Annotated in this window: 31 protein-coding genes; 10 read left to right on the top strand and 21 right to left on the bottom strand. The window is 61.8% G+C overall.

What is annotated here, in order from left to right; genetic code table 11:
• Positions 1–94: 94 nt before the first annotated feature.
• The 8 genes from HMPREF3056_RS06855 to HMPREF3056_RS06820 form a co-directional block, all read right to left on the bottom strand.
• Positions 95–535: a hypothetical protein gene (locus HMPREF3056_RS06855; RefSeq protein ID WP_070754400.1), complete on the bottom strand. Its 441-nt coding sequence runs from the start codon at positions 533–535 to the stop codon at positions 95–97.
• Positions 536–919: 384 nt separating this feature from the next.
• Positions 920–1144 carry a hypothetical protein gene (locus tag HMPREF3056_RS06850; RefSeq protein WP_232745215.1) on the bottom strand — a complete coding sequence of 75 codons (225 nt, stop codon included), beginning with the start codon at positions 1142–1144 and terminating at the stop codon, positions 920–922.
• Between the two features lie 164 nt (positions 1145–1308).
• Positions 1309–1602: a molecular chaperone GrpE gene (locus tag HMPREF3056_RS06845; RefSeq protein ID WP_070681014.1), complete on the bottom strand. Its 294-nt coding sequence runs from the start codon at positions 1600–1602 to the stop codon at positions 1309–1311.
• 64 nt (positions 1603–1666) lie between these two features.
• Positions 1667–2176 carry a MarR family winged helix-turn-helix transcriptional regulator gene (locus HMPREF3056_RS06840; protein WP_070515546.1) on the bottom strand — a complete coding sequence of 170 codons (510 nt, stop codon included), beginning with the start codon at positions 2174–2176 and terminating at the stop codon, positions 1667–1669.
• Positions 2177–2200: 24 nt separating this feature from the next.
• Positions 2201–4786 (bottom strand): AAA family ATPase, encoded by a 2586-nt coding sequence (locus tag HMPREF3056_RS06835; RefSeq protein ID WP_070754399.1) that lies wholly within the window; start codon positions 4784–4786, stop codon positions 2201–2203.
• A 3-nt stretch (positions 4787–4789) separates the two neighbouring features.
• Positions 4790–5914: a metallophosphoesterase family protein gene (locus HMPREF3056_RS06830; protein WP_070754398.1), complete on the bottom strand. Its 1125-nt coding sequence runs from the start codon at positions 5912–5914 to the stop codon at positions 4790–4792.
• A 65-nt stretch (positions 5915–5979) separates the two neighbouring features.
• The gene (locus HMPREF3056_RS06825) at positions 5980–6813 is read right to left on the bottom strand and encodes an SWIM zinc finger family protein (protein WP_070754397.1); all 834 of its coding nucleotides are present in this window, start codon (positions 6811–6813) and stop codon (positions 5980–5982) included.
• Positions 6814–9885, bottom strand: coding sequence for a DEAD/DEAH box helicase (locus tag HMPREF3056_RS06820; protein ID WP_070754396.1), 3072 nt, complete (start codon positions 9883–9885; stop codon positions 6814–6816).
• Between the two features lie 242 nt (positions 9886–10127).
• On the opposite strand from HMPREF3056_RS06820, the gene putP reads away from it, so the two are divergent.
• Positions 10128–11690: a sodium/proline symporter PutP gene (gene putP, locus HMPREF3056_RS06815; protein WP_070547258.1), complete on the top strand. Its 1563-nt coding sequence runs from the start codon at positions 10128–10130 to the stop codon at positions 11688–11690.
• A gap of 109 nt (positions 11691–11799) precedes the next feature.
• Here the strand turns inward: putP and HMPREF3056_RS06810 are convergent, their stop codons facing one another.
• Positions 11800–13140, bottom strand: coding sequence for a lipase family protein (locus HMPREF3056_RS06810; RefSeq protein ID WP_070754395.1), 1341 nt, complete (start codon positions 13138–13140; stop codon positions 11800–11802).
• 194 nt (positions 13141–13334) lie between these two features.
• On the opposite strand from HMPREF3056_RS06810, the gene HMPREF3056_RS06805 reads away from it, so the two are divergent.
• Positions 13335–13877, top strand: a complete 543-nt coding sequence (locus tag HMPREF3056_RS06805) for an HNH endonuclease family protein (protein WP_046648901.1) — start codon at positions 13335–13337, stop codon at positions 13875–13877.
• A gap of 47 nt (positions 13878–13924) precedes the next feature.
• Positions 13925–14383 (top strand): DUF2269 domain-containing protein, encoded by a 459-nt coding sequence (locus HMPREF3056_RS06800; protein ID WP_070754394.1) that lies wholly within the window; start codon positions 13925–13927, stop codon positions 14381–14383.
• Between the two features lie 92 nt (positions 14384–14475).
• Here HMPREF3056_RS06800 and HMPREF3056_RS06795 read toward each other — a convergent pair whose 3' ends face one another.
• The 8 genes from HMPREF3056_RS06795 to HMPREF3056_RS06760 all read right to left on the bottom strand — a co-directional run bounded on the left by HMPREF3056_RS06795 (position 14476) and on the right by HMPREF3056_RS06760 (position 26365).
• Entirely contained in the window at positions 14476–16482 is a 2007-nt protein-coding gene (locus HMPREF3056_RS06795; RefSeq protein WP_070754393.1) for a DEAD/DEAH box helicase, read from the bottom strand.
• A 76-nt stretch (positions 16483–16558) separates the two neighbouring features.
• On the bottom strand, positions 16559–18109 hold the full coding sequence (locus HMPREF3056_RS06790; protein ID WP_070754392.1) for an ATP-binding protein: 1551 nt from the start codon (positions 18107–18109) through the stop codon (positions 16559–16561).
• Positions 18110–18167: 58 nt separating this feature from the next.
• Positions 18168–19346, bottom strand: a complete 1179-nt coding sequence (gene hutI / locus HMPREF3056_RS06785; protein ID WP_070754391.1) for an imidazolonepropionase — start codon at positions 19344–19346, stop codon at positions 18168–18170.
• 21 nt (positions 19347–19367) lie between these two features.
• Entirely contained in the window at positions 19368–21044 is a 1677-nt protein-coding gene (locus tag HMPREF3056_RS06780; protein WP_070531219.1) for a urocanate hydratase, read from the bottom strand.
• Positions 21045–21361: 317 nt separating this feature from the next.
• Positions 21362–22261, bottom strand: a complete 900-nt coding sequence (locus HMPREF3056_RS06775) for an endonuclease domain-containing protein (protein WP_070754390.1) — start codon at positions 22259–22261, stop codon at positions 21362–21364.
• A gap of 253 nt (positions 22262–22514) precedes the next feature.
• Positions 22515–24068 (bottom strand): histidine ammonia-lyase, encoded by a 1554-nt coding sequence (hutH, locus tag HMPREF3056_RS06770; protein ID WP_070754389.1) that lies wholly within the window; start codon positions 24066–24068, stop codon positions 22515–22517.
• Positions 24069–24252: 184 nt separating this feature from the next.
• On the bottom strand, positions 24253–24981 hold the full coding sequence (locus HMPREF3056_RS06765; protein WP_049155142.1) for an IclR family transcriptional regulator: 729 nt from the start codon (positions 24979–24981) through the stop codon (positions 24253–24255).
• Between the two features lie 37 nt (positions 24982–25018).
• A complete protein-coding gene (locus tag HMPREF3056_RS06760) occupies positions 25019–26365 on the bottom strand; it encodes a YjiH family protein (protein WP_070754388.1) in 1347 nt (448 codons plus the stop codon).
• Positions 26366–26735: 370 nt separating this feature from the next.
• On the opposite strand from HMPREF3056_RS06760, the gene HMPREF3056_RS06755 reads away from it, so the two are divergent.
• Genes HMPREF3056_RS06755 through HMPREF3056_RS06740 form a run of 4 tightly spaced genes read left to right on the top strand, consistent with a single transcriptional unit; the run spans position 26736 to position 32646 of the window.
• Positions 26736–28136, top strand: coding sequence for an amino acid permease (locus tag HMPREF3056_RS06755; RefSeq protein ID WP_070754387.1), 1401 nt, complete (start codon positions 26736–26738; stop codon positions 28134–28136).
• A 2-nt stretch (positions 28137–28138) separates the two neighbouring features.
• Entirely contained in the window at positions 28139–29107 is a 969-nt protein-coding gene (hutG, locus tag HMPREF3056_RS06750) for a formimidoylglutamase (RefSeq protein ID WP_070754386.1), read from the top strand.
• A gap of 33 nt (positions 29108–29140) precedes the next feature.
• Positions 29141–29533, top strand: coding sequence for a (deoxy)nucleoside triphosphate pyrophosphohydrolase (locus HMPREF3056_RS06745; protein WP_070754385.1), 393 nt, complete (start codon positions 29141–29143; stop codon positions 29531–29533).
• A complete protein-coding gene (locus HMPREF3056_RS06740; protein WP_070754384.1) occupies positions 29530–32646 on the top strand; it encodes a DUF3427 domain-containing protein in 3117 nt (1038 codons plus the stop codon). The genes HMPREF3056_RS06745 and HMPREF3056_RS06740 overlap by 4 nt, the downstream gene beginning before the upstream one ends.
• 296 nt (positions 32647–32942) lie before the next feature.
• Here HMPREF3056_RS06740 and HMPREF3056_RS06735 read toward each other — a convergent pair whose 3' ends face one another.
• Positions 32943–34178 carry an MFS transporter gene (locus HMPREF3056_RS06735; protein ID WP_070754383.1) on the bottom strand — a complete coding sequence of 412 codons (1236 nt, stop codon included), beginning with the start codon at positions 34176–34178 and terminating at the stop codon, positions 32943–32945.
• Between the two features lie 106 nt (positions 34179–34284).
• Between HMPREF3056_RS06735 and HMPREF3056_RS13735 the strand changes: the two genes are divergently transcribed.
• The gene (locus HMPREF3056_RS13735) at positions 34285–34812 is read left to right on the top strand and encodes a hypothetical protein (protein WP_246822474.1); all 528 of its coding nucleotides are present in this window, start codon (positions 34285–34287) and stop codon (positions 34810–34812) included.
• A 50-nt stretch (positions 34813–34862) separates the two neighbouring features.
• On the opposite strand, the gene HMPREF3056_RS06725 is transcribed toward HMPREF3056_RS13735, so the two are convergent.
• The 3 genes from HMPREF3056_RS06725 to HMPREF3056_RS06715 form a co-directional block, all read right to left on the bottom strand.
• Entirely contained in the window at positions 34863–35558 is a 696-nt protein-coding gene (locus HMPREF3056_RS06725; RefSeq protein ID WP_246822473.1) for a hypothetical protein, read from the bottom strand.
• A 231-nt stretch (positions 35559–35789) separates the two neighbouring features.
• On the bottom strand, positions 35790–36659 hold the full coding sequence (locus HMPREF3056_RS06720; protein WP_070754380.1) for a DNA primase: 870 nt from the start codon (positions 36657–36659) through the stop codon (positions 35790–35792).
• Positions 36660–36735: 76 nt separating this feature from the next.
• On the bottom strand, positions 36736–38475 hold the full coding sequence (locus HMPREF3056_RS06715) for a carboxylesterase/lipase family protein (protein ID WP_070754379.1): 1740 nt from the start codon (positions 38473–38475) through the stop codon (positions 36736–36738).
• 115 nt (positions 38476–38590) lie between these two features.
• Here HMPREF3056_RS06715 and HMPREF3056_RS06710 point away from each other — a divergent pair, with 115 nt between their 5' ends.
• On the top strand, positions 38591–39358 hold the full coding sequence (locus HMPREF3056_RS06710; protein ID WP_070754378.1) for a hypothetical protein: 768 nt from the start codon (positions 38591–38593) through the stop codon (positions 39356–39358).
• A gap of 154 nt (positions 39359–39512) precedes the next feature.
• Positions 39513–43256, top strand: a complete 3744-nt coding sequence (locus HMPREF3056_RS06705; RefSeq protein WP_070754377.1) for a multifunctional oxoglutarate decarboxylase/oxoglutarate dehydrogenase thiamine pyrophosphate-binding subunit/dihydrolipoyllysine-residue succinyltransferase subunit — start codon at positions 39513–39515, stop codon at positions 43254–43256.
• Positions 43257–43812: the final 556 nt, after the last annotated feature.

Genomic DNA, 43812 nt, shown 5'->3' with positions numbered 1-43812 from the left:
GAAACCCGCAACCTGCAGGTGGGCGTCGCCCAGCGCTTGACGGCACCAAGCCACTCACTTGGAGGTTTCGGGTTCGAGGTCTGGGGGTTTGGAATTATCGCAAGCGCGCCTCAATAACCGCGACCACATCCTCAGGATTCTTCGCCGAGGCGATAAGAGAGCTTCTGCCCTGCTCGATGCGCACGGTCGGCCCAGAGACGATGTAGGCCGGTGCGCCGTCGACAACACGCGGGCCTGCGCCTTCCTTGAGCCCAGTCTCAGGCCCGACGCTGGCACCGGTGATATCGCTGAGTGCAATCCTCTTCGTGAAGATACCCAGGATGGAAACCACAACGTCGTCGTCACTCACGACGATTTTCACTCGCATCATGATGCAGGCCACGGTTGTAGCGATGACCAAGGCACCAAAAAGGGTGGCTGCCCACGTGGAGTCAATCATCGTGGGAACCACAGCGGCCACGACGGCAAGACCAACGATAATTCCCAGCCACAGGAGCGGGCCGTTGAGATAGCGAACGTAGATATGAGAGGCCATGGAGTTCAGGCTATCGCATGGCTTCGCCCTTCGCGCTCACCGAAGCCGCGGGCGGCGGCTGTTTAAGGCTCGCGGTGAGCGCGAAGGGCGAAGAAGTGATGGCTCGGAAACTAACTCTCAGGCTCGACACTGCCCTAGTTGCCAAAGATCAAGCGAGATCTTGAGGCGGGAGCGATAGTTTTGTCAACGAGGGCAGCTGCGCGGCGGCCTGGGCATGGTTCTACGCATGCATGAAGCCCTTCCCGAACCGCAATGGCTTTCGGCGCAAAGGAACAGGTTGAGTGTTGCGGCAGGTGAGAAGGACGAAGCCCCAGCAGGAAATTCTGCTGGGGCTCAAGTCAAGCTACTCTCCCCCGCTGGACGGCAGCGAGGAGGCGAACCAGGCTACTGGGTGATGTGCTGGTTGACGATCGGCTGGGTGATGTCCAGGGTGCCGTGCTCGACGTAGTACATGCCGAACATCAAAGCTCCCAGCATCACCACGGAAAGAAGCATGGAGGGAATCCACTCAACGAAGACGGAAACCCAGCCATCAGCCTTGTCACGGGCAGCTGCTTCGCGCTGCTCCTGAGCCAAATCGCGCTCGACGATCATGTTTAGTCCTTTCACTTAGCTCCCTGTGCCTGAGAAGTTTTCGCGGAAACCGTCTCGTGGTGGCGTGTGGGATGCTCGCCCATTAACACAGAGTATCTTAGCAGTTTATGCAGAGCTGACCGTAGTTAAACGCAGATATTTCGGCCGCTATCCGCCTTTAGTATGACACCGACTGTGGGCTAGACCCCAGGGTCCTCATTGTTGTTGAGCGCTTCGACGAAGTCCTCACGATCCTGAAACATGCGCTCGATGTCATCCTCCGCGCCGATTATCCACAACTGGGAGGCATCATCGAAGGTCAGAGCCCCGTCCGGGTGCTGTTCGAGGGCGTGCTCAAGTGCGGCGGTTTGCTCCTCGCTGAGCTCTTCCAAGTCCTCGACGGAGCCTACCTGAACGCTGAGTTCCTTCAGCGGCGTGATGCCGTACGTGGTGTATTGGCGCTCTGGGTGCTCGAACAATTCTTGTCCCATCATGATGTGGACGGGTCACCTCCTGGTGCGTAAACGGACGGGGCCTACTCTACCCCGGTGGGCGCAGCTAGTGGTCACGAGTGCCCAGGCGCTCATCCGGCACGAAGCCGTCATAGCCCGGAAGGTTTTTCTCCGAGAGCACGCCTTCACAAAAGCGCAGAAGCGCCGGAACATCGGCGGGATCCAGATGGTCAAAGACCATGCGGCGCACGGACTCAACATGCTCCGGCACCGCCGCCTCAAGTCGCTCACGGCCGGCCCGCGTCATGACGACCTCCACGCCGCGGGCATCGCCTGCGCACTTTTCTTTGCGTACGAGCCCACGCTTTTCCATGCGGGTGATCTGGTGGGAAGCGCGGGAGCGGTCCCACTCCAATTCTGTGCACAGATCGCGCAGGCGCAGGGTATGCTCGGGTGCCTCCGAAAGCGAAACGAGCACCGAGAATTCGGCCGCCGAGATATCACTGCAGGCCAAGAGGGTTTCCTCCATGCCGCGATTAATCTTGCGAATGCTGGCCAGGAGTTGGCGCCACAGCTCTTGCTCGCTGCCGGTGAGCCATCGAATATCCGCTGTCATGGCACTTACCCTACACTCCGGCTCTTAAGCATTCCTAAGCCTCTCCATGTCCAGGTCTATGCGCCCGGGTACCCAGGAATAGCGCTGCGGCATACAGGTGAGCACGATGACCTGCGTTGTCTTCCCTGCCTTTGTAAACAGTGCCGCCATGAGCTGGAGACGCTGCGAGTCGGTGGAGCCCAGCGCGTCATCGATAACGACGGGTACCGGTTCACTGGACACCAGCTGGGCGATGGCAAAGCGCGTCAAGATGCTCAACTGCTCCTTCGCGCCGCCGGAGAGCGCGTCGAAGGTCACGGTTTCGCAGTTGCGGCTGCGCGCCTGAACCTTGAGCTCTTCGGAAAGCTCGAAGTCCACGTCACCGCCGAACACGGTGCGGGCTAGTCCGTTGAGTGCAGTGACGAAAGGCGCGGCATAACGCTGACGGGCGGCATCGCGATGGCGCAGCATGAGCGAACGCAGGTAGCGCGCGGCCTCCGCGCGGCGCTGGATGGCAGCGTGGCGCTCACGAGCAACGTCGAGTTCGGCAGCGGCCTTCTCCTCGTTTTCGGCCGCGCCCGAGTGCATATCGATAAGCCCGCGGAACTCACGCATATCCCCCACCGCCGCATTGACCGCTGTATTCAGGGAATCAACGTGCGTATGCGCTCCCCGCGCCAACTGCTCCGCGGTGTCGACATCGACGGCGGACATCTCCTCCAGCGCTTTCTTCTCAGTAGCGTACGCGGTCCGTGCTGCTTCGATAGCGGCGGTCACGCCTTCATCAGCAAGCTGGGCACGCGCCGACGCCACTGCCGCGGCCTTGGCATCGCGCTGCGCGGTGGCCTCCTCCGCACGGACCATAGCCACCTCCAGTGCCGCGCCCGCCTTGTTCTCGCGGTAGGGCGCCAGGGCGCGATCAAGCTCATCCAGCTTCCTGCGCAACTCCTCTTCCTCACGCTCCACTACGTCGAGCTCCCGCGGCTTTGCGTCGTCCTCAGTAGTCCCGCCCACCTTCTCGGCGTCCTCAGCATCGGCCGCGCACGCCTCAAAGCGCGCACGCAACTCACCCAGGTCCTCCCCACCCAGCGCAGCATGAAGCTCGCGGGCCGCTGTATCCGCAGCGGAGGCCAGCTCCGCGTGCTTTTCGCGGGTGGCACGGGCGGACTCAAGGTCTTCGCACCCGGCATCCTCCAGCAGGCGTGCGAGCTCCACGCGGGCCTTCTCCACGCCTTCCTCACCGCTATCGCCCGCACCGGCTGCGTAGCGGGCGGTGATGTCACCGACCTTCAGCGTGGTGCCCTCGCGCAGTTCGACTGCCAGTTCTTGACCGTTCTCCAGCGCACGTTCCTCGCCATCGACGACAAAGGCGCCCTTGCCGGAAAAGTAGAGCTTGGACGCCGCGGCGGCCCGCAGGCGCTCCTGGACAGTAACCTCGCGAGCCGCGTCCTCCAAGGCCTGAAGGTTCGGTACGTCGGGAGTCGCCGCCAGCTCACGGCGGCGGGCTGCCAAAGTCTCTTCCAGCTTGTTCAGTGTTTCGAGTCGGGTGCCCAGAGCCTCACGTTCAGCGCGCTGCTGCTCGCGGCGGGCGCACTGGCGTTCCTCGCGCACGGCTTCATAGCGCTTGTGGACCTCGGCGCGCTCTTCTTCTAGTTTCGTGCGGGCGGCGGCTTCTTCCTCGGCCCGCTCCCGGGCTTCCACAACCGCGGCGGCGGCACGCTCAGCAGCATCAACGGCTGCGGCATGCTCAGCAACCACAGTTTTACGGCGCTCCGCTTCCCCCTCCGCGCGCGTCACGGCCTCCGCCGCCCGAGTCACCGCAGCCTCCTGCGCGGTGACCTTCTCCTGTGCAGCCCGAGCGGCGACCAGCTCACCGTCACGGCGCTCGCATTCTTCCGCGGCCGCCGGCAGAGCGGCTTCAGCCTCCTTCTTCTTCAGCTCGGCAGCCTCATAGCGCTCCACCACGCCGTCGAGCTCGCGCAGCGCGGCCTCGGCGGCAGCGTGCTTCTCCTCAGCATCCGCTAGAGCGGCGATGGCAGACTTATAGTCTCCTGCCGGCTTGTCTGTCTTCGCGGTGAAATACTCCTTGTACTCCGCCTCGATGCGCGTGAGTAGCTCCGAGTCTTCCGCCGCGGCACTCGCCCCGGTCTGCTCCTCCAGCGCTGCGGTCAGGGAAGGAATACCCACCGCGGCGATGCCTTGGTGGTTGTCGTCCTGGCGGACGAAGAGGGCGTCGAGAAGCGCGCGGTCCACGTTCTCACTGAGGATCCGCTCCAACTCCCCATCCGCCTCGGCTCCGGTCCACTGGCCCGGGCGCGGGGAGAAAACGTGCAGCTCCGAGGTACGTTTCTTCACCCACTGCTTGCGAATGCGGAAGCGGTAAGGCCCCACGGTCGCCTCCAGCGTGACCTCAGGCCCCACGTCGCGGCCGGCAGGCTGCAGCGCCCGCACCGGCTTGGAATTGGCCGTGTGCTTTTCTGTAAGCACAAAATCGATGGCCTCCACCAGCGTGGACTTTCCGGCCTCGTTCGGCCCACCGATGACCACCACCCCGGTCTCCGGCAGGTCCTTGACCTCCAGGTGCTCCACGCCCCGGACATTGTTCAGTTCAACAGAATGCAGCTGCATCATGGTTTAGGCTCCCTTCGCGCTGAGGCGGAACAGCAGGTTGGCAGCGTCGCGGGCGGTGGGGTTGTCCAAGTCCTCGAGCAGCTCCGCTAGCGCATTGGCGGCATAACCACTCAAGTTCAGCTCACTGAGCTCCTCCTCCGAGGGCGCCAAATGCAGGTCCATGGTTCTCTCGCGCGGCTTGAGGGAGGCAAAGACCTCCTCCATCTCCGCCAGGCCCTGCTCCAGACGGGCCTGCGCGCTCAAACCCACGGTGCCGCGCAGGCTGTACTTGACTGCGGTGCGAATCTTCTCCGGCACCGCGTCCAGCTGTTCCAGGAAGCCCTCGGCATCCTCCATGGAGTCGATGTCCGCATCGATCGCCCGGAAGTCCCAACGGCCAACGCGGTGCTTGGCGACGTCCACCCGATCCCCCTCAACGGTCACCACCAAGGCATTGCCCGAATCGCGTTCTCTATCGTCGAAGGCCGTGGTCTCCGGGCTGCCGGAGAACCACACCTTGCCGGTAGAACCGAGGGATTCTGTGGAGTGCGTATCCCCCAGCGCCAAGTAATCGATAACACCCTTATCCAGGCACTCCTCTACGAAGGCGAGGTCGATCGTATCCGCATCCGAGTCCTCGCCCTCGCCCGCGCGGGATTCCACCTGGCCGTGGCCCACCGCGATGCGAACCGCGCCCTCCTCGGCAGGCGGCAGCGGCTCCAGCGCACGGCGCACGAGGTCATAATTAGCCCGCTTGGACAGATAAGGGGCACCAACGATCTCCACGCCAGGGCGAACCTCAATCGGCTCCGAATCAGCGATCACGTGCACGTTATCCGCAAAGGAGTTGAAGAAGATGGAATCCGCCACGAGCGGATCATGGTTGCCGGGCAACAAGTAGACCGGAACCGGCAGGCGCTTGAACATATCCTTCGCCCGCAGCAGCGTGGACTTGCTCAAGGAGTTGTGTTCAAACACGTCACCGGCCACAACGATGAATTCGGCACCCGTCTTGGTGGCCAGCTCCCCCAGGCGCAACACCGCCGCCTCGCGGTCATCATCAAAACGCGATTGCGCCGCGGGACTTAAAAACCAGCGGGTCATCCCCAGCTGGAAATCGGAGGTGTGGATGAACGTGACCGCGGCCATGCAAACTCCCTACAACGTGGTCCAGGGCGGGGCGTGTGAGCCCCTCCCCTAAAAGGTGGCAATGTCTAGTGCGTCAGATGATAGTAAAGGTCCTCGACATCGGAGACCGCCCGAAGCAAATCTATGTTCGTATGGCTGACGGAGCGCATGGCCTTGCGCAGCAGTTCCGGGTCGGAATCATCCACCGCAGGAGCGGTCTTGGGCTCCGGCAACGGCGGCAGCTCGCGCCCCTCCCAGAACAAAGCATTGCGTTCCTCGGCCGAGATTTCAGCGGCCGCAGAAGCGGAAAACGAGTCCTCCGAGGCCGCCTTGGCCTGCTCCATGACCGCTTGCTCGAGCCGCGCGAAGTCGAGTCCGCGCAGGGCAAAAATCACGGAAGGATCGGCATCCATCCGGGCCGCGAGGCGGTCTGCCACCGCCACGACGTGCTTGCACACGTACTCCGGGTCGGGGCAGGTACAGGAAAAGCGGAGGTCGTCGGGGTACTCGGCGATGAGGATGTCGAGAGAGACGTCGGCAAGCATGCCCTCCCTGGCTTGCGCCACGGAGTTCGGGGTGCGCGCGAACATCTCCGACAGCCGCCCGATGTCCTCGTTGTTGCGGTAGGGCACCTGGATGAGCACCGCGAAAGGCTCGTTCTGGGAGCCCGCGACCTTGCCGTGCACCGCGCCATTGCGCACGTCAAGGCCCACGACATGACCCTCCGTGGCGTACTGGCGCCCGCGGCGAATGCGACCGGAATCCGTTTGCTGGTTGACAAAGTTGAGCAGGCGCGTGGCCGCCGGCTGCATGGTGCGCACGCGGTCGACGCGATTGACCTCTTCCGGCGTGCTCACGCGCTTGCGGGTGCCGAAGTTGGCGTAGATGACGTTATTGTCTTCCGGGTTCTTCGGTGCCATTTACTTCTCCTGCTCCCTATAACTCATGAGATCCGCCAGCTGCTCGGGGCTCAGTTCGGTGAGCCAGCCCTCGCCCTCGCCCACGACAGCACCGGCCAGCTGCGTCTTGCCGTCGAGGATGTCCTGGATGGATTCCTCCAAGGTACCGGCGGTAATCATCTTGTACACCTGCACGTTGCGCTGCTGGCCAATGCGGAAGGCGCGGTCCGTGGCCTGATTCTCCACCGCCGGATTCCACCAGCGGTCCATGTGCACGACAATCGACGCCGCCGTGAGGTTCAGCCCGGTACCGCCCGCCTTGAGCGAGAGCAGCATGACGGGCGCGCCGTTGTCGGCCTGGAATTCCTCCACCATCTGGTCTCGCCGGTTCTTGCTCACGCCGCCATGGAGGAAGGGAATCTCGCAGCCCAGTTGTTCAGAGAGGTAGGGCTGGAGAACGTCGCCGAAGGCCTTGTACTGGGTGAAGATCAGAACGCGCTCCTGAGATTCGATGGCCTGGTCGATGATCCGCATGAGCTCCTCCACCTTGCCGGAGCGGTGCTTGCCCTTGATGGTGACGGGGCTACCATCGGCCAAGAAGTGCGCCGGGTGGTTGCAGATCTGCTTGATGCGCGTCAGTGATGCCAGGATGAGGCCGCGGCGCGAGATGCCCTCCTTCTTCTTCGCCAGGGCCTGCTCCACGCCATTGACCAGGGCCTTGTAGAGAGCGGCCTGTTCATCGGTCATGCGCACGGTGATGATCTGTTCGGACTTCTCCGGCAGGTCATCGATGATATTCGGGTCCGTTTTGAGGCGGCGCAGGATGAACGGGCCGGTGAGAAGGCGCAGGCGCTCCGCCATGACATCGCTGCCCTCGCGCTCGATGGCCTTGGCAAAGTGGTTGCGGAAGAAGGAGGCGGAGCCCAAGATTCCCGGGTTGCAATAGTCCAGGATGGAGCGCATCTCCGACAGGCGGTTCTCAATCGGTGTGCCGGTCAGCGCTACGCGGTGACGTGACGGGATGGCGCGCACTGCCTTGGAGGAGCGCGTGGAGGCGTTCTTGATCGCTTGAGCCTCATCGAGGACCACGCGGTCCCACTCCACCTTGCTCAAGGTCAAAAAGTCACGGCTTACCGTGCCATAGGAAGTGATGACGATATCGGCCTCCTGAGCTGCGGTAACCAATTCCTCGCCCTTCAGGCGCCCGGTGCCGTGTTGCACCATGACCTTAAAATCCGGCACGAAGCGCGTAGCTTCCCTAGCCCAGTTGCCCACCACGGAGGTCGGCGCAACCACCAGAGTGGGCTTCCACGCCTCTGGCTCCCCATCGGTCTCATGGGCGGCTTTTTCTACCGCCAGCAGGGACAGCAGCTGCAGCGTCTTGCCCAAACCCATGTCATCTGCCAGCACCGCGCCGATGTTGTTGCGGGACATCCAGTACAGCCAGTCCACACCGCGACGCTGGTACTCGCGCAGCTCGGCATGGACCGTATCGGGGATGTCCACGCGGTCGGGTGCCGTACTATCCAGCCCGCCGAGCAGCGAGGTATGCCACTCGGATCCGGTGAAGGCCACGGGGTCCTCCGCCATGGACTTCAAGGCCATCTCGCGCAGGTCTGCAAGCGTTACCGCTTCTTCTTGCTCGCCCTCGTTGAATTCCTTGCGACGGCGCTCCACCTCGGCCACAAGCTCTTCCCAGCCGGGTTGTTCCAGCTGACGGGCCATTTCCGCGGTCGCGGCGAGTTGCTCCAGCTCCTTCAGAGCGCGCTTGCGTGCGGTATCGGCCAACTCGCGCATGTACTGCGAGATCTTGTTCAAGGCCTGGGTATCCGCCATGACCCACTCGCCGCGCAGGCGAATCAGGCCGGACTTGGAGGAGATGAGCTCTTGCATTTCGGCGTCGGTTAGCTGCGTGTCTCCCACCGAAAGCTTCCAGTCATAGCTGAACAACTTCTCCATGCCGATGTGCGCCTTAGTGGCGGCATCGGCCGGATCACGGACCTCCGTGGTTTCCAGCTTGGCCTTGGTCTCCATATGGGACCAAGACTTGGGCAACAGGACGGTAAAACCGGCCTTACGCAGGGCAGCGGCGTCGTGGGTGACAAAATCCACGAGCTGTTCGGTAGTCAGGTAGACGTCCCAATCACCCGCATGTCGGCTCGCCGGGGCGGAATTGTACTTTAGCCGCGGGGCCACATCGAAGGCGTGGCGACGGGCTTCACGCAGCTTCTCGACGCTCCCCCGATCCAACTGGTCCTGCCGCACCGGCAGCGGCGAATCCGTGCCGGAGCGAACCAGCAGACGAATAGGCCATGCTGCATCCTCGACGGAGACAGAATCATTTGGCGGCTCCTCGACGAGGAAGACCAGTTGAAGATCTACAGAGGTAATGGAGTCTTTCCACTCGTTGAGCCCGCGCAATAACTGCGCTCGCCCCTTCTTCACGGGCGAAGTTCTCAACAGTGCTTGAGCGAAATCATGCCAGGGTGCTGCGCGCGGGGCATCGATCTGCGGGCGCAATTGGGTGTAGGCAATCCAGTGCGTGAGCTCATCCGCCAGATCATCAGTGAGAGCCCGGTTATTAATGGAGAGGATGCCGGGCGCGGAGGCTAGCATCTCCGCCAGCCAGCTGCGCTCGCCCAAACCGGAGGCCAGTTGCCACATGGGGTACCACTCACCGGCTTGATAGGACAGGCGGATGGTCACCCGGCCAGCGCGAACAAACCGGAAGAGGCCACGATAAGCACGGATGAGCCACAGGAGATCCGGCGCGATGGTCGCGCGCTGCTCTGGGGTGGCCGCTTGGCTATCGGTGTCGAGGTATTCCAGCTTGGCCAATGTTTCTACCGCTTCATCTGGGGCGAACATAGCCATGGGCACCATGAGGGAAACATCTTTGCCCTTCGGCGTACGCAGGGAGACTCGCGCGCGGTTGCGGAAGGTCTTCTTGCTCAGGATGCTATCGACCACATCCGGGAAGGTTCCCCCTGGGACTGCTGAGGGCATGATGATTTTGTGCCCTTCGACCTGTTCGATCCATAGACTCAGGCCGGAGACGGGCAGCCAGAGGCCATGCAGCAGGTAAGAAGCCATAGGGGCCAGTCTAGCAGCACGCCTTTTGGGGACGGGGTCGCAGAAAGTTCCCGAATCCTGCCTAAATAGACAATCGTTATAGTCTCGTTACATAACGACGTAACACCAGTAAGACCGTACAATAAGCTGTGACCAAGGTAACCAAATACTGGTCAACCAGCCAATTTTCAGTTGGGTAGGAGCTTGTGCCTCGTTAGCGTGGTTAGGTCCTATTTTTTAATCTCAATCTCAAGGAGAGATCAGTGCAAGACTCCACTTGGTATGTCGTTGCGATGATCATCTACCTGCTTGCCATGGCCGCTATCGGCTTCTGGAGCTACAAGCAGACGGATGAGTACGACGACTACGTTCTCGCCGGCCGCGGCCTCCACCCGTTCGTAGCCGCCCTATCCGCCGGCGCTTCCGATATGTCGGGTTGGCTGCTCATGGGCCTGCCTGGCGCTTTGTTCCTGACCGGTATGTCCGAGCTGTGGATGGCGATCGGCCTCCTCATCGGTGCTTGGGCCAACTGGAAGTGGGTCGCGCCGCGTCTGCGCTCCTACTCCGAAATTGCCGGCAACTCCATTACCGTGCCCTCCTTCTTTGAAAACCGCCTGCACGATAAGTCGCGCCTGCTGCGCATCATCGCGGCGGCCATCATTATCTTCTTCTTCACCTTCTACGTCTCCTCCGGCATGGTGGCCGGCGGCCGTTACTTCGAGTCCAGCTTCGGCGGCGACTACATGGTCGGCATGCTCGTCGTGGCAGCCGTGACGGTCTTCTACACCTTCGTCGGTGGCTTCCTGGCGGTGTCCTACACCGATACCGTTCAAGGCCTGCTGATGTTCGCCTCGCTCATCATCGTGCCGATCATGGTGCTCTTCTCCTTGGATAACCCGGGTGAGATCTTCAGCTTCGCCGCTGAGAACCCCTACGCCACCGGTGGCGTGATTGAGAACCCCAATTACTTCTCCCTGTTCTCTGGCGTATCCGCCGCCGTCATCATCGGCAACCTGGCCTGGGGCCTGGGTTACTTCGGTCAGCCGCACATCATCGTGCGCTTCATGGCGCTGCGCAAGCCTTCCGACGCCCGCGCGGGCCGCTTCTACGGTGTGAGCTGGATGGGCATCTCCCTGATCGGAGCCATCTTCGTCGCGCTCTCCGGCACGGTCTTCTTCACTGAGACCAACCACTCCATCACCGACCAGGAGAACTACGAGACCATCTTCCTAGACATGGCTCAGGTCATGTTCCACCCGCTCTTTGCTGGTCTGGTTCTAACCGCCGTTCTGGCAGCCATCATGTCCACGATGTCCTCCCAGATGCTGGTTGTCTCCACCTCCCTGATTGAGGACCTCTACCTCATCTTCGCTAAGAAGAAGCCAAGCCAGAACGTCCTGATCAACCTGTCCCGTACTGCCGTCGTGGCCATCGCCATCGTCGCCGCTGTGCTGGCAATCAACCCGTCGGATTCGATTCTGGGTCTGGTCGGCTTCGCCTGGGCCGGCTTCGGCTCCGCCTTCGGCCCGCTGGTGCTGCTGTCGCTGTACTGGAAGCGCCTCAACTCCACCGGCGCCATCGCCGGCATGATCACCGGTGCCGTCGTGGCCATCGGCTGGGGCATGAGCCCGCTGGGCGATACCCTTTACGAGTTGGTTCCGGGCTTCATCTCCGCTCTGCTCGTATCCGTCGGTGTTTCCCTTGCTACCAAGGCTCCGGATGAGAAGGTCATCCAGGAATTCGAGGAGGCTACCCGCTTGGCCAAGCTCGTTGAAGAAAACGATGACTTGGACTTCGAGGAGGCCGCGGAGAAGGTTCAGAAGTAGCCTTCGGCCCCTCCCCCTCCTTCTTTTAAACCCCTCGTCGGGCTAGTTCATCACTAAGCTCCGGCGAGGGGTTTGTCTTGTGAACTGAGGTGCCCGAGACACCTTCCTTTTAAGACAGCGCTGCCTCAATAGCCTTGACGGATTCCTTAATATGCGGGACGGTACCAGCCACGTGGGAGCGGGCATCATTCGGAATGAAGGTCACGTTTGTACCGCGCGAAGTCCACTGCTCAACCAGCTGCTCAGCGGTGGAGAAAGGAATCACGTCATCGCCGCGGCCGTGCGTAACCACCACCGGAATCGACGGCGCATCGTAACCAATGTGCTGGTCCGCCAGAATTCGGTCATAGGGCGCAGTAGCAATGAATTGGTCAACGCTGTTGCCCTCATTGCTGATCTGTTCAATGGTGGTTCCTGAAAAGCCAGCCAGCCCCAGGGTGCAGGTGTTGGTGGCGCGCTTGAGAATTGCAGCCCCCTTCTCATTGAGATGAGCGTACAGGTCTTCGCCATAGGAGTTACTCAAGCCCAACAACGCATAGGACTCAAAAAGGAAGTACAGCGTGCCGTCGAGAGCCGGCGGCAGCAACGTCAGATCCGCGGGTGCAGCACCAATCGTTGCTAGCTTGACGTTAAGCTCAGGCGCGTAGTCATCATAGAGTTCCGCTGCTGATGCCGCTGCCCCACCTCCCTGCGAATAGCCGTTAATGAACACGGGGTTGTCACCACTAATATCCCAGCCGTTCAGCTGCTGTGCCGCACGCGCACTATCCAAGACTGCATGCCCCTGGGAGATTCGGTCCATGTAAGTGTGCATTCCTGGGGTACCAAGACCTTCATAGTCTGTCACCACCACCGCATATCCCTTCTTCAAGTATTGCTCGAAGAAGAACTGCTCATAATCCCCCACGCCTTCAGCAATCTTGCGCGACGGCGCACAGCGGTCTGCCACACCCTGGGTACCAGGGGCGAATGCTACAACCGGGCGTGGTCCCGGCTTCGTCCATGCTGCTTTGGGCTCAATAACAATGCCGCTGACTGCCGTTTTCTCTCCCGTGCGGTTGGTAGAGGAATACAGGATGCGCTGGGCCTTGTAGGGGCCGATATTTGTAATTCCGAGGGTATTCGCCGGGTTGCGAACAGGCGCGGAACGGAAAAGCTGGCCGGGGGTGGATGACTCCAGATCTACAGCATCGTGGTAGAAGGCCGAGTATTCATCACCGACCGGACTGTTACCACCAGGTGCTGGTGCTGTGGAGTAATTCTTTAACTCTTCGGCGGCATCCTTAATGTCACCGGATTCGTTGGGGCTCTCCGTTGCTATGGGGTCTTTGAGGGCTTCCTCGGCGAGTGCAGATTCCGGCAGTTCCGGCGCGACGTCCTGCGCAAAGGCAAGAGGGCTTGCTGCAACAACGAGACATGTCGCAGCAAGAATGGGGAGCGGAGATTTCACTGCGTTTCCTTTCTTTTAGCAGTGATAGCGGGATCAGTAATTTTGACATTCTTAATCTATTACCAAGCTAATTATTAAAACTATTCTTATTTTGTCAAGTTTTGTTGACATCGCACCCCACCTCATTGCGTGCTTGGCGGCTCCCCTCCGAGCCCTTCAGGAACCCCTCCACGCTGCGCACAGTCTAAAAGTGCATGAACCTGCGCGCGGCCTATATCGGTTTCCTCTCCATAGCCACGGTGGCCTACGGCGGCTTCCATCTCCTTCCCGGCCCGGACCTGGGTGTGGCTACCGTGCCCGCACGCGTGGAGGCCCCTGGCTACAACCGCGATGACTTCGGCGGCTGGGCGCCGGGCACCCGCGATAACGTCAAAGCAGCGCAGACCATCGACGGCACCCTCTACGATCCTTATGCCCGCGCACCCGCGCCGGAGCGCGTCGAAGTCGACCACGTCTTTCCGCTCTCAGCAGCCTGGGATCTCGGCGCATCAACGTGGCCGCGGGAAAAGAAGATGGCCTTCGCCAACGATCCGCTCAACCTTGTTGCCACTGCCCGCAACTTGAACCAAGCCAAGTCCGATTCCCTGCCGGCGGACTGGCTCCCGCCCGCCGACCGCTGCGACTATTCGCTGCGCCTTGCCGCAGTGGCGCGCAAATACCAACTCCCACTGCCTGCCCGCGACTATGCAGTCATGCGCCACCAGTGTCGATTCGATTTCATATCCCAGCACCGTTAGACTTTCGCTGGGATAAGCCCCGTATAGAAAGGTAAAGCGCACTCCCCATGACAAGCTTGCTCATCTTCCTTCACGCCTTCGCTGCCATCTTGTTGGTCGGTACCGTGTGTATCTCCACCTCCGCCTTCCCCGGCCAGGTGGAAAAGGCCGCTTCCGGTGATGCTTCGGCCGCTGGTGCCGCCGGCATCCTCAACAAGATCACCTCGACCTATGGCTACATTTCCGCCATCGTTCCGGTTATCGGTCTGGCAGTCTTCCTTACCGATCTCGACGCTTACAAGTCCGCTGTTCAGTACCACATCGCCCTCCTTCTCTCCGTCATCGCCTGGGTGATTCTGCTCGTCGTGGTCATCCCGAAGCAGAACAAGGCCATGGCCGCGATTGCTACCCCGGGCAGCGCCGACGTGGCCAAGTTGAAGAAGCAGCTGGCTATGTTCTCCGGTATCTTCAACCTGCTGTGGGTTGTCTGCGCACTCCTCATGTACGTAGACAAGTTCCAGTTCTAGTCAGCAGAAATAGCGAAAACCTCCCAAGCTCTCTCATGAGTTTGGGAGGTTTTCTTGTGCAGATCTAGCGCCATCGCGGCGCCGAGCGAGGGCTAGTCACGCCAACCGCCGCGGCGCCCGCCACGGTCGCGGCCACGTCCACCGCGGTCACGGTCGCGGTATCCGCCGCGTTCACCGCGTCCGCGTCCGCCGTAGCCGCCGCGGCCACGGTCATCATCAAAGTTCCGGCGCGGCGGGCGGCCGGTGTCCTTCTGAATCTTGATGAGCTGTCCGGAAATGCGGGTATCTTTCAGACGGTCCAGCACTGCCGGGTCCAGGTTCTTCGGCAGGTCCACCAAGGTGTGGCCCACCGCGATGGTAATCCGGCCGAAGTCCTTGGAAGTCAGGCCACCTTCGTTGGCCAGCGCACCCACGATGGCGCCCGGGCGCACGTTCTGGCGCTTGCCGACGTCCAGCCGGTACGTCTCAAAGTCCCCATCCGGGCGGCGCGGGCCGCGGTCACGGTCGCGGCCGCCGCGGTCACGACCACGGTCACGGTCACCGCGATCACGCCCACGGCCGTCGCGCTCGAAGCGATCGCGCTCGCGACGGTCCTTCTTAGTCACCGGGCGCTCCTTGAGCAGGAAGTCCGTCCCGCCCTGCAGCTGCACGGCCAAGGCCGCGGCGATATCATCCATCGCCACGTTCTCCGCTGCAGAGTACTCGCGCACCATGTCGCGGAAGAACTCGAACTGCTTGTCCTCCTGCGAAGCGCCGATGGAAGCGAAGAACTTCTCCTTACGCTTAGCATTGACCTCATCCGCGGTCGGAAGATCCATCTCCTCCAAGCGGGCATTGGTCACGCGCTCGATGGAGCGCAGCATGCGACGCTCACGCGGGGTGACAAACAGGATGGCCTCACCAGTGCGGCCAGCACGGCCGGTACGGCCAATGCGGTGCACGTAGGACTCGGTGTCATTCGGGATGTCGTAGTTGACCACGTGGGTAATGCGGTCCACGTCGAGACCGCGGGCCGCCACGTCGGTAGCCACCAAAATGTCGAGGCGGCCATCCTTAAGCTGATCGACGGTGCGCTCACGCTGCTGCTGGGCAATATCGCCATTGATGGCGGCAGCGTTGTAGCCGGCCTCCTTGAGGCTATCGGCCACGTCTTCGGTCGCGTGCTTGGTGCGGCAGAAGACGATGATGGCGTCGTAGTCAATGACCTCGAGGATGCGGGTGAAGGCATCCATCTTGTGGCGGTGCGGGGTCAGCAGGAAGCGCTGCGTGATGTTGTCATTCGTACGGCGCTCCGACTTCACCGTGATCTCGGCAGGGTCGTTGAGGTACTGCTTAGACAGGCGGCGAATCGAGTTCGGCATGGTGGCCGAGAAGAGTGCGACCTGCTTGTCTTCCGGGGTGTCCTCAAGAATGCGCTCGACGTCTTCCTGGAAGCCCATGTTGAGCATCTCGTCCGCCTCATCGAGGACGAGGAAGCGCAGCTGCGAGATATCCAGGGAGCCCTTCTCCAGGTGGTCGATGACGCGGCCCGGGGTGCCCACAATGATCTGGGCGCCACGGCGCAGCCCGGAGAGCTGGATGCCATAAGCCTGGCCGCCGTAGATGGGCAGAACTTCGATGCGACCCAAGTGGTCGGCGAAGGACTGGAAGGAGTCCGCTACCTGGAGGGCCAGCTCGCGCGTGGGCGCGAGGACCAGAGCCTGCGGGTAGCGGGCCTCGGTATCGATCTGGGAGAGAACCGGCAGCGCGAAGGCCGCGGTCTTACCCGTACCCGTCTGGGCCAGACCGACGACGTCGCGGCCCTCCATGAGGATCGGGATGGTTTCTTCCTGAATTGGGGATGGCTTGGTAAAGCCCACCTTGGACACGGCTTCCTGAACGTCATCGGGAAGGCCGAGGTGTGCAAAACCCTGGGAGTTGTCGTTGGCTGAAGTTTCTTCAGCGCCGGTGTCCTCAGGGTTATTCGCAGCCCCGGTGTCCTGGTTGGATACCTGCGAAGCGTCCAGAGCTTCGCCACCTTGCGAGTTTTCCTGAGATTCCGACTTATTGAATTCTTCCGGCTCGTTTACGCCGCCGGTGGCGTTATCGGTAATGCTCATTGCTCAGACCAGAGTACGGCACCGGCACCCAATTAGCTATTTCACCGCTGAATTACCCGACCTTTTCCGCCTCGGGCTACTCCTTCGCAGCGTAACGCGTGGCGCGGTCACCGTGTTTGCCGCGCATCGTGACGTGCCCGGACTCGATGAGCTTGCCCAACGCGTAACGCACCTGGCCGCGGGTGAGCTGCGTGCTGTTCACGATGTCCACGAGCGAGAGCTCGCCGTTCCGGCGTAGTGCAGCAAGCACAAGTGCCGGGTTTCCGCCGAGCTTGGCGACGAGCCCGTCTTCCACCACACTGCCCTCCTTCGCTGTCTGTGCTGGGGCAAGCGCGGGCTGAAAGGAAGCAGAGGCGCTGCGAGTCGCGGGGGCGTGCTCGTCATCGCCTCGCCCCGCTCTCCAGAGGATCACGGTGAAGCGAACACCAGTGTCGATGAGGGTCGGAGGGCGCAAGCCGGCTTTGCGAAGGGACTCAAAGACGACCTTCATGCCTCCGCCCTGGCCCTCAATGACACGCTCGCCGTCCTCAAGCCGCAGTTTCGTGCTCAATGTGTATAGGCGCGGGTTCACAGCGACGGGTGACAGCATCTTTCCCCTGAGCTCTTCCACGGAGATGCCGCGTAGCCCACCCGGGCTAGTCACGATCAGTGCCTGGCGAGTCAGCCGAATGGTGACGAACTTCCCGGCACCTAAGCTTTCCGGCCCGAGGTCTCGGTGGACCACGGCATTAGCTATGACCTCTCGGACCGCCTCGAGGGGAAGCTCGGGAACCTCGCGCAGATGTCCATCCGTGCCATAGACCAAGTCGGTATCGATATTCCGGCGCACCCACGCCACGGCCGCATCCACCAGATCCGGGACGGGCCCATAAAACTCTTCCAGGTTCCGGGTGCGTGGCCCTTCCTCCCCCGCCGGGTATTGCACGGCCGCAGAAATATGCAGGTCAGGAAAGAATCCCTGCGGAAAGCGCCCCAGAGCGTACAAACCGGCCACACTCAGCTGTCCTTGGGCATCGACCACGCGGAATAGCTCCAGTAACTCGGCATCACTCGCACCCCGCAAACGAGGGGTGGCGTTGCGCAGCTCCGCCACTGCTTCTTTGAGCGCCGAATCATCACAAACTTCTAGGCTTGACCCGGGAACGGGTGCTGAGTCATAGGCAATGGCCTCGCGAGCGTGCAGCTTATCCACCTCGATCATGCGGAGGTCATTGGCGCTCATGACATAGTCACCGTCCGCCATGCGCAGGTAGGGCCGCCCCCGATAGAGCGCCGGCCGCTGGTGCGGCAGCACGCCTTCGATGTGGCCGAGCACCACAGCACGCCCTTCGATATGGAGGGTCTGGGTCTCAATGTAAGGCGCGGGTTCCACGAGGGTGCGTGCCTGATCCGCCAGGGCGCTTTCGATAGCGCCAGGATCGTCCACGCCGTGCACCGCAAAGCCGGGCTCCGCCACTCCAATGATGACGGTGCCGCCACGCGGCATGTTGGCGAAGGCACACAGAGTAGCCCCCAGGGACTGCGGCATTCCGCCGCGTCCCGATTTCACCTCCACGGTCGTCGTATCCGACTGCAAGAGGCGACAGTGCTCGAGGTAATCCTCGAGCTGCTCTACTGTCCACATCATGCCTGCAGAATACCGCAGACTGCAAAGTTTTACACTCTAGAGTGCGAGACTTTGCTTTCTAGACCTCGCGGCCGCCGACGAAGGTCTTGAACGTCATCGGCATGCCCGGGCGGTAAGCCAGGTGGATAGCGCTCAGGGCATCAAGCACGTGCAGGTCCGCGGCTGCACCGACCACCAGGGAGCCCTTGGCCGGGCGGCCTTGCGCATCCTTGCCCTCACCGACATTCTGGCGGCGCAGCGCGGTGGCACCGCCCAGCGTGCCGGCGGCGATGGCCTCATCCAGAGTCAGGTGCTGCTGAAGCACGGCCGTGGTCACGCAGAAGTTCATCGAGGACGTATAGGACGTGCCCGGGTTGAGGTTGGAGGCGATAGCGACGGTCGCACCGGCGTCGATAAGCTTGCGTCCCGGCGCCAGCGGCTCGCGCGTGGACAGATCACAGGCCGGCAACAACGTAGCCACCGTATCGGAGGAGGCCAGCGCTTCGACGTCCGCATCGCTGAGGTAGTTGACGTGGTCCACGGAGGCCGCGCCCAACTCCACCGCGAGTGCTACGCCGGGCCCCTCGCCAAGCTGGTTGCCGTGCACGCGCACACCCAATCCGCGGGCCTTGCCAGCCTCGAGCACGCGGCGCGATTGCTTCTCGTCGAAGGCACCACGCTCGCAGAAGACGTCAATCCACTGCACGTGCTCCGCCACGCCGTCGAGCATCGGGCCCACAACCTCGTCGAGGTAGGTTTCGGCCTCTGCTCCCGGCGGCACGAGGTGCGCGCCGAGGAAGGTCACGTCATCGACGTGGCGGGCCGCCACGCGAGCGGCCTCCACCTCGGATTCGGTATTGAGACCGTAACCGGTCTTCGTCTCCAAGGTGGTCGTTCCACCCCGGCGGGCAGCGGCGATGCGTTCCACCAGGAGTTTTTCCAGGCGCTCCTCCCCCGCCGAGCGGGTCGCGTCCATCGTCACGGCGATGCCGCCGGCCTGGTAGGACTCGCCCGCCATGCGGGCCTCAAACTCGGCGGAGCGGTCGCCATCGAAGATCATGTGGGTATGGGAATCCACCCAGCCCGGCAGAACTGCGCGCCCGCCCAGGTCGACCTTCTCGTCCGCGGCCGGGGCCTCGGAGGCTGGGCCGATCCAGGCGATGGTGCCGTCGGTGTTGGCGATGAGTGCGGCGTCGGCAAGCGTGCCTGCCTCCGACACCGTGCGCAGCTCTGAGATTCCAGTAAACAGGGTGGACATGATCTTCTTTTCCTCTCTTGTCTAGTCGCGGGCCTTGAATTCCATCGGGATACGCACACCGCGCTCGTCGGCGACTTCCTTGGCGCGAGTGTAACCGGAATCCACGTGGCGGATAACGCCCATGCCTGGGTCGTTCGTCAGCACCGCGCGCAGCTTGGCGGCGGCCAGCTCGGTGCCATCGGCGACGGTGACCTGGCCCGCGTGGATGGAGCGGCCCATGCCCACGCCGCCGCCGTGGTGGATGGAAACCCAGGTAGCACCGGAGGAGACAGCGGTCATGGCGTTGAGCAGCGGCCAGTCAGCCACGGCATCGGTGCCGTCGAGCATGGCCTCGGTCTCGCGGTACGGGGAGGCCACGGAACCGGAGTCGAGGTGGTCGCGGCCGATGACGATTGGGGCCTTGATCTTGCCTTCCTTGACCAGGTCGTTGAAGAGCAGACCAGCCTTGTGGCGCTCGTTGTAGCCCAGCCAGCAAATACGTGCCGGCAGGCCCTCGAACTCCACGTACTCCTCGGCGGCATCGAGCCAGTTGTGCAGGTGCTCGTTGTCCGGGAAGAGCTCCTTAAGTGCTTGGTCGGTGACCTTGATGTCCTCCGGATCGCCGGAGAGCGCTGCCCAGCGGAAGGGGCCGAGACCCTCGCAGAAGAGCGGGCGGATGTAGGCCGGAACGAAGCCCGGGAACTCGAAGGCGCGCTGGTAGCCGGCCTTGCGGGCCTCGTCGCGGATGGAGTTGCCGTAGTCGAAGACCTCGGCGCCCTCGTCCTGGAATTCCACCATGGCCTGGACCTGGGCGGCCATGGCCTCGCGGGCCTTCTTGGTGAAGGTGGTCGGGTCTGCCTTGGCCTCGTTGTGCCAATCCTCGACGGTGATTTCGGTGGGCAGGTAGCTCAGCGGGTCGTGCGCGGAGGTCTGGTCCGTAACGATATCCACGGTGAACTCGCCCGCGCGCTGGCGGCGCAGCACCTCCGGGAAGACCTCGGCGGCATTGCCCACGAGGCCGACGGACAGCGGCTTCTTGTTCTCCTTGGCGTCGAGCACCAGCTTGAGGGCCTCATCCAGGTCGGTAACGACCTCATCGAGGTAGCGCTTGGACTGGCGGCGCTTCAGGCGGGTCTCGTCAACATCGACGATGAGGCAGGCGCCGCCGTTCAAGGTCACGGACAGCGGCTGCGCGCCGCCCATACCGCCGCAGCCACCGGTCAGGGTGAAGGTGCCGGCGAGCGTGCCGTTGAAGCGCTTCTTGGCCACGGCCGCGAAGGTCTCGAAGGTGCCCTGCAGGATGCCCTGGGTAGCGATGTAAATCCAGGAGCCGGCCGTCATCTGGCCGTACATCATCAGGCCCTCATCCTCGAGCTTGCGGAAGTGCTCCCAGTTAGCCCAGTCGCCGACCAAGTTGGAGTTGGCGATGAGCACGCGCGGTGCCCACTCGTTGGTCTTCCAAATGCCGACCGGCTTGCCGGACTGCACCAGCAGGGTCTCGTCGGATTCGAGGTCCTTCAGCGACTCCACGATGGCATCAAATGCTTCCCAGCTGCGGGCTGCACGGCCGGTGCCGCCGTAGACCACGAGGTCCTCGGGGCGCTCGGCAACCTCGGGGTCGAGGTTGTTCATGAGCATGCGCAGCGGGGCTTCGGTCTGCCAAGACTTGGCGTTCAGTTCGGTTCCGCGCGGGGCGCGTACTTCGCGGGGTTCAGACATGACTTCCTTTCGCTCGTGCTTTTCGACGCCCTTCCAAACCCCCAAGGCCGGTTGCCCGGGGCTGTCCCTTGTGGGGCTTGGTCAGCGTCACACATCAGAAGCTACTGTGACGCAGCACCATCTTCTAGGGCTCTTTTGGCCTGCCTGTCTCAGATACAAGACTGTCGCCCGACCAGTATTGGGCGCCGCGCTGCCTGCAATCCAGAGCCCAACCCAAAAGTGCAGACCTGGAAGTGCATTCACGCAGGTGGGCGTCGTCCAGCGCCAAGGCAGTGCTTTGCGACGACCAGCAGGTCTGCACTTCCAGGTCTGCACTTTTACAAGCGCGGGCCGCGTGCCAGGTGCTTGCCCACCGTCTCCTGGAAATAGTCAGGCCGCGAACTCAACTGTTCTGGGCTAAACCTCAAAACGATGTAGCCCTTGTTGAGGATGGCTTGCTGGCGCCGATGCTCCGCGCGAATTACCTCTTCGGCCTCGAAGCGGTACTTGACGTTTCCGTCAATCTCAATCACGAGCCACCCATTAATGACCAGATCCGCTCGATAGTTCTCAATCACATACTGCGCCTTGACCCAGCGCAGCTCCGGGTAGTCCGCCGCAAGAATCAAGGCACGGGCATAGGATTCCCACGGTGACTCCGCGCAATTGACGCTTTCAGCAACCGCCCGCCGCGCGGCGGCAACACCCTTAACTCTCCCCATAGCGCCGAGCGTCTCACTGATCCAGAACTGGCCAACATTGCGCGCCCGCACGTCATCGGCGGCAACGAGCCCCTCCTCAAATCCATAGAACCGCGCAATATCAATGGCCGTGCGCTCCAGGGTTGACACGCGAATCCCGTGAACCACCGTCTCTTTACCGCACAAGTCCATGCGGCGATAACGGACAGTGGCTTTAGATCGTGGAGGTACCGAGTTCGAAGGCAACGTTGCCTCCCATTCGGTCGGCGGCACAACCAGCGGAATGCCGTGAATAAGGGCGGCGGATTTTCCCACTAATGTTGCCTTGGGCAAGGTCAACCCGAGCACATATGCCTTCGTGGTCTCCTTCTGCCACGGCTTGAGTTCGTGCCAATGCATCATCGGCAGTACGAAGCACCACGCCAGTTTGGCTACCTTGCCGGCGTGCACCTTCTTCCACCGGGGATCATCATTGGGTAGCTTGCGAAGGTCGATTAGGTGCTGGTCTAAAAAGCTAAAGAGTTGTTCATTGTTCATGCACTACTCATAACCCAGCTTTGTGTGCCTCGCCACAGATAGGCTTCCGTTCTTCGCCTCCGCCGCACTACCTGCAATCCGGTGCCCAGCCAAAAGTGCAGACCTGGAAGTGCATTCATGCAGGTGGCGTCGTCCAGCGCCAAGGCAATGCTTTGCGACGACCAGCAGGTCTGCACTTCTAGGTCTGCACTTTTAGAATTGAGACGGCACGAGAAAGCCCCATGGACCGTGTGGACCATGGGGCGGGAGGTGTTTAGCGCAGCGTGCCGACGGCCCCCTCTACCGCAGCCACCAGTGAACCCTCCTTGACCAGGCGCACGGTCTCCTCGATCTCCGGAGAGAGGTAGCGGTCGGTGCCCGGGCCTTGGACGGTCTGGCGCAGGGCATCGATGACCGCGCCAGTACCCTTGGCCGGCTGGCCTTCGCGCATATCGATGGCGCGGGCGGCGGTAAGGATTTCGATGGCGAGGACGCGCTGCAGACCGTCGACGGCCTTGCGCAGCTTGCGGGCACCCGACCAGCCCATGGAAACGTGGTCCTCCTGCATGGCCGAAGACGGGATGGAATCCGCCGAAGACGGGTTGGCCAAGCGCTTGAGCTCAGAGACGATGCCCGCCTGCGCATACTGCGCGATCATGTGGCCGGAGTCCACACCCGGGTCATCGGCCAGGAAGGCGTTGAGGCCGCGGCTGCGAGCAACATCGAGGAAGCGATCGGTGCGGCGCTCAGAGATGGAGGCCAGGTCAGCCACGACGATGGCCAGGAAGTCCAGCGCATAGGCCACCGGCGCGCCGTGGAAGTTGCCGTTGGAGACCACGCGCCCGTCCTTGGCCACCACCGGGTTGTCGACGGCCGCGGCCAGCTCGCGCTCCGCAACCGTTGCTGTGTGCGCCACGGTATCGCGGAAACCGCCAGCCACCTGCGGCGCACAGCGCACCGAGTAGGCGTCCTGCACCTGCTTCTTCTTAAATTCCTCGAGAGCGGCCGCGAGAATCTCCGAGCCCTCTGCGACCTGCAGGATATTGGCCGCAGCATCTGCCTGGCCTGGGTGCGGGCGCAGCTGCTGCAGGTCATCGGCAAAGACCACCAAGGTACCCAGCAGGCCCTCCACCGTCATCGCGGTGGCGATATCGGCGGTCTTGGCCAGCTCACGCAAGTCTGTAATGGCCAGGCAGAGCTGGCCCAGCATGCCATCGGTGCCGTTAATCAGTGCTAGGCCTTCCTTTTCCCGCAGCTTGAGCGGCTCGATACCCGCAGCGGATAGGGCCTCGGCGGCCGGGGTGACCTCGCCGCCATCGACGCGCACCTCGCCCTCACCCAACAGCGCCAGCGCGCAGTGCGCAAGCGGCGCAAGGTCACCGGAGCATCCCAGGGAACCGTACTCGCGGACCACCGGGTGAATGTTCGCGTTAAGCACCGCGGCATAGGTTTCCGCCACCACCGGACGCACGCCAGTACGCCCAGTGCACAGGGTAGACAGGCGCAACAGCATGAGCGCGCGAATGACCTCTTGCTCAACCTCCGGGCCTGTGCCCGCCGCATGGGAGCGCACGAGCGAAAGCTGCAGCTGCGCGCGCATCTCCTCCGGAATGTGGCGGCGCGCTAGGGCACCGAAGCCGGTGGAAATGCCATAGACCGGAGTCGGATCCTGGGCCAGCTCCTCGACACGCTCACGTGTGGAGGCGATTTCCGCCAGGGCATCCTCAGAGATCTCCACCTTCGCGCCATAGCGCGCAACGGCCACGACCTCCTCGATGCTCAGCGCACCGATACCCACGGTCACGGTGGAGGGATAAGAATTAGACATGTAAGGCTCCTTTGACGTCGCTGTGGTACCCCGCCCCACCACCCGCGTGGAAGGGAAGAAGGCACGCGAAAACACGTACTTGCTTTCACAAGAATAGAAAAATAGTGATACGCGCGACAGCCTTACGCGTTGCGCTCATAGTACAACAGGCTGCCCGGCGCGCCAATACCCCGCGCACGACCAGTTAGCGGCGCCCGTACATCCTCTCCGCCACCTGCTGCGCTGCAGCGTGCAGTTGCTGGGCGACGTCGGCGGCGTCGGCAGTCCCCACCGGGAAGGTCACCGCCAGCGCCGCCGCGGGCCTGCCCACGTGGTCAACCACCGCCACGCCTACCGACGCCTGCCCGCGCGCCACCACCTCAACCTCTTCGGCCCAGCCGCGCTCGCGCACCTGGCGCAAGATTTCCTTGTACTCCCCAAAACCTAAAGAACCGGGGACGAATGCTGCACGCCACTCCGCTTCCGGGAGCAGGGCCAGCATCGCCCGCCCGGAGGCCGTGCGCTGCGCCTGCAGCCGCACTCCCCTCTCCGTCACCAAGGACAGCGCCCCCGGCGCGCGAATCTCGTTGAGGTAGAGAATCTCCGAGCCCGCCAAACGCGACAGGTGCCCCGAACCCCCGACACTGCTGGCAATCCGCTCGAGGTGCCCCTGGGTTACCCGCACGAGGGGCTGCTGCGTGGCGTAGGCAGCAGCCATCGAATAGGCAACGAGCCCCAACCCATAGGTTTGGTTCTCCGGCAGGTGCACAACGAAGCCCGCGTCCACCATCTCCTTGAGCAGGTGGTAAGTCGTGGAGCGCGGCAGGTTCAGCTCACTGCGGATGCGCGCGGCGGAAATCGGCACGTCGATAGTGGACAGCAGCCGGAGGATCTCCAGCGCATTGCGCGCCGCCGGGACTCGGGAGGTACTCATGGGCCCACATTCTAGTGAGCCCTCGTACAAGTCCCAGCTAAGTCACCAGGAAGGCAATCGGCGTCGCAATAATGATGGTCAGCACCACGCGCTCGAACCAGATGACCACGATCTGCCAGAGTTTGATCGGAATCTTAGTAGCCAGAATGCACGGCACCAGCGCGGAGAAGAAGATGATGGCGGAGATAGCTACCACGCCAATAACAAACTTGAGCACCATGCTCTCAGAGCCCGCCACGGCCGTCGCCGGCAGGAACATCTCCGCAATGCCCATGGCCGCGGCCTTGCCCGCCAGCTCCGGTTCCGGCAGCTGGACAAGCCACGCGAACGGGTAGAACAGGTAACCCAGCCAGTCAAAGAGCGGTGTGAAATTCGCCAGCAGCAGACCAATCAGGCCCACAGACATAATGGAAGGCACAATCGCCGATGCCATGCGCACGCCATCGCGCAGGTTCTCCCAAATGGCAGCGCCCAAAGAAGGCGCGCGGTCCAGCGCCAGCAGCGCTTCCCGCCAGGCGGTCTTAAAGAAATTGCCCTTCACGGGCTTTTCCGGATCCGCTTCCACACCATCGATGTAGTCATCGGGAATCCTGCTCAGCGGTGGAATCCACACGGTAATCGCGGTGACCAGGAAGGTCACCACGAGGGAGACACCGAAGTAGATGCCCCACATATCCATAAGGTCGAGCTGCTTGGCGACGATCACCATGAAGGCAGCGGAGACCGTCGAGAAGCCCGTCGCGATGATGGAAGCCTCACGCGCGGTATAGCCGCCGCGCTGGTACACGCGGTCAGTAATGAGGATTCCCAAAGAGTAGGAGCCCACGAAGGAGGCCACCGCGTCAATGGCGGAGCGCCCCGGCGTGCGCCACAGCGGGCGCATGATGGGCTGCATGAATACGCCGACGAATTCCAGAAGGCCGTAGCTGATGAGCAAGGCCAAGAACGCGCCGCCGATGGGCACGATGAGCCCGACTGGCGTGGCAATCGAGTTCCACAGGAAGGGCACGATGTCCTCGTTGCCCAGCACTCCGGGAAGCTTTCCGATGACCATCAGGAAGGAGACCACCAGGCCCACCACGTTGAGCGCAGTAAAGACCGCCTGGAGCGGGCCTTCTTTCCAGTTTTTATTCACGATGCTGCGCACCGTGCCGTAGAGCGCCAGCGCCAGGATGAACCAAGGCACCAAGACGTCCGCATAGGTGCGGATGATGGTGACCATGTGGTCAAGCGGGATGGATTTCTTTCCGTCGTAGCTAATGGGAAAGAAGAATACGAAAGCGCCGATAGCACTGTAGACGAAGAGGCGCCAGATACCCTTCTTGGAGGGGACGTCGTCCTCGCTCTCGTAGAAGGCGTCAACGATTGCGTCTTCAGATTTCATGTTCTACCTCACGGTGGTGGAAACGACACGTCATTAGCACGGCCACAACACGTCCACTACACGAACGCGCCAAGCACACCCTCGCCAACACACGACGGCGAGTGCTTGTAGCCATGCCCACGCGACAGCCACACGCAGGTCTTCCATATGTTAGCGAAACCACACGTAAATGTCACCCAATTCACCCCCACAGAATGAATGAGTTCGCCGTCATAGGCCTAGGTGAGCTACCCCCACCACAAAAAAATTGACCGCACATCTGAACTAGAGGAAAGTAGCTCCCGGAATCACTCGCACCAACCACTCCCCTCATCCGCAGCGCTAGGACTAGCTAGCGCCACAACAGGGGCACAGAGGAGGACGCATCCCCGTGGCAGAAACCACCACCAAGCGCCCCGGCTTGAAACACCGGCACCTGCACTTTATTGCCTTAGGTTCGGCCATCGGCACCGGCCTGTTCTACGGCTCCGCCGGCGCCATCCAAGCCGCCGGCCCCTCGGTCCTCTTGGTCTACCTCCTCGGCGGCGCCGTGGTCTACTTTCTCCTGCGCGCACTCGGTGAGATGTCCGTGCACCACCCCGTTACCGGCTCCTTCGCCGAGTACGCCCGCACCTTCCTAGGCCCCTGGGCCGGCTATATCACCGGCTGGATGTTCGCCTTCGAGATGGTCATTGTGGCCCTCGCGGATCTCACCGCCATCGGCGTCTACATGCAATTCTGGTTCCCCGGATCGCCCCAGTGGGTGTGGGTCGCCGGCACGCTTCTCCTCGTCGGCGGCGCCAACCTCGCCACCGTCAAAGCCTTCGGCGAGCTGGAATTCGCCTTCACCATCGTCAAGGTCGGCGCCGTCATCGCCATGATCCTAGGCGGCGTGGCCGTGCTCGTCTTCGGCCTCTCCACCGCGGAGACCACCGGCCCGGCCAACCTGGTCAACGATGGCGGCTTCTTCCCCAACGGCGTCTCCGGCATGGTCGCCTCCTTCATCCTCGTCCTCTTCGCCTTCGGCGGCACGGAGATCGTCGGTGTCGCCAGTGCGGAGGCAGAAGATCCGGCCAAGTCCGTGCCGAAGGCCGTCAACACCATCCCGGTGCGCATCCTGCTGTTCTACGTCTTGGCCATCCTGGTCATCCTCATGATCAACCCCTGGCGCAGCATCACCGGCGAGGAAAGCCCCTTCGTCCAAATCTTCTCCACCCTCGGCGTCACCTGGGCTGCGGCCGCCCTCAACGTCGTCGTCATCACCGCGGCGGTCTCTGCCATCAACGCCGACCTCTTCGGCGCCGGCAACGTCCTTACTGGCCTGGCACGCCAGAACCTCGCACCGAAGGTCATGGCCAAAAAGACCCGCGGTGTGCCGGTCATGACCATGATCATCTTGCTCATCGTCATGATCATCGGCACCGCGCTCAACGCGCTCATCCCGGAGAATGTCTTCGAAATCATCGCCTCCCTGGCCACCTTCGCCACCATCTACGTGTGGCTAATGATCCTCCTGGCACACGTAGCCTCCCGCCGCCAGATGCCCACCGAAGAGCGTGCCAGCCTGGAATACACCGTCCCCTTCTGGCCCTGGGGCCAATACTTCTCCATCGCCTTCATCATCTTCACTTTTGGCATCATGGTGTGGCAGGAGCAATACCGCCCGGCACTCGCCACGGGCGTTATCTTCATCCTCCTCATGACCGCTATCTTCTACCTCACCGGCCGCCGCAGCGCCGCCGCGAGCTCCCCACAGGGAACAGCTCCGCAAGGAACAGACGCGAAAGGATAACCATGAACACCGTTGATGCCCCCGCCTACTCCCCTGCCCCCGAGTGGTCCGGCCGCTCCGACGGCCCGGGCCCTGAGCACGCGCGGTGGCACAGCGTGGTTCGCCCCCTCGACCTAGCGAACCCCCAGGAACAACCCGGCGTGGCACTCCTTGGTTTCGCCTCCGACGAGGGCGTTGAACGCAACCATGGCCGCCCCGGCGCGGCTGCGGGCCCGGCTGCACTGCGTGGCGCCCTGGGTTCCCTAGCGCTGCACCATACGCACCCGCTTTACGACGCCGGCACGATCACCACCCAAGGCACCGACTTGGAAGGCTCCCATGCGCGCCTCTCCGACGCAGTGGAGACACTCTCGCGCGCCGGGCACCTGCCCATCATCCTCGGCGGCGGCCACGAGACCGCCTTCGGCTCCCACCGCGGCGCCTTTAGGGCTCTAGGCCCTCTGCAAATCATCAACCTGGACGCGCACTTCGATCTCCGCACCGCGGACGTGCCTACCTCCGGCACCCCGTTCAAGCAGATTTCCGAACTGGTGGGCCGGGAGGACTTCGACTATTCCGTCCTGGGTATCTCCCGCCCCAACAACACGCCCGTGCTTTTCGACGAAGCCTCCGCCCTCGGCGTTACCGTCGTCCTCGACGAGGAACTGCTCAGCATGGACCGCGCCCAGCTGCTCGAAACCGTCGAGCACATCTGCGCCGGCACGAAGCCCATTCACCTCTCCATCGACCTCGACGTGCTGCCTGCCGACCAAGCACCTGGTGTCTCCGCCCCCGCCGGCCTCGGCGTGCCAGTAACCATCATCCGCGAACTAGCACTCACCATCGCCGCCACGGGACGCCTGGCGCTTGTCGACGTCGTCGAGCTCAACCCCACCTTCGACACCGACAACCACACCGCCAAGCTGGCCGCGCGGTTGATTGATGACATTGTGACGGCGCATTTTTCGGCTGCCGCGAAAGCGAATTCCTAGATAAGGCGCGGGCCAGCCGGCATACTAGTGCCCATGAGTTCACCGATTCGTGTTGTCGGAGCCGTCTTTGTCGACGGCAATCGATTCCTGGCCTGCCGCAAAGCTGCAGGAAAGTCCCTAGCCGGCATGTGGGAATTTCCGGGCGGCAAGATTGAACTCGGTGAAACACCCGAGCAGGCTCTCGCGCGTGAAATTAAAGAAGAGCTATCCGTGACGGCAACCGTGGGTGACAAGGTCACCACGACCATCTATGAGTACGACTTCGCCACCATCGAGCTCACTACGTTTCTGTGCACCATCGAGTCCGGTGACCTGACTCTAAGTGATCACGATGCCTCTCGCTGGGTGTCCCCTGCCGAGGCGCAGGAACTCGACTGGGCTCCCGCAGACATCCCCGCCGTCAAGCTGGTTTCTTCGCGCCTATGAGTTCCGATTCTCTCCTGCCTTTCGGCATCTATGAAACCCCGGTCACCGCTCGTATCCAGGAGCGGCTCGAGGAAACTAAGCGGGCTCGTCCCACGGCCGCAACGGGTATCGCCCATGGGACCATGAAAGACGTGAACCCTCGGTTCGCCGCGGCAGTGTCCCAGCATTTTGCCAAGGTCCTCGAGCAGAAGCTCACGGAGCTAACCAAGCCCGAGGAGCGAGTGGCCCTCATTAATGGACTCGCACAACACCTCGGGGAAGATGAGTCTATTTCTGCGGAACAACTGCTCTATGCCATCTACAGCTCAGAGCTCGCAGAGGCACCAGAGCTTCCCGAGGTCTCACTCAACGCCAGTGCTTTGTTCACCAACAGCGTGGACGACACCAATATGTCGGTCGAGATCGCCCGCGAGATCCGCACTGCGGACTCCGTCGATTTGCTGTGCGCTTTCATCAAGAGTTCGGGTATTGCGGTCATCAGCGATCAACTGGAGTACCTCAGGGATCATCAGATCCCGCTACGCGTCATCACTTCGACGTACTGCGGGGCGACCGAAGCCGCCGCCGTGCGTCGTCTCGTGGAGGACTATAACGCTGAGGTCCGGATTTGCTATGAGCACAAGACCACCCGCCTGCATGCCAAGGCCTGGCTCTTCCGCCGCGAGTCTGGTTTCGATACCGCGTTCATCGGTAGCTCAAACCTTTCGCGCTCGGCGCTTGTCGACGGCTGGGAATGGAACGTCCGCGGCTCACGCTCCTCCACTCCGGAGATCATCGAGAAGTTCATCAAGACCTTCGATAGCTACTGGTACGACACTCACTTCAAAGCGTTCGACCCCGAGGAAGACTACGACCGCCTCGTAAACGCGCTCGGCAGCGCCAAATTCCTCGAATCAAAGCCCGGCGAGAAGCTCGAGCTGTCAGGCCTTCGCGTTGAGCCCTACCCCTACCAGGAGGAGATGCTTGAAGCCCTAGAGTCCGAGCGCGAAGTTCACGATCGCCACCGCAACCTCCTCATTGCCGCTACCGGCACAGGCAAGACTGTTGTGGCAGCACTGGACTACCGCCGCTTATGCGAGAAGCTTGGGCGCAGGCCACGGTTACTGTTCATTGCTCACCGGCGAGAGATTCTTATCCAGGCCCAGCGAACCTACCGCGAGGTTCTTCGCACTTCTGGTTTTGGTGAGCTCCTCGTTAGCGGTGAGCAGCCAGCCGAGTGGGACCATGTCTTCGCCAGCATCCAGTCCCTGCATGGGAAGCGCCTAGTCCAGATTGCGCCGGATCACTTTGAAGTCGTCGTCATCGATGAGTTCCACCACGCCGAGGCTTCGACCTACCGGGCAGTGCTCGACTACCTGCAACCGCGCGAGCTCTTGGGGCTAACGGCCACACCGGAGCGCGGTGACGGCGAGAACGTGCAGAAGTATTTCGACTACCGCGTGGCACATGAACTTCGCCTCTGGGATGCGTTGCGCCTACAGCTCCTTGCGCCCTTGCACTACTACGGGGTGGACGATGACACGGACCTGACGAGTCTGACTTGGAACCGCGGGAAGAAGGACTACCAGACTGCGGAGCTCAGCGAGTTCTATATCAAGGCAGGTGAAAAGCGCACCAGGTTCATCATCAATGAGCTCAACCGCCGTATCTTCGACCTCTCCGACATGAAGGCCCTTGGCTTCTGCGTCTCCATCGCTCACGCCGAATACATGGCCGAGCAATTCAACCTTTTCGGCATCCCCGCCAAAGCGGTAAGCAGCAAGCTCAGTGTCGATGAGCGTCGACGCGCCATTGAGCAGCTTCGCGAAGGCACCATCAGCATCATCTTCGCGGTCGATATTTTCAACGAGGGCGTGGACATCCCCGAGGTCAACACGCTGCTGCTTCTGCGCCCGACGCAGAGCCCAGTGCTTTTCGTCCAACAGCTTGGCCGAGGTCTGCGCCTCAACGAAGGAAAGAACGCCTGCACCGTCTTTGATTTCTTAGGTGTCCAGCACGAAGAATTCGATTTCGAAGAGCGCTTCAAGGTCTTGACCGCCGCGCGCGGAAAGAACCTGGCCAAGGAGGTGGAGCAGGGCTTCCCCACTGCTCCACCAGGCTCCAACATCACTTTGGACCGTGTGACTACCGAGCGCGTCTTGAAGAACATCAAGCGCTTGGCCCGTAACTCGATCAAAAAGATCCGAGCACTCGTTACTGACTACGGCACGACCGACCTCGCTAGTTTCATTAACAGCTCGGGGGTTCCGGTGGAAGATATCTACCGCCGCAAGGGCATTACGTGGACCACGCTGCTGCGTGATGAAAAGCTGCTGCCCTCCGCCCCCGCGAATGAACACGAAGAGTTTCTTCTCAGCCGAATCCGCGTGCTACTGCACATCAATGACCCGAACCGCGTAGCGGCCTACAAACTTCTCATCTCTCCGGACGGGCCCAACGAGAAAGACATGACTCCCGAGCAAACTCGGTACGCCACCATGCTCGTATTGGCTCTGTGGGCAAATTCAAATACGACGGTGCCGGAATCGCTTGATGAGGCCCTGCGTATCATCCGGGCCTGTCCTTCCTTCGTCGCTGAGGTTACTCAGGTCATGCTGCTCACACTCGACCGGTCCCGCGTCATCCCGGAGAAATCAACGAATAGCGTCTTAGAAACTCACGCGGACTACAGCCTTGCTGAACTGGTCGGGGCGTTGGACGATGGCCCGTTGCGTAAGCTCGCGAATTTGCCACGTGAGGGCGTACGCCGCTTCGATGCTTCCAACACTGATCTCTTCCTCGTCACATTCCAGAAGGACGAAAACGTCAGTGCCTCGACGAACTACCGCGACTATCCGCTAGCACCAGATCGTTTGCATTGGGAGTCCCAATCCACCACATCCCTCAAGTCCGCAATGGCCCGACGTTACATCCACCACCACGAACTCAACGGCAACATCATCATCGCTACGCGTTTTACTAAGCGAAACAAGGTAGACACTGCGTCGGCATATACCTTCTTGGGCAATGTCGATTACGTCACGCACAGAGGCGAGAAACCCATCCAGTTTGAATGGAGTCTTCGTCGCGACATGCCCAAGCAGTTGTACGCAGCCGGACGCACTGTGGCTTAAGCCTCACTTAAAGTCAAGCTGTGAAGTTGACGTCGTTATCACCATAAATTAAGATTTCCTTAGCAGATTAAGAAAAGATTAGTCTCTGAAGCCTTGGTGCAGAAGTGTGGAGGACGGTCATGGGAGCCGCGAGCGAGCGTAGCCGGAAGGGGTGGAGCCGCCCTGATAACGTTTCCGAAACTTCCGTGTATGGCTTTACGCGTTTTCGGGAGCGCAGCTTCAAGACTGGCACGACGCCTCGTTGGGCTGCGTGCAGCAAGAAAGTGCGCCGTACTCGCTAGATAGAGCCACGCCTATTAGCGCCGTGGGCGGTAGCGGCGGCGCAGACCCCGCAGGATACCTTTCCTCTCCCCTAAGGTGTCGCGACCAAATATCCACGCCACAACGCCAGCCACGGCAACAACCGCGCAAAAGCCAAAGGCTGCTTCAAATCCGTACCTATCCGCCAGGAGACCGATGACGATGGGGCCCAGGATTTGCCCGAAATCGCCTGCCATCTGGAATGTTGACAGCACCTGGCCACCCGAGCGCTGGGAACCAACGATGTCTGCCACAGCCGCCTGCTGCGAAGGGGCGATAAGGCCCGAAGCCGCGCCGGACAGGGCGGAGAGGATGAGCAGGGAAACGATGTTCGTCGCCAAGCCCAGTGTTCCAACAAACAAGGCAGACCCCACGAGACCCGCCACAATCAGTGGACGACGCCCCACGCGGTCGGACCAGGAGCCGGAGAATTGCAGGACGATGGCGTTGCCCGCAGCAAAGACCGCCAATGCGATACCCGACGCGGATGCGCCGTTGGCAAAAATCGCAGCGGCAAACAGCGGTAGGACGGCTACGCGCACGCCCATGTTGATCCAGCCTTGGGCGAAGTTTGACGTCAGCACTGCACGATAAGCAGTGTCCGCCCAGGCCTCCTCCAAGCGCATTGGCGGGAGGCTGCGTCGGCTCTCATCAGCCTTGGACACAGGCGGCATGAGGCTCCACACGACGAGCGCCGCAATCGCCACACCAACACCGTAGATAAAGAAGGGCCAGCGGAATCCCAGGAAGGAAAGGCTCGCGCCAACGAGTGGGCCAATCACGTTACCGAGGAGGAAGGACGTGGCATAGGTGGCCGAACATCGCCCGCGGATGCTGGGTGGGGCGAGGCGCACAATGAGCCCCATGGCCGCGACGGTGAACATCGTGGAACCAATGCCGGCGATAGTGCGCAAGGCGACGATCTGCCAGTACTCCTGCGCTACGCCCACGAGGCCGGTGGTGACCGCCACGGTAAGCAATCCCGTCACGTACACCCTGCGCGTACCTACGCGGTCGATGAGGAAGCCCGCAGCCGGGGCGAAGATGAGACGGCTGGCAGAAAAGACGGAGACAACCAGGCCGGCCGCGGCCATCGAGACATCAAAGCTGACGATGAACTGCGGCAGCAGCGGCGCGATGAGACCATAACCCAAGGCAATGATGAACCCGGCGGTGACCATGACCCAGATTTCCCGCGGGATTTTAACCTGCGGTGCTGCAGTGTTTTTCATATCGTCACTCACTGTAGCCCATCACGTCAAATGACCGAACGTTTACTCGAACATCTGTTCGTATCTGTGTGCGGTGATGTCCGTGCCTACTCCTAGTGTGTGGGCCATGAAGAACTACAGCAGCATTCACCAGTCCGTTCAGTCCCCTTTTCCGGCCGACGTGAGTACGAGCGAACTCACCACTGAAATCCTCTACCACCACCATGAAACTCTTCGCTCCATCGAAAGCATCATCCGCCACCCGCGCTCGCTCGCGCGACCCACTCCGCAATGGCGGCCGCCATCAAAGGTGTTGCCACCAGTGGACATACAGGGCGGCGAATCACTACCGCTGACCTTTACAGTCTCGCGCCACCGCGTGGGTGAGCGCGCCAAGGCTCGCGTATTGGGCTACGGCGAAAAGCGCGTGCCCTCTTACCTCATTACGGTACGCATCACCGACCCCACCGGCCGCCCGGTTTCCCCTTCGTTGGCGGAAGCATGGGTGCGGGCCTTAGTCCCAGAGGAGCTCGTCTCCGCAGTGCATGAGATTTCCAGCAGCAGTGCGGCGACGTTTGTGTGGCTAGTGGATAGCACCTATACCCCGGTGCATTCACCGCTCTCGCTCTTCGAAGGCTTCAGCCAGGCTGCGTAATGCGCTCCCTCCGCAGTGCGTGAGGCTCAGTCTCGAGCGTTGTACGCCTGCTAGAAGTAGCGCTGCATGCGCTCGAAAAAGTTGCGGGGTGGCTCTTCTTCAAGCGAAAGCGAGAACCGATCCTCCGTTAGCACGCAGCCGAGAGCCGGGCGTGTCTCCGGGAAATCATAGAGGCGGCGGATCGCCTGCGGCGCCAAGCGAATCGAAAAGCAGACCACGAGCACCGTAAACGTCTTATCAATGATGTCGGAGCTCAAGGTTTGCACTAGGACTGCCAGGCGCTCGTCGCGCAGAATCAGCTCCAGCAATGCCAGGAGTTGGAGGGGCCCGCGCTGCTCGTACTCAGCTGGAAGAAGCAAGGTCGACATAGCGGATAGTAGCCCGGCAACCACGCCTACCCCGGTTCCGGCGAGCATCATGGCCACCATCCGCTTAAACACTCCGCGGCGCGCTAGCCAGCCAAACAGGTAAGCAACCACCACCGCGGTCGGCAGATAGACCAAGAGCAGCGGGTTGTTGATGCTGGCCAGGCACGCGCTCAAGACTGACGTGCCGATTCCTAAGACGGGGCCGTAGACGATTGCGATAAACGCCGTGCCCATCATGTCGAGGTACAAGGGGATGTTGACGTTGAAAATCAGCGACGACAACAGTAGGTTCGCCGCCACCGCCAGCAGCGGGTTGACAAGCGCGTGGTTTCCCAAGGATCGCCATTGCGCGGCGATGAACAGCAGTGCTCCCAGCAAACTCAGGCACCATGCACCGGTTGATAAGGCGGAATCGAAGACAAAGCCTGCGTGGCCGTAGCTCGGGTCTAGCGTCAGAGCCCAAGCCAGGCACAAACATGCTAGAGCGGATCCAACACACAGACGCTGGCTGTGCGATGCCTTGTTATCCGGCATTGGCTGCGGCTGCTCCTCTTCGAAGTCGAGAAATAATACCCGCTTACCCTACCGTAGAAGCTCGGTGTCGTCTGATTAGTCAGACTCGTTGTCTTCTTCGGCGTCTTCGGAGTCTTCGTCGTAGTCCTCGTCATCGTCATCATCGTCGTCGAAGAGAACGTCGTCCTCATCCTCATCGTCGGCGCCGAAGATGTCGTAGACCTCCGGTTCGTCGAAGTCGGAGTCATCGATGCTCACCAGCTGGGCTTCCCAGTCCAGGGCTTGATCGGAGACGAGGCTCAGCACGTCAAAGAGGCGGTCGAAGTCGGTGTAGGTTCCCAGCTCGAGGGCCTCGGCGGGGACCTCAATGATGGGTGCTAGCCCGCCGTCTTCGTCTTCCGCGGAGCCGAACAGGGCAACGCGCTCCTCCTCGCTCATGTCCTCGGAGGCCTCGGCCTCCCAAAGCTTGCTGATCGCTTCGTCTTCCAGCTCGTCGAGCTCTTCCTCATCAAAGTCGAAGGAGAGGAAACGCACGACCGCGCTCGGGACGCCGTCGATGGTCTCCACCAGCACGCGCAGCTCCGAGTCGTTGGCCACCTCCGCTACGACGAGGTTCGGGTTGAACTCATCCTGAAGAAACTCCAGCTCGGCAATGCGCTCATCGGTGCCCTCCAGCAGGTCACGCAGCACGGTTACCACCTGGTCGGTGGCGATGTGACGCGACACGGCCTCGACTGCATCCTCCACGGAGAACGCCACGGAAACTAAAACGGCCTCGAAGTCTTCATCGTCTTCATCCACATCGGCTGCGGCAATGTAGACGTTGGCCGCCGGCAGGATGGGGTCAATTTCCACAAACTGGATTTCCAAATCGGAGGTGATGGGCACGAACATCACATCGTCGTTGACGCGGGACTCAATGCCCTCCCCGTCCAGCGCAGAGGCGATATCTTCAAAAAAGCTCATGTGATTAACATCCGTCCATGTGGGAGTCTCACCCGGGCTGCTGCCAAGGCCCCACACATCTTACCTGCGATCCCCATCAATAGCTCTCCTCATTGAGCAGGAATCCCAGTTCCTTCAGAATCTCCGGGCGCCCAGTGCCCCACTCCAACATGTCGTAGGACTCCCATGCTTGGCGACGCCCCTCCATCGGCGCCTCCTCCACGCGCGGCTCCACATCGAAAACCATGGTCGAGCGCTGTGGGGCTGTGTACTGCGGCCAGTCGTCTCGCGGAGCCCCGCCCCGAATGAACCCACCCCATTGCGTCTGCATGGCCCCGGTTACGTTCTCCATTTCGGAAGGCTTGGCGATGGTGTTCAGGAAGGAGACGCGCGACGCCCCTGGGTCACCAAAGATATTGGAAAGCTCCATCGAGTGCATCGCCCCCAATCCCAACCAGCGCAGTGCTGCCGGCGCGAAATCGAAACGGTACATCCACGTCGGATAGCGCCGTGCGTGTTCGGAGGCCACGCGGACGGTGGGGGCCCAAAAGAGGGCATCGGTCAGCAGGTCCCCAAAGTCGCGGCGTGAGACCGCACCGCCGTATGCCGCAATGACGTCCGGCGCACTCTCCGGATCGAAAGAGGCTAGCAGCCGCAGGGCCGCACGCTCCCGGGCACTCTGGCGTTGGAAGAGGAACTTTCCAAAGCTGGCCTCACCGGAGTTGGTTCCCACCAGCAGCGGCACTGGGTGTTGGTTGCCGTCCTCAAAGGCTTCGATGGGATGTTGCGGGATGAGGTCACCGTCGACAGTCGGCGCGTAGCAGGAATTCAGGTACAGTAACTCGCCCGCGCGCCACATCATGGACTGACCTGAGCGCACCAAGTCCGCGAAATCCTCGCGGCGTAGATCATCCGCGGTGGTATCGCGCGGCAAGGCCATCTTGTGAACCAGCTCGCGAGCCCAAAACACCGACTGCGCCCGCGAATGAATCATGCCTATCGGCGGCGACTGCGCAATCGCGCGGTGAAACAGCCCTTCTGCGCGCGGCACCGCCATGAGTGTCAGGACCGCTGCGCCGCCGGCAGATTCGCCCATGAGCGTGACGTTGTCCGGGTCCCCACCGAAGGCGGCGATATTCTTGCGCACCCACTTCAACGCTAAGACCTGATCTGCCACAGCCGGGTTGGCGCAGGCCTCTCCGCCCAAGCTGCGGACATCAAGGTAGCCCAAGGCGCCTAAGCGGAAATTCACCGAAACATAGACCACGTCCATCTGGGCTGCGAACTCGAAGCCGCGCAGCATCAGCATGTGGGAGGATCCGACGATAAAACTGCCGCCATGCAGATACACCACGACGGGCAGCTTCTCCCCTGCCATAGAAGTCGCCGGAGCCCCAGAACTCGCCAAAGTGTCCGAGGGGACGCTGCGGTGTGGGCGGACAATATCGAGGGTCAAGCAATCTTCCGCGCCCTCGATGCGATCCGTCCAGGAATAGACTGGTTGCGGGGCCACGTGCCCGAACTCGCGACAATCCCGGATCCCTTCCCACGCCGGGGCAGGCCGCGGCTCCATGAAACGGTTGGCCCCAGACGTATCAGCGCCGAAAGGGATGCCACGCCACGAGCGCACCGGCGCAGAAATCGGGCGGTCCGGGCGCAAATCTTCCTCAATGCAACCGCGCACCCAACCTCCTGTGGTGAGTACCGTGAGGTCGTCGGCAAGCGCGGTGCGTGCCGCCTCCTGCGCGGCGCGGGCACGGGCATGCAGGGATTCGGCAAGCAGGCGCGCTGCTGCTGCGCTGACTTCACGCGAGGGGGAAGGCTCAAACTCGCTCATGCCTCTTACCCTAATGCGCTAACCTGCTGGCGCGCTGAATAAAACGTTTTCGATACGGTGGTAAACATACAGTTCAGATTCACAATCAGATTTAGTTAAAAAGTTAGGTGAGACAATGTTGGACAAAGTCTTTGGCAAGGACAGCAAAGATAAGGCAGTTAGTCGCCAGGAAGCATCGGTCGATCAGGCCGGCTCCGCAAAGGCTGTCGGAACCTTGGAGGTGGATGAGGCTAACCGCATTACGAAGGGATTCCTGGGGGCCATCGATAAAATCGTTTCTGTCCAGTCCTCCGTCATCATCAACTACGTCGAGGGCCTAAAGAAGCGCAACCCCGACGCCAGACCGGCGGAGCTCCAGGAGCTCATTGACAAGCACTTCATGAACATCATCACCGGCACGGGTGCCGCTGCCGGCGCATCCGCGGCTATCCCCGGCATCGGCCTGGTCACCGGCGCGGCCACAATTGGTGCGGAATCCTTGGTGTTCCTCGAGGCCGCTGCCTGGTACATCCTGGCCTCCGCGCACCTGCGCGGTGACAACATCCGGGATAAGGAGCGCCGCCGCGCGCTGGTCTTGGTGGTGCTCACCGGTTCCCAAGGCAGCGCGTTGGTCGATACCTTCGTGGGTGATGCAACCTCGCTGTCCGGCGTCACCTCCGCTGCTACCCTCTCGCGCTTTTCCGGCCCCACCCTCAGCGGCCTCAACGGACGCCTGACCAAGCTGTTTATGAAGCAGGCCACCAAGAAGCTCAAGTGGGCGTGGGTGTCCAAACTGCTGCCGATGGGTGTAGGCGCGGTGCTGGGAACAACCGCCAACCGTAAATTGGGCCGCCAAGTAATCAACCATGCGGGCACCCAACTCTCCCCCCTGCAGGGGGAATAAAAAGGGGCGAAACCCGCTCAGGTTAGTGAGCAAACTTACAAGGTCCGTATCATAAGGGGAGACACTTTTCGGGGTGCCTTTCGCACCCGTGGATTGGCCTACTAGAGTCGAATAAAGACAAACTTAGAAGCACAGAAAGAGGCGAGCATCTGCCGTGAGCAACTCGAGCATCTATGGCCCGAATGCGTGGCTGATTGACGAACAGTTTCAGCAGTACTCCAAGGACCCGAACTCCGTAGACAAGGAGTGGCGCGAGTATTTTGAGGCCAACGGAGCACCGAAGTCGGCCGCACAGTCCAAGGCTGCGAACGCTCAATCCAGCACCCCCACCAAGAAAAAGGACGCGGCACAGGCCGCGCCGAAGAAGACCCAGGCTGAGGAGAAGTCTTCCGCTGTTCCAGGCGCTAAGGCACCGAGCGATTCCAAGGCTTCCGCCGCATCCAAGAAGGACGCGAAAAAGACGGAGAAGAAGTCCGAGTCCCCGCTGGACCGCATCAAGGAGGCACCGGAGCCGGGCTCCCGCGTGCTCAAGGGCATGTTCAAGGCAATCGCCAAGAACATGGATGAGTCCTTGGAAATTCCCACCGCTACCACCGTGCGCGACATCCCGGTCAAGCTCATGTGGGAAAACCGCGCAATGATCAACGATCACCTCAAGCGCACCCGCGGCGGCAAGATCTCCTTCACCCACATCCTGGGCTACGCGCTGGTTAAGGCCGTTCAGATCCACCCGGACATGAACGTGCGCTACGAAAACCAGGACGGCAAGCCCACCGTGGTCCAGCCGGAGCACGTCAACCTGGGTCTGGCCATTGACCTTCCGCAGAAGGATGGCTCCCGCGCCCTCGTCGTGGCTGCCATCAAGGAAGCGGAGAACAAGACCTTCTCCGAGTTCATCGATGCCTACCAGGACATCGTTGACCGCTCCCGCAAGAACAAGCTGACGATGGATGACTTCTCCGGTGTCACCATCAACCTGACCAACCCGGGTGGCATTGGCACCCGCCACTCCATCGCCCGCCTGACCAAGGGCTCCGGCTCCATCATCGGTGTGGGCTCCATGGACTACCCGGCCGAGTTCGCCGGTACCTCTGCCGACCGCTTGGCGGACCTCGGCGTCGGCCGCCTGGTTACCCTGACCTCCACCTACGACCACCGCGTCATTCAGGGCGCGGAGTCTGGTGAGTTCCTGCGCACCGTGGGCCAGCTGATTCTGGACGATGCCTTCTGGGACGAGCTCTTCGAATCGATGGGCGTTCCCTACCAGCCGTTCCGCTGGGCTGCCGACGTGCCGAACACGGGCGTCGACAAGAACACGCGCGTCATGCAGTACATCGAGGCCTACCGCTCCCGCGGACACCTGCTCGCGGACATCAACCCGCTGGGTTGGAAGCAGCCGGGCTTGCCCTGGCCGGATCACCGCGATCTCGACCTGGCTACCCACGGCCTGACCATCTGGGATCTGGACCGTACCTTCAACGTGGGCGGCTTCGGTGGCAAGGAGACCATGACGCTGCGCGAGGTAGTTACCCGCCTGCGCTCCGCCTACACCCTCAAGGTTGGCTCCGAGTACACCCACATCCTGGACCGCGACGAGCGCGGCTGGCTGCAGGAGCAGATTGAGGCCGGCATGCCGAAGCCGACCAACTCTGAGCAGAAGTACATCCTGCAGAAGGTCAACGCCGCTGAGGCCTTTGAGAACTTCCTGCAGACCAAGTACGTGGGCCAGAAGCGCTTCTCCCTGGAGGGCGCTGAGTCCCTCATTGCCCTGCTGGATTCCATCGTGGACACCGCCGCTGGCCAGGACCTCGACGAAGTCGTTATCGGCATGCCACACCGCGGCCGCCTCAACGTCCTCTTCAACATCGTGGGCAAGCCGCTGGCAGATATCTTCGGTGAGTTCGATGGCAACTACAAGGGCGGCCAGATGGGCGGCTCCGGTGACGTGAAGTACCACCTGGGCGCTGAGGGCGAGCACCTGCAGATGTTTGGTGACGGTGAAATCAAGGTCACCCTGGCTGCTAACCCGTCTCACCTCGAGGCCGTCGACCCGGTCATGGAAGGTATCGCACGCGCCAAGCAGGACATCCTGGACAAGGGCGCCGAGGGCCACACTGTTGTGCCGATCATGCTCCACGGCGATGCATCCTTCACCGGCCTGGGCGTGGTCCAGGAGACCATCAACCTTTCACAGCTGCGCGGCTACACCACCGGCGGTACCGTCCACGTGGTGGTCAACAACCAGGTGGGCTTCACCACCACCCCGGACTCCGGCCGCTCCACGCACTACGCCACCGACCTGGCTAAGGGCTTCGACTGCCCGGTCTTCCACGTCAACGGCGACAACCCGGAGGCTGTTGTCTGGGTGGGCAAGCTCGCTACCGAGTACCGCCGTCGCTTTGGCAAGGACGTTTTCATTGACCTCGTGTGCTACCGCCTGCGCGGCCACAACGAGGCCGATGACCCGTCCATGACCCAGCCGCTGCTGTACGACATCATCGATGACCACAAGTCCGTTCGTGAGCGCTACACCGAGGAGCTCATCGGCCGTGGTGACCTCTCCGATGAAGAGGCAGAGGCAGCTGCGCGCGACTTCCACGATCAGATGGAGTCCGTCTTCGCCGACCACAAGAAGGCTGAAGAGGCTGGCCCGAAGGAACAGACCGGTATCACCTCCTCCCAGGAGCTGACCCGTGGTCTGGATACCTCCATCACCGCCGAGGAAATCGCCGAGATCGGTGACGCCTACGGCACCCCTCCGGAGGGCTTCGAGTACCACAAGCGTGTGGCCAAGGTGGCCAAGGACCGCCAGAAGTCTGCTCGTGAGGGCGGCATCGACTGGGGCTGGGGCGAGCTCATCGCCTTCGGCTCCCTGGCTAACGCCGGCAAGGTCGTGCGTCTGGCCGGTGAGGATTCCCGCCGCGGTACCTTCACCCAGCGCCACGCTGTGGCCTTCGACCCGCGCACGGGCAACGAGTACAACCCAGTCGCGCGTTTGGCTGAGTCTAAGGGCAATGGCGGCAAGTTCATGGTCTACAACTCCGCGCTGACCGAGTTCGCTGGCATGGGCTACGAGTACGGCTACACCGTGGGTAACCCGGATGCTGTCGTGGCTTGGGAGGCACAGTTCGGTGACTTCGCCAACGGTGCTCAGACCATCATCGATGAGTACGTCTCCTCCGGTGAGGCCAAGTGGGGCCAGCTCTCCAGCCTGATCCTGCTGCTGCCGCACGGCTACGAAGGCCAGGGCCCGGACCACTCTTCCGCCCGCATTGAGCGCTTCCTGCAGCTATGTGCTGAGGGCTCCATGACCGTGGCCCAGCCGTCTACCCCGGCTAACCACTTCCACCTGCTGCGCCGCCAGGCACTCGGTGAGATGAAGCGCCCGCTGGTCGTCTTCACCCCGAAGTCCATGCTGCGTAACAAGGCTGCGACCTCCTCCGTGGAGGACTTCACTGAGGTCAAGAAGTTCCAGTCCGTCATCAACGACCCGAACTACGTTGACATCAACGGCAAGAAGGTCGGCGATACCGACAAGGTCAAGACCATCATGCTGGTCTCCGGCAAGCTCTACTGGGAGCTGGCTAAGAAGAAGGAAGCCGATGGCCGCGACGACATCGCCATCGTGCGCGTGGAGATGCTCCACCCGATTCCGTTCAACCGCCTGCGTGAGGCTTTCGAGGCCTACCCGAACGCAACGCAGATTCGCTTCGTGCAGGACGAGCCGGCCAACCAGGGTCCGTGGCCGTTCTACAACGAGCACCTGCGTGAGCTCATCCCGGACATGCCGGAGATGGTCCGCGTCTCCCGCCGCTCGCAGTCCTCGACTGCAACCGGTAACGCGAAGGTCCACCAGATTGAGCAGAAGAATCTGCTGGAGGAAGCCTTCGACGTCTAAGGGCGCTTAAGCCCCAGGCGCTGGCACACAGCACAGCGACGCTAGCAAGGCCCCGGCCACCACGAACTCACTACGAGTGTGGTGGCCGGGGCCTTTTATTTCGCTAGAAAGACGAGGCCAGGGATGAGGTCTACAAGCCAGCCGAACCGCCGCGGGCGGGCACCGCAACGATCTCGCGCGTAAGTGCAATGTTGCAGTCTCCAGTGTCATATCGACCAACCAGTCCCCCGCGACCATGACCACGCCCCTCCCCTTCGCGCTCACCGTGGAACCTTAATCAGCCTCCCGACGCACCCCCGTGAGCGCGAAGGGAGGCTTGCATGAGATGCCGGCACCACTGGTGGCTTCTTTGACGACGAACACCGGGACGGGATGCCACAGGTGAAGCAACGAAGACCGCGATTGCAGTCACACATAACGACGCGCGCCGCTAGTTAAGCCGTTTCTGAGGTGAGCGAACGACGTCACCGGGTCAATCAAGACGGTATCCGCCGTTTCCCTGCCGCACAGTCTGGGCTCTGCCCTAGGACCTGACCCCTGTTTGGTAGACACCTGA

Origin of the sequence: Corynebacterium sp. HMSC056F09, assembly GCF_001815785.1 — a bacterium.
GTDB lineage: Bacteria > Actinomycetota > Actinomycetes > Mycobacteriales > Mycobacteriaceae > Corynebacterium > Corynebacterium hiratae.
This window is presented reverse-complemented; position numbering and strand designations above follow the sequence as displayed.

What these genes read in the sequence shown, in the direction of transcription:
- HMPREF3056_RS06840 (WP_070515546.1), bottom strand. Translation starts at nt 2,176, where the DNA reads ATGACAGCGGATATTCGATGGCTCACCGGCAGCGAGCAAGAGCTGTGG.
- hutI (WP_070754391.1), bottom strand. Translation starts at nt 19,346, where the DNA reads ATGTCCACCCTGTTTACTGGAATCTCAGAGCTGCGCACGGTGTCGGAG.
- HMPREF3056_RS06835 (WP_070754399.1), bottom strand. Translation starts at nt 4,786, where the DNA reads ATGATGCAGCTGCATTCTGTTGAACTGAACAATGTCCGGGGCGTGGAG.
- HMPREF3056_RS06820 (WP_070754396.1), bottom strand. Translation starts at nt 9,885, where the DNA reads ATGGCTTCTTACCTGCTGCATGGCCTCTGGCTGCCCGTCTCCGGCCTG.
- HMPREF3056_RS06795 (WP_070754393.1), bottom strand. Translation starts at nt 16,482, where the DNA reads ATGAGCATTACCGATAACGCCACCGGCGGCGTAAACGAGCCGGAAGAA.
- HMPREF3056_RS06765 (WP_049155142.1), bottom strand. Translation starts at nt 24,981, where the DNA reads ATGAGTACCTCCCGAGTCCCGGCGGCGCGCAATGCGCTGGAGATCCTC.
- HMPREF3056_RS06745 (WP_070754385.1), top strand. Translation starts at nt 29,141, where the DNA reads ATGAGTTCACCGATTCGTGTTGTCGGAGCCGTCTTTGTCGACGGCAAT.
- hutH (WP_070754389.1), bottom strand. Translation starts at nt 24,068, where the DNA reads ATGTCTAATTCTTATCCCTCCACCGTGACCGTGGGTATCGGTGCGCTG.
- HMPREF3056_RS06760 (WP_070754388.1), bottom strand. Translation starts at nt 26,365, where the DNA reads ATGAAATCTGAAGACGCAATCGTTGACGCCTTCTACGAGAGCGAGGAC.
- HMPREF3056_RS06720 (WP_070754380.1), bottom strand. Translation starts at nt 36,659, where the DNA reads ATGAGCTTTTTTGAAGATATCGCCTCTGCGCTGGACGGGGAGGGCATT.
- HMPREF3056_RS06830 (WP_070754398.1), bottom strand. Translation starts at nt 5,914, where the DNA reads ATGGCCGCGGTCACGTTCATCCACACCTCCGATTTCCAGCTGGGGATG.
- HMPREF3056_RS06855 (WP_070754400.1), bottom strand. Translation starts at nt 535, where the DNA reads ATGGCCTCTCATATCTACGTTCGCTATCTCAACGGCCCGCTCCTGTGG.
- HMPREF3056_RS06740 (WP_070754384.1), top strand. Translation starts at nt 29,530, where the DNA reads ATGAGTTCCGATTCTCTCCTGCCTTTCGGCATCTATGAAACCCCGGTC.
- HMPREF3056_RS06780 (WP_070531219.1), bottom strand. Translation starts at nt 21,044, where the DNA reads ATGTCTGAACCCCGCGAAGTACGCGCCCCGCGCGGAACCGAACTGAAC.
- HMPREF3056_RS06825 (WP_070754397.1), bottom strand. Translation starts at nt 6,813, where the DNA reads ATGGCACCGAAGAACCCGGAAGACAATAACGTCATCTACGCCAACTTC.
- HMPREF3056_RS06805 (WP_046648901.1), top strand. Translation starts at nt 13,335, where the DNA reads ATGAACCTGCGCGCGGCCTATATCGGTTTCCTCTCCATAGCCACGGTG.
- HMPREF3056_RS06710 (WP_070754378.1), top strand. Translation starts at nt 38,591, where the DNA reads ATGTTGGACAAAGTCTTTGGCAAGGACAGCAAAGATAAGGCAGTTAGT.
- HMPREF3056_RS06715 (WP_070754379.1), bottom strand. Translation starts at nt 38,475, where the DNA reads ATGAGCGAGTTTGAGCCTTCCCCCTCGCGTGAAGTCAGCGCAGCAGCA.
- hutG (WP_070754386.1), top strand. Translation starts at nt 28,139, where the DNA reads ATGAACACCGTTGATGCCCCCGCCTACTCCCCTGCCCCCGAGTGGTCC.
- HMPREF3056_RS06800 (WP_070754394.1), top strand. Translation starts at nt 13,925, where the DNA reads ATGACAAGCTTGCTCATCTTCCTTCACGCCTTCGCTGCCATCTTGTTG.
- HMPREF3056_RS06735 (WP_070754383.1), bottom strand. Translation starts at nt 34,178, where the DNA reads ATGAAAAACACTGCAGCACCGCAGGTTAAAATCCCGCGGGAAATCTGG.
- HMPREF3056_RS13735 (WP_246822474.1), top strand. Translation starts at nt 34,285, where the DNA reads ATGAAGAACTACAGCAGCATTCACCAGTCCGTTCAGTCCCCTTTTCCG.
- HMPREF3056_RS06775 (WP_070754390.1), bottom strand. Translation starts at nt 22,261, where the DNA reads ATGAACAATGAACAACTCTTTAGCTTTTTAGACCAGCACCTAATCGAC.
- HMPREF3056_RS06845 (WP_070681014.1), bottom strand. Translation starts at nt 1,602, where the DNA reads ATGATGGGACAAGAATTGTTCGAGCACCCAGAGCGCCAATACACCACG.
- HMPREF3056_RS06790 (WP_070754392.1), bottom strand. Translation starts at nt 18,109, where the DNA reads ATGATGTGGACAGTAGAGCAGCTCGAGGATTACCTCGAGCACTGTCGC.